Raw genomic sequence first — 46,843 nt, 5'->3', positions numbered from 1 at the left:
TCAGAGTATGACCGGAGGACCGGGGGTAAAAAACTCCGGGTGCGGGGTATGAAAGCCGTCAGCTTCGCAGCGGTCCTCAAGGCTATAGGTGTGAACATTCGCAGGGCTGCAGTGTTCCGTAAAAGAAAAAAAGGGCTCTGCACGCCTCTAAAAGGACCACATTGTGGGGCTACATGTGTTTTTTCACGTCTCAAAGAACATCTCATGCCAAAATTCTTAACAATTTTGACATAGCCGGGCAATATGTGCCCGATTGAATTTTTAAATCTTAAAATAGCCGCGTAAGGTTTTTACGAGGCCATCACAACGAGCAGGAGTCTTTTTTTGATGGATAATTTTTTTAACATGTAATCTCCTTGAATATTGACCAAATAACAACTGCTTGGTTGTGGTGAGTCAGCCTGACACGGGAAAGAGTGGGGCTGTTGCCGGATGGCAACGCCTGGTTTTTTAGGGGAAAATACAGTTTGTTTTATTCAGGATAGGCATGAATGCTCCCTGGTGTCAAAGTAAAACAAGAGAGGTGAGATGGACTGGCAAGTTCCATTATTTTTAAGCCTGTTTAATAATCTGGCCATTTTTATAGTTCTCATTGCTCTATACGGCTTTGTGCAAAAGATCAGGTTTGAGCAGGAGTTGAGTAGGCAGATAGTCTTTGGTCTCCTCTTTGGACTGGCGGCCGTTATCTGTATGCAGGTTCGTCTTGTGGTCGCTGAAGGGGTGATAGTTGATCAGCGCAACGCGGTGATCGTTTTAAGCACGCTCTTCGTTGGCCCCGTCTCCGGATTGATGACCGTCTGCTGTGCGGCCGCTGTTCGTGTGTCCATCGGGGGCAGCGGGGTCATCGCCGGCATCGTCGGTATGGGGTTGAGTTTGATTTCCGGTGTACTATGGCGCCGGTGGAAGCACGAGCGCGATCTCATCTATTTTGCCGTAGGCGGAGGTGTCGCCACAATAGCTGTCCTACCGGGGTTTCTTTTTGTGGAGGATTTAGCTACGGGCTGGTTACTGATGCAGCGGCTGGCCCTCCCTTACGGTTTGGCCATTTTTTTGTGCATTTTTTTTGTCGGATGGCTGCTTGAGCGAGAAGACAATCGTCTTGATGCTGAAAATAAGCTGACTCTTTCTGAAAAACGTTATCGGCAGCTTTATGAGAGTATGGTTGATATCAGTTTTGAGGTGGACACCGCAGGAATAATCCAGATCATCTCTCCCTCCGTGACCAAGATTTTGGCCTATACCCCAGCCGAGGTTATCGGTACCCCCATCGTTGATTACTACGCCATTCCTGAGGATCGGGAAATTTTTCTCCAGCTTGTTGCGCAAGGGGGAACTGTGGAAAATTTTCAGGTGCAGATGCTCCATAAAAATGGGAAGAAGGTCTGGCTCTCCGTCAACGGGCAACTGCTCTGCGGTGAGCAGGGGCAAACTGTCGGTCTTCATGGACTTGCCCGCGACATTTCTAAAAGCATGCGGGCCAAAAAGGAACGAGAGCAGCTCGAGCAATCGTTGATGGAGAGTCGAAGGATGGAATCCATCGGTACGCTTGCTGGAGGTATTGCCCATGATTTTAATAATATTTTAGGCGGAATAATTGGTTATGCTGAGATCATGCAACGCCATTTGGGGGCACATCATTTTCCCGAATTGGAGCTGTGTGTCAAAAATATTCTCCTTGCAGGCGAACGCGCTCAAAACTTGATTCGACAGATCCTTGCCTTCAGCCGTCGGTCGGATCTGGAAATTAAACCGGTTTTGGTGCGGCAGGTCATAAAGGATGTGGTCGTGCTTATGCGAGCCAGTTTGCCGGCAACGATTGCCATTGAACAGCATTTAGATACCGAGAGTTGTGTGCAGGCCGATAAGGTTCAGGTGCATCAGGTGGTGATGAATCTCTGTACAAACGCAGGCCATGCCATGAAAGAGCATGGGGGCATCCTGGCAATCAGCTTGGACGATGTGGCGCTTGAACAGCCATTTGTGAGGAAATATAAGGGGGTGATGCCGGGAGACTATGTCCGTCTGCAGGTCAGCGATTCGGGCAAAGGAATCGCTCCCAAGCAGTTGGAGCATATTTTTGATCCATTTTATACCACTAAGAAGAAAGGTGAGGGGACAGGCCTTGGCCTTTCCATGGTGCATGGAATCATTTCAGCCATGGGGGGGATCATTACCGTGGATTCGCTTGAGGGGCTGGGAACCCGTTTTACCATTTACCTGCCGAAAACGCCTCTTTGTGAGCAGAACGAGCCTCTTTGTACCGAGTTGCCTTCAGGAACAGAGCACGTCGTTTTAGTGGATGATGACCCTTTTCTCACCGATATCGGTAAAGCGGTCCTCTCTGAACTCGGCTACAAGGTAAGCCTTTTTAACAACAGCCGGGACGCCTTGCAGTTTATTCTTGATAACCGAGGAAGTATCGATCTTGTTTTGACTGATATGACCATGCCCGAAATGACCGGCCTGGACCTTGCCGGTTGGTTGCGGGCCAATCGAGTCAATCTCCCCGTTATTCTCTGCACCGGCTATAGTGAAGGGCTCGGCGAGGAAGAAATGGACCAGGCCGGAATCCGCACATGTTTAATCAAGCCCGTTACTGCCCAGCAATTGGCCATGGCGGTGCGCCAAAGTCTTGATAAGGCCATGGGGGTGTCTTGAATGAGGGTGTTTTTCGTTCACTGTGCAGTGATAGCCTGCCTCCTGATTCCATATTTCACTCAATACGAGAAATAATATGCGGCAATACAAACTCAATCGTTCACCAGGAGAAAGGCCTCCACAACTTTAGGATCAAACATTTGGCCACTGTTTGTTTGAATAAATTCATGTACCCGTTCCCTGACCCAGCCGTCTCGATAGGGACGTTTTGAGATAAGCGCATCGTAAACATCTGCTACACTCAGGATTCGAGCCTCCAAACTTATACTCTCGCCAGCCAGACGTTCAGGATACCCTTTGCCGTCATATCGCTCATGATGCTGAACAATCATGGGGATAATGTCCTGATATGCTTCGATGGGCTCTAAAATTTGCCCGCCGATTTCCGGGTGGGTTTGTATGGTTGCATACTCTTCGTCGTTCAGTTTTCCAGGTTTATCGAGGATGGCAACAGGAATACCAATCTTGCCTATATCATGGAGGAGTCCTCCTCTGAACAGTTGCTCCAATAGCTTATCGTCACATTTCATTGCCTTGCCTATCCTGACCGCAAGATCAGCCACGCGCTCCGAATGACCGGAGGTCCATTTACTTTTGGCGTCAACCGTCCGGGCAAGCGCTTCGACAGCACCGATCGACAGTTTTTCCAGATTGGAGACAAGGTTTGCGTTGGCAAGCGCAATGGCGAGCTGATCGGCAATTTGGCGTGCTTGGGAGACGGTTTCCGCCGGGCAGTCTGTTTGTGCCTGAGGCAACTCCAAAATTAACGCACCCTGAGGGATTTTATCGGCGATGAGAGGGAGGAAAAGAAAAGAATCTCCGGTGTTGATTTCGGCGAGAAAACCGGGAAGAAATGTTTGTCTTCGCAAAAAAAACGATGTTGCACCAGTAAAGAGTCGTCCCCATTCCTCCTCTGTAAGCAGGACGTAATTCTTCGTGATATTATCGTGCTGTGATTCTTCAATTTGAGTGAGATAAAGCTTTTTAGGATCGCTCATTCTGCACTGGGCAAGAAGGATGCGGGGGTAGCCGAAGAAGTCAGAGAGGAGACGTAGAGAACGCGGAATGATAATGGATGGATCCAGGCTCGAGATGATGGAGCGGTCAATGCTGTCAATCAGGGTTAATGTTTGCAAATGATTTTGAATCTGGTGCGTCATCTGGTTGAAGCTGTTGGCCACTTGTTCAAACTCATCACCACTGTTGATGGTGACCTTATAGGAAAAGTTTCCGGCACCAACTTTTTCAGTGGCCTCTTGGATTTGGGTGAGAGGGGTGATGGTCTTACGAATAAAATAGAGAGAAAGAAATAAAATGATCCAGAGCATCAGTAGGACAATGAGCGGAAAACTCTTCTGAAATTCATCCATAGTGCTGAGCACTTCATCGGTTGAGACGCTGAGAACGATGGTCCAGGTCGGCGCATTGAAGTGCGAGGAGAGAAAAAGTGACCAGCCGCTGGCCAGAAAATCGGTCCCTTCGTGGGAGTATTGAAATTGGATTGAATTTCTCTGGGCTTGCTTGAATTGGTTGGTGAGCTTTTCTCTGGGGGCAAACCGTGTTGCTGCGATAAGTTCATTGTTTTGATCATATGCAGCGAGTTCAGTCTGTCCTGGAAGCAAGTTATATTGCCCAACCCCCCAAAGAATTGATTTGGTCGGTTGGGCGACGGCTAACCCTCTGATGCCATTCTTTTCATAGGGAATGAGCAGGTACAAGGTTTTGATGGGGGAGTCGGATTTCTCCAGAAGAATAGAGGTCTTGACTGAATTTTTCATAAATGGGACGAGGGAGACTGGATCTTCCACGACCTTGCCAAGTTTTCCAAAGCGTGTCTCCAGACCGGTCTCTGGATGAAACAGACCAAATCCGGTAAATACCCCCTTGAGTTGTTTGGATTGAAAAGAGGGCAACTGTTCAAGAGAGGTGTTATCGGCCAGATTCGGGACCGAAAGACGCAGCAGGTAATCCAGATGAATGAGGCGTTCAAGAAGCGCCAAGGCATAGGTTTTACATTCTTTATCCATCCGTACCCAGCTGTCTGCGTAGAGTTGTGCTTTGACGCGATGATAGGCAAAACCCACAAGCAGTGTTGTCGGTATAAAGGCGCACACTAGAAAAAGTGTAAGGATACGACGACCAAATCGACACTTATAAAATGAAAAATTTGTTTTCATGGGGCGTGCAAGGGTTAGTAGTTCCGGGCAGGACCAATAAAAGAGCCATTGTTTGCACGGACAATATCGTCTCGGCTTGCCTTGGCTGTTAGAGGAGCAACGCTTTTCCCATCCGGGCCGGACGAATAGAGGTCATAATCCGTGTTTATCGGGACCAGGGATTTGTCTTTACGTCGTTTTCCAGGAGGAACACTGTCAACAGTGTTGTACACATAGGGATTTCCCCAGGGGTCGAGAGGGATTCCTAGCCCAGCCTGCTGTAAACTGCTGGGCAAACTGTTGTTATCTAAAGTATATACAAGAATGGTTCGTTCAATGTTTTTTAAATCTGTGATGCATATTGTTATTGTTGTCCGTTCCCGGTAGCTTATAAAATTGGTCATGCCAATGGTTGCAAGCGTCGCAAGGATAGCTACGACCATCATGACTTCAATAAGAGTAAAGCCATGTTGATTATGCTGCAGGATGTTATACGGAGATTGGGAATTGGAAGGAGGGCTTGTTATGGTGTTTTGAAACATTGACTACCAACAAAAGAACAAAAACGAAAGGTCGGGTCGAAAACTCTAAATGTAATTCCGTAATATGTTAGCTGGTGAAAAATCTTTAGCAAGGAAAATGAAAATTATTTTTAACAATTTTGGAAAGCTGATAGAATATCTATTTATATTTTGAAAAAATGACCAGATTGAAAATGGCTAAAAGGTAAGAGAATATTAGACTATTGGAGGATAAATATAAGGGGGCTTAGAAGTGAACGCTGGCCCAGAGCATCATTGCCTTCCAGTCTTCATCATCGTGAAAGCGTTGCTTGGCTCCTGCCTCGGGAGTGGCGTATGCCCCAACCCAGTAAAGGGAAAGGTGGTCGTTGACGTGCCAATCCACACTCAGGTTCCACTCATTGGTGTAGTCTTCTGCTCTCACACCCATAGCAGTTGGACTATGCAGGTTGAAATCGAAATAAAAAAGACTGATTTTCAAGCAATCAAGTGGTTTCACCTTGAGGCGAAACATGTGAATGTCCTGATTCATATTAAAGAGGTCGTATTCACCGGTGATCTCGCCCTGAAACCAGGAGCCCCAGTCAGTGGCGCTGTAAAAGAGGACATCGTAATCTTCATCAAAGCTTGAGTAGCGGTAGGTGAACTCGGGTTTCCAGGGAATCTCCTGCCATTGATAGCGTGCAGAGAGGTACCAGCCAAGCCCAGTGTCCTGGTTATCGTCCCGATCTTCAACGGCCAGCTCCCCTTCAATGATGAGCGGATGCAGGGCTGGCGTTTCCGAGAAGGCTGCAAAGGGAGCAAGGGAGCCTCGGATGTCGTAGATGTGCATCCCATCGCGGCTGGTACTCTCTGAATTGAGTGTGGCCAGACTGGAGCCGATACGCGCATGGGGGGAAAGGGAATAGTCAAGCGTCAGCCCTGTTGCCTGGGTGTTGACGGGGAAGGGCGAATCGTTGTCAAAGAAGAAAACATCGCCTGTAAGCTTGCCGGTCTTGAATTTGGCAATGGCGGTAAAATCCGCTGAACGCCTGCCACCAAGATAGTAGGCCGCCCGGTGAAAGCCTGCTCCGCCTTCACTGCCAAACAGAAAGAGTGTGCCTGCTGTGTAAATTTGACGCCCAAAGGAGATATCAAGAAAATCTTCCCCAAGCCCGGCAAAGAGATTGCCCGAACGCCAGCCCAGGTAGGCTTTGTCGATGCGCAGGCTGCTTTCATCTCCCAGGTCTGCATTGGTTCCAGCCGCATCGTAGCCCCCAAAGGTGTTCGCCTGGACCACATCAATCCGTCCGTAGATGCTTTGTGTGTTTGCAAGCACTGCCCTGCCTTCAAGTCCCAGGCGAAAGAGTGTCTCCCACCAGGTGTCCACCTCCGCGCCGATCACTGTCCTGTCCTGTCCATACCAGGCGTTATCCTGACTGAAAAAGGCCATGTCGAAATTTACAGTGGCTTGAAGATAGCTTTGCTGGTCAGTGGATTGATAGAAGCGAAGAGGATTGCTCTCTTCTGCAGCAAGTAATTGACCAGAGAGACAGCAGAGCCAGGCGCTCAGGGCCAAGGGGCGAGCTATACGGCATAGAATATCCATGGAGAGTGGGCTTGAATCCTTGGAGAAGGTGAATATGTCAAATGTGAGTCCATGCCATTTTCATGAGCAAAGGCGGAGTGCAGGACCAAATACATTGTTATTGGTGCCCCTCAATACGAAAATCCGGATGGAAGGTCAAATGATTAAATAATAACCACTGAAATTTAGCCAGGGCTCCTTCGTGATCACCAGCCATGTGCAGGGGGGCGATGTAGGCCGGTGGTGCCGAATAACCCCCAACAAAGAGAAACACCTCAAGTTGGTTATGATATTGAGCTTCACTCGTTGCTCTGTTGCAGATGAGCAAGCACTAGGTTGATCTCGCCATAGTTGTAATCATCCCCCAGGGCGGTTTTTACGGCCTTAAGCGAGTTGGTTTCCTTTAATTCCAGGATTTTTTCTTCAATTTCCCGGCGGCGTTCACTGCTGACCAACCCATCTATGGCTAGCTCTCCCTGTTTGACAAAATAGGCCAGGTGGCCTTCAACGGTTTGACGGGTGAGCCCTCGTTGCCCGGCAATCTCTTCAATAGAGAGCCCCGAGGTGTGCATGTCCAAACTGACCTGTTTGGTATTGATGCGGGAAGTTGTTTTTTGGGGCTCTCCTGTCGGTCCCACAGAGAGCGCCAGCGGAGTGGGCAGGGCCACGGATTCAATACCATGTTTTTCCCGGTAGGCCCGAACCAGAGAAATGATCTCCGCACCGTAGCGTTCTGCCAGCTTTTTACCGATCCCCTTGATCTCTTTAAGGGCAGAGATGGAATCGGGTAAATGAACCGCAATCTGAATTAAAGTTTTCTGGTGCAGGACCTGATAGGCGGCAACCTCATGTTCTGCGGCTGTAGTCGTTCGCCACTGTCGCAGTTGCTCGAACACCTCTGGGTGGCCGACATCCGCCTCGGTGTAGAGGGGGCTGGCCTTGGGTTTTGCTTTTTGCTCGACCATGGAGGCCTGGGAGAGGGCTCGCAGATAACGGGCGGGAGCAAAGGCGCCATCACAGACCTTGACTCCGGCCAGTTTGATGCCGCATTCCTGCCGACAGAGGGTCAGAAAATTGTTAATGCGCTTTTTGATGTCTTTGTTATCGGATTCAATCTCCAAATTTTCTATGCAGGGATTGGTGATGGTCGTGAACTTATCCTCAAAATAGACTGCTGATTTGGCGAGGCGTTCAAGGATCACCGTATCCTTTGCCGGTTCCACATCCAGGGAAAAAAGTGACTGCAGTTGCCGCCGGAAGTTGTCTCCCACAGCACATATCTCAGCAAGGGTCTGTTGGTGGATGGCAAAGAGATCTGCCCCGGCCATGACCTGAACAATGGAGCTGTTACCACGAATAAGGCCTACCAGTTTTCCTAAAAGACGGGCCATGTTGCTGAAGTCAAAACACTGGTGCAGGAGTTCCTGCTGGTAGCGAATTTTCGCTGCCTGCAGATCGGCCTCGCTCGGGCTGTGTTGCCGGACCATGGCCATGAAATCAAGGACGGCCTGGTCTGTCTTGATAGAGCGGCCTGTGATCTGGGAGCGGAGAATGAGCCCCTCAAAGGAACGACAACGGCTCAGGGCCACATAGACCTGCCCGTGGGCAAAGGCGTCCTGGGCATCGATCACCGCCTTGTCAAAGGTCAGTCCCTGACTCTTATGTATGGTGATAGCCCAGGCGGGTTTGAGTGGGTACTGGTTAAAACTGCCCACCACCTTCTGAGAAATCTCGGAAGTCTCTGTATCAACGGTGTACTCTACGTTTTCCCAGGTGACCGGCACCACCTCGATCGTTTCCCCATCCTCGCAGTCCACCCAGATTTTTTCCCGGCTTATGGAGCTGATTGCGCCGATCTTGCCATTGAAATAGCGTCGATCCTGTGAGGTATCGTTACGGACAAACATCACTTGGGCTCTTTCCTTGAGTTCAAGACTGGCAGCAGTGGGGAAGGCGTACTCAGGAAATGAACCATCGACCCCGGCCTGAAAATGATGTGGTTTACCCGGCAGCTCCGCAAGTTGCTTTTGATTGATGGAATCTGCACCACTGTTGTGGGTACAGAGTGTGATATAGCCTTCCTCTGCGGTGAAGTCGGGCTGAAAGCGTGAGTTCAGTGTGGAGAGGGATTCCCGGTCAAGTCGGTTGTCCCGGACCTTGTTCAACAGGTCAATGAAGTGCTGATCGGATTGACGGTAGATGTGCTGCAGCTCAATGGTGACCAGCTGCATCTGGGCGAGGGACTGGGAGCTGAAAAAATAAGGGGTATGATAGTAATCCTGCAGCAGGAGCCAGTCCTCATCTTTGACCACAGGGGCAAGTTGCTGCAGGTCGCCGATCATAAGGAGCTGCACCCCACCAAAGGGACGCTCTGAACGGCGGTAGCGCTTGAGCACCGTATCCACCCCGTCAAGCAGGTCCGCACGTACCATGGAAATTTCATCAATGACAAGTAAATCCATGGAGTTAATAATATTGCGTTTTTCCTTGCTCATCCGGTGGCGGCCGCCGGAAAATTCGGCACCGGGAATGTAGGGCCCAAAGGGGAGCTGAAAGAAGGAGTGCAGGGTGACTCCTCCTGCGTTGATCGCCGCCACTCCAGTGGGCGCGGTGACAACCATACGTTTATCACTCTTGTTGCGGAGGTTTTTCAGAAAAGTGGTCTTGCCTGTCCCTGCCTTGCCAGTGAGATAGAGGGCGCAGTTCGTCTCTTCAACAAAGGACTGGGCCAGATGGAGTTCGGGATTTTCTGGAGACATGGTTGCAAAGTTCCGTTTTACAGAGTGAGGAGGGGGCTGTGGTTTCTACCACGGGCAATGAAGCGAGCACGAGTAAACATCGGTAGATGTGAATGAGTTATTGCAGTTTTTTACGCATGGCTTTGATCTGGGCGTGGCGTTTTTTATTCTCCAGGCGCCGTTTTTTTGCCGCTTTGCTGGGCTTGGTGGGGCGGCGTTTTTTGGCAACAAACAGATTGGCGCGAATAAGGGTTACCAATCGCTCCACGGCGGCCGCCTTGTTTTTTTCCAACTGCCTAAATTCCTGGGCCTTGATCACCAGCACGCCTTCGTTGCTCAATCGTTGGTCCTGAATGTTCATCAGGCGAATTTTTACCTGGTCAGGCAGCGAAGATGCCATGATATTAAAGCGCAGATGAATGGCGCTGGCAACCTTGTTCACATTCTGGCCACCAGATCCCTGAGCCCGAATACTGCTCAATTCGATCTCAGAGTCATCGATGCTGATGTTGGGTGAAATGCTGATTGAAGGCATAGAATTGTAGGGGGGGATAAAAAAAATTAGCGAAGATAGAGTAACCAGGCCATAAACACCGTAGCCAGCATACAGATACAGACCAGTGGCACCCCAACCTTGGCAAAATCCTTCAAGGTATATCCGCCCGGTTCACGGACAATCATAGTCACCGGAGAACCCAGCGGTGAAATAAAGGCAGAGGAACAGGCGATGGCAACGGTCATGGCACAGGCCTGAGGCGAGACATGTAAGGCCTGGCCAATATCAATAGCCATGGGGGCTGCCAGCAGAGCTGTAGGAGTGTTGGAGAGAAAGAGGCCAAGAGTTGCAGTTACCATATACAAAACAGCTAGTACAAGCAAGGGGCCACTGTGCCCAAACTCTGCCAGCAAGCTCTGGGAAACAAAAGCAGAAACCCCTGTTTTTTGCAGAGCTGTAGCCAGAGAGAGAATTCCGGCGACAAGGATGATGGTTGGCCAGTCAATAGCCTTGAACCAGGTATCCTGTTTGACACAGCGACTCAACACCAGGGTTGCGGTGGCACCGATTATCGCTGCAACGGTGGGGATGATGTTAAAGACGATCAATCCTACCATAGTGGCAATGATTCCCAGGGCTAGGGGAGCTCGTTTGCGGGCGGGGATGACTGCGCGAAAATCTTGAGGCAGGGTGAGCAGAATGTAACGATCCCTGTGTTCCCGCAGGCGAAGAATATCCTCCCAGGCTCCACAGATGAGCAGCACATCCCCGAAGAGAAGTGGTTCATTGGTGAAGTCGGCGATAATGGTCTCTCCTTTGCGGCGAATGGCCAGAGCCAGGCATTGAAACCGGGTCTGGAATCCAATCTCCCGCAGCGATTTTCCAATCAGGTTGGAATCCGGGGTCAGCATAACCTCACCCGCACCAATTACTTGAAAAAACTGCCGTTTCATCAGCGGATCGGTGGGCATGCCCATCTTTTGAAGATGAAACTCGTGTTGAAAGACTTTGATATCGCTGCTGGCACCAATCACGACCAGGACATGCCCCTCTTCAAAAACCGATTCCGGCCGGGCTGGAACCGTCACCCCACCGGTGGGCGATGGAGTGTGTAGAGCAATGAGATGCAGCCGGTGACGAGCGGCCATCTGCATTCGTGCCACGGAACGGTCTATCAGATCGGATTCTGCGGTTACCTGCAAAAGTGCCAGCCGCTGCTCCAGGTGATAATGGGTTATCAAATCAGTGATGGAGCGCTCCCGACGATGGGGTTCTTTGCGTTTAGGCGGGGCAAGGAGATGTCTGCCGCCCAGAACCATAAACCCGATCGCCAGCACCAGGCAGAGCAGGCCAAAGGGCGTGAAGCTAAAAAAGGAGAGGGGCTCTAGGCCACGCTCCCGAAGGACCGAATTGACCGCTATGTTGGGAGGTGTGGCCACCAGGGTCATCATGCCGCTGATGAGTGCCGCTACTGCCAGGGGGATGAGGAGCCGCTTATGATTGATTTCTGCTTTTTCCGCCACTGCCAAAACAATGGGAATAAAAATAGCAGCAGTGGCGGCTGAACTCATAAAGGCGCCCAGGAGTCCCGCTGCCGCCATGAGGATAATCAGTACTCGCACTTCACTTGTACCGCCCAAAGCCAAAACCAGATCGCCCATTCGCTGGGCTATGCCGGTATGGATAATCGACTCGCTTACCACAAACATGCAGGCGATGATAATAACCACTGGATTGGAAAAGCCCGCCAGAGCCTCGCTGACTTCTAAAACGCCGGTGAGCATTAGGGCGAGCACTACCAGCACCGCAACCAGGTCGGCGCGGATTTTATTGGTGATCATCAGGGTGGCTGCGGAGGCAAGCGTGGCCAGGGTTATAAATATATCAGTCTGTGGCATGGGAAACGACGTCAGGGAGAACAATAAACCAAATGAAGGGGGGAATAAAAACAGGTTATGTCAGGGAGGATCACCTGACATAACCTGTGAGAAAAAGATGTAAAAGCAATCAGCCGATTTTCAATCCGGCCAGAAACCCGGCAACTGCGCTGCCCCCTTTCCAGGTAAGCTGGCTGAGGCGACTGTAGAGAAAACTACCGGACTGTGAGGCCAGATCAACTGCATTTTGCGCTGTTTGGTGCAGAGCCTGGTCGTCCACATGGGTATATCCGTAGTACTCTCCGATAAAGAGCAGAACCACCGCCGCACCGCCGAGAAAGAGGGCAACCTTGAGAATTTTTTTTGCGAAATAGCCCACCGCCAACCCGACAACGAAGGGAGCGCCAACGTTTGGAAGGAGAAAGGCTGCGGAAAAGAAGTCAAGGGTTGCGGGGTCGGCTACGGGTTGATTCATATCGATTCCTTGGTTCGTGTCAACACTGGTGGAAACTCAAGCTTTAGAGTGTATTTGATCGGATTGCGATCGCATATTAAACCCCCAATGTTAGGCCCAGGTCAAGGCGATTTCTATCTTTTTCTTGTTCTTTGGGCATGGAGCTGGGGAGAGGAACGTTCTGGGAACCTCATCCAGGCTATACCCTGAACCTGTGAGCACTCCTCTGAGCTTAGCGAAGATTCCGAGGATAAAATTTCGAGCTTAGCGCCGAAATTGAGCAGATACGCGTAGACTCCGAAAAGATTGTTACCGGATGGGAACTCTTGAACTCACTAGAAATATTTAGTGAATGTAGCGCCAAACATCCTGGGAGCTCCATCAACAGCTCGATCGTGCCTTCGAGCAAAGCCCACCGTCTGATACTCTTCGTTAAACAGGTTTTTGCACCAAAGGATTGCATCCCATGATTCACTTTCATAGCCAATCCGGAAGTTGACAATTGTTCTCCCGTCGATTTCCTGACTATTGAAGGCGTCGCTATAGTAATCATCTGTCACGAGTAGGTCGGTTCTACCGAAAAAACCAGACAGATGACGATATTGAACACCGATGTTTGCCGTAAACTCAGGCGCATTGGGCAATTTTTTGCCTGCATAGTCAAATCCGGAAGTTGTCCATTCATCAAATTCAACATTGGCGTATCCAATCCCCGCGAATACATCCAAGCCATCAAGTAATCTTGCCTGGAGTTCTACTTCAAAACCTTCGGAATGGGCTTCAGCAGCATTCCTTACATGCATAATATCGGTTATCCCATCCAACTCTGGTACCTGTTTGTCATCAATGGCGATATAAAACAGGGCGAGGTTTAAAAAAATTCGGTTGCCCATAAAAGCGGATTTGGCTCCAATCTCATAGTTCCATGTAAATTCAGGGCCATAGGTGAATTTTTGCGAATCCAGTGCATAGGCGGTATTGAAACCTCCCGCGTTATATCCTCGCGAGACTGTAAAATAGGTCATGATTTCTGGGGTCAAATCATAGGCAATGGAAAATTTTGGCAGCAAGACATCATCATCAAAAGATGCCCCAAAAGTGTAACTATCACTTGAACCGTAATAGTCCATAACTCCTTCCATATCATCAACGCTGTACCGGAGACCCGCTGTCAGATGAAGTTTATCAAAGAATGTAAGGGTGCCCTGGCCAAAAACAGCATACTCCTGAGTTTCCATATCTGTATTTCGGATTTCTTTTAAAGACGGCATATCTATATCTGTAACATTATCTTCCGAACTTACATAGATTCCGCCTAACCAGTCGAAATGGCTGTCCTTATCAGCAGAGCTCACCCTGAGTTCCTGACTGATTAAATCACTGGAGTATGTGAGATCGTTTACCCCGTCAGGCACAGAGGTGCCGAGGCTATCACGTAACATACGATTCTCGTAGAATCGCCTCCCGGTTATAGATAAGAGGGTAACATCCTCTCCCCAGTATTTAATTTTCAGGGCTTGACCATCTCCGTTTTCCTCAATGCTGTTGTTGTCCGTATCGTAACTAATTTGATGAGGACCTGTTTTCCAGGGGCCTTCTAGGTATCGCACGTTACCGTTTCCGCTATCTGTATCAAGAGCGTCTAGAGTCAGGCCAAATTCGAGATTGTCACGAGGGGTCCATCGTGTTGTTATGCGACCATTTTTTTTGTCTGTATCACCTGCCTCGTCATTCCCGGTGAAAATGTTTTTGATATACCCATCACTGGTCTCTATCTCCCCTGCAATCCCAATAAAAAGTTGATCTTCAATAATGGGACCGCTAAAGCTCAGGCCGGTTCGGTAGCCAAAAGAGGTTCCTTGGTCTGGATCGTAAGCCGATATTTCACCGTACGCTTTGCCGTAAAACTGATTTCCCGGTTGTCGGGTAACAATGTTGATAACGCCAGACTCGCTGTTTCTGCCATATAATGTTCCCTGGGGGCCTCGCAACACTTCAATACGTTCAATGTCAAACAGACTGGGATTGTGCATGTAGTTAAGGGAGTAATTTATATCATCAACATACAGGCCTGTGGTGGAGTGGATAAAGTCTGCATCGTTTGAAATACCGCGAATAATGATGACGTTTGTACTGGCCCCCTGTTTCATAAATATATTGGGAGATTGGAGGGTTAGCTCCTGGATGTTTCCAATGTCAGCATCTTCTATCTGAGCGCCCGAAAATACAGTAATGCTCATGGGAACATTTTGGACATTCTCCTCACGCTTTTGGGCGGTAACCGTCATTACTTCAAGAGTTGTGGAGTCCTTTGTGCTCCCTTTACTTTTGCCAATGACAGACGGCTCGATATCTTCACCAAAAGCTGCCGGGAGGAAGAAAAAGTTGAAAGCCCCCAAAACAACAATAAAATGTTTAGATGGTATTCTCATGTTTTTCATTTCTTTTCATGGTGTTAAATTTTTTAGGTTAATGATGATTTAGTTACTATACTATGCGGTATTTAGTAGTCAAGAAAAGTTTTAGGCAGTTCAAAAAAAGAGAATACGTTTCAGGGATCTCTCAGGCCAGAGAGCTGCTCTGGAGAGAGCTTGATCATGGAAAAATTCTAAAAATGAAAAGGGGGGATTCGGTGAATATATCTGAGCGCGTGAGCCATTTTTACGTAGCTTGCCCCAAGCAACCAGGCTGCTGGCCTACAAGACAGGGGAGTTGCGAGCTCTTTATAAGGAAGGTGCTCAATAAAATTTAGCGAAGAACTCCAGTGCCGCTCCAGGATTGCGACAGTGTGGCATGGCAAGCCGCATCTACGGCTTCAGGCAGATCAAAAACAAACAAACCAGACCGCGTAACTTTCGAGGTTTCTAGAATTCAGGGGGCAGTCTGCCTGAATCCGTGCGCGTTCAGTGATGTATCAGCGTCACTGTTTGTGAAATGCCTCATAAAATGAGGCGTTATAGGCGTGTTGCGAACGATGGAGGTGGAAACTGAACAAAAAAGAATTGGCTTAAAAAACGCTGCGTTATTAAGAGGGATTCTTGTTCAGTGACCATCCGCCGTTCCCAATACAGGGGTGTTTAGGTATGATGCCGAAATTGGCTCAAAAAGCAATTATTCAAGATTCCCTAAAGATAGATTCGACTTTCCTGTTTGAGCATATCTGCTTCAGTCGTCTTATGCATACCTAGTTTATGCTGCCAGCTTGTAGACAGATCGTTTACTTTCAATGCATCATCAGGGCAATGTGAGACACAGGCCATGCAGCAGATACATCTTTCGGGATCAGCCACCCCGGTTTCTGCCCTGATGGCCTGTGTCGGGCAACGCGCTTCGCACTCACCGCACAGGGAACACTCCTCGCCGTTCCGCGTCGGTAACTGGGTGACAACTTTGAAGCGAAATGATTCGATCATATCAAGGTAAGATTCTTCCACATCCGGTTGCTCAAGCCCACCAAGGATTCCGGTATCTTCCCCACACAGACGTTTGCATGTTTTTTGGGCAAATGTTTGCGCTACCAGAAAATCTGAATCGTTTGGCCGTCCGATCATGGCACGCCACCCCCCGTGAATATTGTAGGTGTGGGCAGCCGGGAACTCGGCAGAAGAGACAACCACAAAGTTGCTTTTCCGAAGAAGTTCTCTGGTTGAATAGTGGGCCAGGTTGATTTCAAAGCCCCCAAATGTAAAAAACATGGCGCACCTCTTGCCCCTGCCGTCAAGGTTAAGCAACCACTCCCTGACCACCCGTGGTGCCCGCCAGGAATGGACCGGCATGCCGAATACAAATGAGTCGTAGGTCTCAGTGTCAAAGACTCTTTGCCGGTCCTTGTATGCTGTAATCTGAATTTTCGTTACATCAACCCCTTGCTCTTGGAGCACCTTTGCTACGACATCTGAAACGATGGCAGTGTTGCCAGTAGCTGAGAAATACACGACTGCAGTCTTCATATGACCACCCTCATTTTCTACGGGATTATAAAAAATTACACAATATCGCTAGCCTATAATTACTTTGATGTATTCATATCCAGACTCTTAAACTGATACTTCCCCTTGCTTCCGACAATGTGCCCTAATCCGGGAAACGGAAAGTGAAAACATGCAACCAGGGTATTGGAATGAGCGGCCTGTCCTGCAATCCTGACTCGAGTTTTGATCGCAGAATCTGGATTGATGTCAACTGCAGGACACCATTTGGGGTGCTCAACATGGAGCGGTTGAAGGAAGACATCTCCCGTCACCATGAGTGCCTCTTCCGCAGAGAAAATGTGTATCACTTGATGGCCTGGTGTATGCCCAGGAGCTGGCAGGGTTTCAATTCCGGGTACGATTTCCATTTGTCCGTCAACGGTTTGAATCTGCTTTTGTAATTTGGGCAGGCACTGCTCTGCGTACCATACAACAGCTGCACTATGGGGCTCATCTTTGCCCGCTGATTTCAATGCCACCAACGGATCCGAATTCCAAAATTCCCACTCTGATTGTGACATCAGAATTTTCGCGTTGCTGAAAATGGACTCTCCCTCTTGGTCTAGTGTACCGCCAATGTGGTCTGGGTGGGCGTGGGTGAGCAAAACGATATCGATATCAGCCGGATCAATTTCTATTCTTTTTAGATTTTCAAGCACACTCCCCGTAAAGGGATGAAATGCTCCAAGTCCGGTGTCAATGAGTACCGTTTGCATACCGGTTTCAACCAAGATGCAGGAATAGTCGCTGTTCCATTCTTTCCATGTCTCAGCACTCAAGCCACTGGATTTTAAAGCTACATTGAGTGCATCTTCGGGAACGGTTGGGAAAAGCAGGTGAGCTGGGTTTTGGTATTGATCCCGTCATGCAACACATGACATCGAAAATTTCCGATATTGAATTGATAGACGCCCTTGTTCATACTTCTCCTCTCCTGCAGGCAGCCTGGAGTGTGTTGTCAGGCATGAAAAGAGTAAAAAATGCACTGACAGTATATTGTTTGGATTCATTTATATTAATATATATGATATATTGAGGAGTTAATCATTATATTAACTGTAATGGTTTAGAGACTAAACTATAAGGCGGTTAAAAAGCAAGAAAAATCCAAAGCATCAAATAGATTTTCAATTTACTGAATGTGTAATTTTAAAATGATAAAAATTTTGGGATGTTATCGAGTTGGGCTATGCGGTTCTGACAACGCCTGATCGCAGAAAGACTCCAAAACCAAGAGAAATTGCTCTACAAAATCTATTTGATTTTGCGTTGCATTTTCCAGGAGCTCCACGAGCGGTAAATGCATTCCGGCATGAAAAGCACGGTGACCTTCGAAAGCTTTAAGGCCTTCTTCGGAAAGTTTCAAAAATATGGCCTTTTCGTTGTCAACTTCTTTCATCTTAACGATGAGCTTCTTTTTGACAAGCTTGGCAACTACTTGGGATACGGCTCCTTTCGTGACACCTTGCTTTTTAGCCAATTCAGTAACATTGCTGCCGGGATTCAGGCCAATAACGTTGATGGTGTGGATTTCAGATGGATACAGCGGGGAGGTTGTCCCGTAATTTCTCGGGATTTTTTCGACACTGCTTAGTTTGTTGGCAATCCTATGGAAATTCTCATCCAGTTGCTTTGCTATACTTTCACACTCAATCGTATTCATGAAAGAAGTATAAATAGTTGCTAAACAAAATCAACCATAAAAGCGTCTCAACGGAAAATCGAGATGGCTTTATTTTTTGAAATCTGGGCACATAAATCGTCATTCTTTTACTAGAAGAGCTTTATCTAAACGTACGTTTTGCCTACTGAACCCGTGACAGCGGTGATAGCTGAAGAAGAGATCTTGAATATCTGGGGGGCTTCATATTCACATTGCTTGTTCAGCTTCACTCGCCGACTCATGGAACATCCAGCAGCACGTCACCTTCATTGTCCGTAACACGTCGATACAATATAATTTTATCGGCATGACACGAACAACGAAACTGCCGCACCTCTACGCATGCTCACGGATTAAGGTAAAAGGGCATCTTGAATAATTGCTTTTTCTTCCAATCCCGCGGAGCCTGGCGCTTCCCTCGTCATACGTAAAATTTTATCCTCGGAGGTAAGCGCAGACTCTGATATCAACTATATGCCTGCGTAAATTTTAATTTTTTCCGGATCACTCTGGGGAGCAACTGCTCAGGCTCTTGTGGGGCCAATAATTTGCTAAGGCTTGGTTGCGTGATTCCAGACATTATCTTTCGGCGTCCGCTCAACACTAGGCCAGCTATCCAGTACGACAAAATTTTGAGCATTGCCTATTTCTGCGGACTTTTGCAGATCAAGTAGCTGCACCTTCTGTTCTGCGAGCTGTAAAACTTTCCGTGGAGGTTCGATCAACTTCCAGCCCTTGTCGTGCCATTGCCAGCGTTGAGCCTTTATTTGTACCTGCTGTTTGTCATCTATACCTAATGCAATATCGGCGACCACAGGCATGCCCAATAAACGCTCAGCAGTTTGTTCTCCCTCCAGCGCCGTCAACGCCTCGGGTAAAGGTTCGTCATCTTGGAGTCGCTTGATCAGTGCCTTGACCAAAGCGGCCGTTTGCTCTGAGCCTTTCCCGGCTGCCCAGTTCAGTGTGCTTAGCGCAGTGTAATGCTTGATCCATTCGGCCTTACCGGCGTCGGCTACCCTGCTAACCGGTGCGTCCAGTCCTTTTCCCAAAGTTTCGAACAGTTCTTCCGTCTGCCAGTTTTGCTCGGCTATCCATGCCTGCTGTCCATCGCTGCGCCGCAGGCATTCCATTCCGATCCATCCCGATACCCCGGAGAGCAGCCATTCGGCACCTGGCTCCGCACGCAGATCAGCAGCCTGAAGCAGTACATGCCGACTAAGAGCCGAAGCTATGGCGGCGCGGCGTCGTTTCCGTCCCGGGCCTTCACTGGCGATGTCCCAGCCGAGGTTTTCAGGCAGCCAGAGCAGTTCTCCGTGCACTGCTATTTCTCCCAATTCGCGGGGAGCCTGGATAACATACCGTACATCAGGTACCTGCCCCAGCAGATCACCGACGCCTTGCGCCATGAGTTGCAGATCCTCCAGGATATCTTTGGCGGCTTGCCGGTATTCGTTCCCATGCCAGGCATAGACACCGTTTTGTGGAGTCTGTTCCGGCATCTTCGGCAGCCAGACCATGGCGAAATCCAAAGGTCCGGTCAAAGAACCAGAGGTCTGTGTGCTGACACCTTCGGCGTCGACCACTACACTCCAGTGCCAAGTTCCTGCCGGTGCGACGTCCTTGGCCGCTTGCATGGCATGTCGGGGCAGGTTATCTGCCAGCTCTGGTAAACCAAACTGCGCTCTTTCGGCTGGTATGCGCAGACGGCGATCCGGGTTCAGCCCCAAGGTTGGTAAAACATCACCGGCCCGCAACCAGACACCTGATGGCTGCAGCCAGGATTGCACATCATGCGCCGGCCAATCGCGTAGTGTGGCCGACAAGGTCAACGTTACATCACACCCCTGAGCCGGGCAGGTGTCCAGTGGCAAGGTAAAATGATCATAGGCCACATCTGGGATGACAGCCCGGCCCGCGACCACCGCAGCACTGATGTTGACACCATGCGGCAGGCTGCCGTGTAAAAGCCCCTTAACAGTCTGGACGTTGTTCAATGTCCACTGCGCCACCAATGTTCGCTCGGATGGATTTACCTGAATATGGGCCTCCCCACCTTGCAGTGAGTAGGCGTTACCTTTTTCCCACCACCGTTGTTCCCAGGCGGCATCTTCGGCCAGTTCTGTTTCAAGTGACTTATATTCACCGTGATGGATTAACTTTTGGTACAGAACGACACTGGAGATTGCAATCAAGAATAAACCGGCGATGCCCAGTGGAGCGGCGCTACGGATACGGGAACGCGCTATTTGCCAACGCTTGGCAAAACCAGTTTCTATCCCAAACTGCCAGCCTACCCATGCCAATGCTGACAAAACAGCTATGACGCCAAGTTTTAACAGATCAATGCTGATGAGGCTATCCAGCCATGGTTGCCAACCGCTTAAGGATGAGAGGGACAGGTGCACTGCCAGGCCAACCTGCGCGGGCGGATAGGTGACCAGACTTAACTCGCCATTCATAACCGCTATAAAAGCAAACATCATCGAAAGCCCATACGCGGCACCTGCATTGCGAATCAGGCTGTGACTGAGCACGGTTAAGGCACATATCTCCAACATAGCTGGCATAATCACGAGCACCTGATAGACCAGAGGATCCCACCAGGAAACAGCCACCCCACCGACAGCCATGACAATCCACGTATTGAGTGCCGGAAGCAGGGCCAAAGCAGCCGTCAGGAAAAAAGCGGCCAAAATCCGCGCCATCACACGCGTGCCAAGCGGTGCGGGGGTGGCGTCAAACATCTCTTCAAATCCATTGCGCTGATCACGGCGCATCAGCGCGCCGACAAATCCCGCTACCGCGAAAATGGTAAGCAGGTAGAAAAAAGTTCCAGAAAACGAGAGTAAATACTCTACATGCGGTACGATAGGACCTTGAGCATTTTGCAGGACAAACAGAATCGAGATGCCCACACCCATAAGGAGTAAAAGACCCAATGCCAGCAGCATGCCCCTGTTTTGCAACGAGAGTCGCAAATGCCAGAGTGCTTCGCTCAAAAGTGCTCGCAGCCATGACGGCTTGTCCTTTGCGATCACCCCCGCAGAGGTTTTGGCCGGGGGATAGTTCTCGCTGGCAACGGTATCACGCACTGTTTTGTTACTGTTATCAAGGAGCAGTTGTTCACGCTTAAAGCGGCGCAACACAATGAGCAGCAATCCCACCGGCAACAAAAACCACACCAGGCGGTTCATCAGGTAGGCCGGTGTCACCTCTATGAGATAATCTATTTTTTCATTCGGGGGTAAGTCTCTGACCTGAAGGCTTACTTCACTAAATACCGTTGGGTCGACCAGAGTTGCCAGCGTATCGCTGATATCACCACCGCGAAAGACAATCAATCCGAGCATCCAGATCAGCATCAAGAGTGCAGAAACAGCAAAAGGCCCTACGGTAGAGCGTGTCCACAGTGCACTGCTAACGAACAGGGCGCCTATACCTAGGGCAGCGGGAAGCACAAAAAGCAGTAAACTTAACAGCACCGGCAAAACCGGGGCGGCACCGATATCTGCCGGCGGTACCAGCCCCAGCCAAGCTGTGATCGGCATCAAAAACAGGCTGAGCGGCACAACCGCACCGAGTAAAAATGCTACAACCGAGGCGCCCAGATAGCGTGCAAACAGCAGTGTCGGCAAGTGGATAGGGGAACTGAGCACGTTTTCAGCCAAATGCACATTGCTATCCCGTACCACCACCTGCCCAAAGATCCATGCCCAGGCAAAAAACAGATACATGCACATGCCCGTTGAAAATTGATAGACCACTGTTGCCGAATTGCGCACCAGGCCAAAACCGCGCAGAGCATCACCACGGGTCAGCGCCATCAGCATATAAAGCGTAAAGCCGATTGCGGTGATAGCAAACAACGGTCCGTGTAAGCCGGTGCGAATCTCATGGCGGAATTCCGTCCAGTAAACGGCAAGACGGTTCATATGCCTATCTCCTTGCCGGAGGTTTTGAGGGCTACATGGTATGCATCTTCAAGGCTGGGGTGATGGGGAACATAATCTCCCTCCGGGGCGTGGTCACATTCTATGATGACGCGCAGGCCATCTGGATGTGCCAAAATTTGCAGTACATCGTCGGGAGGGGCCTGATCTTTGGCAATCACACTCGACCACAAACGACCGCGTAACGGTTCGATGAGTTGTGCTGGTGAACCGGTGGCAACTATGCGTCCATCGGTCAGAATGGAAAGCCGGCCGCACAGGTTTTCCACATCCTCGACAATATGGGTTGAGAGCAGGACGACGGCCTCGGTTGCCACCTCTGCGAGCACGCGATGAAACTGGTTGCGCTCCGCCGGGTCCAGCCCAGCGGTGGGCTCGTCGACAATCAGCAGACGTGGGGATCCGATCAACGACAGGGCAATGCCGAAGCGGCGCAACATGCCGCCAGAATATTCGGATACAGATCGATCTGCGGCCTCCGTCAGGTTGACTTGTTCGAGTAACCGGCTGATTTCGTGTCGGCGCTGCCTTTTATCGGTACACCCCTTGAGCCAGGCAAAGCGCTTCATCAGGCTTCGCCCGCTGACCCCGGGATAAGCGCCAATCTGTTGTGGCAGATAGCCGAGTTGCTGGCGCAATTGATCCGGTTCGGCCAAAACATCGATACCGTCGAGCAGAATATCACCGGCATCCGGTTGCAGCAGGGTGGCAAGTGTTCGCATCAGGGTACTTTTGCCCGCACCGTTTGGCCCCAACAGTCCATAGAGGCCGGGGCTGACTTGCAAATCCACGGCATCAAGGGCCCGTACGCCATTGGTATAAGTTTTTTGCAAACCTTTTACGATCAAACCGTTTGTCATTTTTATTTCCTTGGGGAAGAGTCGCCCGGCCTGACACCGAACTTGTGCGGCCGGGGGGTGACCGCGGGGATATAGGGAAAAGACCACTTCGGGAATCTTGAACAATTGTTTTTTTGCCAATCCCGGGGAGTCTGGCGCTTACCTGGTCTTGATTGAAAAATATAATTATTCAAGACACCCTTTGGTTTAAAAGGTGTATTTTACACCGCCTCCTATAATTCTCGGGTCACCAAACTTTAACCTGTTTTTGTCATACATAGAATCAGCACCTGTCAAATAACTTTCATCGGTAATATTGTCTACAAAACCATAGAACTCCCAATCGCCAAGGAGATAGCCAGCTCTTATGTTGGCTACGGTGTAGGGATCTTCATATCGTGTATTTGTATTATTAAAATAGATCTTGCCTTGATTTCTGATATCCAATCTGCCGTAAAAACCATTGGGGTTAAAATAGGAGAGGCCTATGTTTACCGTATGGAAGGGAGTTGTCTGTATGTTATTATCACTAAGATCGGTTCCAGACGCATTTGTATAATCATCATATTTTGCTTCTATAAGTCCTAAAGAACCATCTATACTCCAATGATCAGATATGGCATATCTAAGCTCTAATTCTAACCCTTGAGAATGTGCCTCTGCCGCATTTGATGTTGTTCTGGCACCTGTGACACTATCTGTACCCCAAACATGTAAATCTTTTATATCCATATAAAAAATTGATGCTGATAGATAGAGTCTATTCTCAAATGCATTTCCTCGTATACCGAGCTCATAATTGATAGATTTTTGAGCGTCAAAGCTATTTTGATCTATTGATCCGTCGCTTGCGTTATAATTAAATCCGCCTGCTAGGTATCCTTTAGTAACGCTAAAATATGAGTTGAAATCATTATTTATTTTATAGGAAAGAGCGAGTTTTGGTAAAAAAGTATCCCAAGTGTTATCATCGTTCAAAGTGTAACGAGGAGCTCCGGGAGTACCGGAAGGTAAGAAATAATTTTCTAAATCGATATCTTTTTTAATTTTTTGATAGCGTCCACCTAGTGTTAGTTCGTAATCTTCAAAAAAGGTGATAATGAATTGACCAAAAGCGGCAAAGGTATCACTTCTGTTTTCAGAAATAGCATCATAGTCCATAGTTACGCCTGATGCAGTGCTTTGGCTATTAACTCTATTATCCTATACTTGCTTTTCATAATAGACTCCTGTGATCCATCTTAATCCATCACTGTTATTTGAAAGCCTGAACTCTTGAGAAATATTATTTGATTCTTGGTCCATGAAAAAAGATAAGCCGTCATATACACTGCCATATGATAGATCGGTATCATTGTGAGAGCTGGTTTCTGTTTCACTGTGGGTTGTTAAAGAAGAAAATGTAAAATTTTCAAAATCATAATCTATATGAAGAGATTGAGCGTCAGATTTATTTTCAAAATAGGTGCCTCTGTCATAGTAAACATCTTTAAAATCATCCCTTTCGTAGCTATGAATATCTGCATCCAAAGGTACTGATCCACCCTCCATACCATATTTGGTATCACTCTCTTTAGATACATTAAACTTTATGCTTAGGTTATCCGTCGGATTGTATATTAATTTCTTCTGGGTAAACCCCCGGCTTTGCCGGGGGACTCACAAAGTTTGACGGATCCTGCAAAATAAAGAAGCCTCCAATTTCGTGGACCGCTCAAAGTCACGAAAAAGGAGGCTTCATGAACGACATACAATGTTTAAGCCACACGAAATGGGATTGCAAGTTCCATGTGGTGTGGATACCGAAATGCCGGAGAAAAATGCTCTATGGTCAACTCCGGAAGGACCTTGGAGATGTACTCCACGAATTGGCCCGGCAAAAGGAAAGCCGAGTATTAGAGGGGCATCTGCAACCTGACCATGTGCATATGTTGATCTCCATTCCGCCAAAATATGCGGTCTCGCAAGTGGTGGGGTATATGAAAGGGAAGAGTGCCATTCATATCGCTCGCACATATCTTGGCCAAAAGAAGAACCATTGCGGAATGAGTTTTTGGGCTCGAGGCTATTTTGTTTCAACAGTTGGTGCCGACGAAGAGGTTGTGAGGGAGTATATCCGCAATCAAGAAAAAGAAGATCAACGTCTCGAGCAACTGAACCTTTTTAAATAGGCGACCACCGAATGGTGGTCAGTTGATCTGTTAAATGTACCGCTTTGAGCGGTTCACAGGCTTTCAAGCCACCGGCTTTGCCGGTGGTTCTGACTAGATTTTTCAATCAAGGCCAAGGATTGCGCAAAATTTTACCACAGGTATATAAATGATATCGGAGTCTTCGCTTACCTCCGAGGATAAAATTTTAAGCATGACGCCGGGATTGGCAGAAAAAGCAATTATTCAAGATTCCTAAGAAGGAGAGATGCAACAGGGGCGCACTTCTTACATAGCGTATGTGTGCCCTTGATAGAAAAACGAATTTTTCAAGCCCTCCCTAAACTCTTGTATCTTTCATGCCGACAACAGGTATATCAACTACGCGTTTTTCCCAACTCTGAAATTTTCGCTTAAAAGCAGCGGAATTTTGTTTGCTCATGCTATTTAACCCGCGAGGTGCTTACGTGAACAGTGCAGCTATTCTTCCCAGCCAGGGAGTCCAAGTCGGTATACTACCTAAGGTGCAGGACAGAGAGGGCAATTTTGGCGAGTGTCTGCAGGGGGTGATGAACGGAGAAGACGTTTCTGAGACAATAAGTGATCAAAAGGGGCAAAACAAAGCGCCTGAGGAGACTGATTATAGGGCATTGCGAAGTCAGAACCCTGTCCTGGCACGTGAATATTCCCTGCTGAAGATTCGTGGACTCTCCGATGATGAAGTTATCCGTTTCCAGGAAATCAAAGAACAGGCGGTGGGGGTGGAGGATGCAAAAGATTTTTTATCGAATCTCTCCGCAGAGGATCAACTGCTGGTGCAAAAAGCAAACAGTTATGGCAATAAGCTTCGACAGGGGGAGATTGACTCCATGACGGAAGAAGGGGCGAGGAATATGCTCGTCACCCAGGATAACCGCGCCTATGTCGATTTCAATAACGATGGTATTGTAGACAAAGGGGTGGGGAAAATGTTCGTTTTTCCGCCACCTAACGCACCGGAGGCCGTCAAGGATGCCTGGCAGGAAACCATAGATGCCTTGCCTGCGGATGAACGGTTGATGGCTTCCAGCATCTTTATGCTGCAAAGTGTCCAGGCAAACGTCAAATCCGATGCTCAGGGGACCCCCATAGGGATGTATTTCCCAGGTGAGGCTGGGTACACCAATATTTTCCCGACTGAACTCTCTGGCTGGTCTGCGATTCTCGATCAGGTGGATAAAGAACTGGAGAACATGAAAGCCTTTGATCCGACGAACCCCCGGCTTGAAAAAGATCTCGCCATTATGGAAACATTTCGCTCAAACCTCTATTCCTGATTGAGCCCCTTGCTGAGTTCATGAGGCTAGAGCCCGCCCCATGAATTCGGCAATCTTTGGACTCTCTCCGGCACATGCTTTTCGCCGCATTCTCACTTTTGGGCCCATCGTTCAAAAGTTTCCCATTGTTTTACTCTCCCTGGAGAATTAGGCAAGAAAGTTGGAGTATCAGACTATCGCCTTTGTTTTCTCTGATTTATTTTTTTAGGCAACAAGCTAAACTGTCGCCTGCGAACGCTTCTTTTTAATTTCTCGATAAAACCCATGGTGGGATGCCGAGTGGTGAAGCGTGAGCAACACAGTTCTACGCAATTTTAGGCAATGGCTGAAAACTGAACCGATATGTCGTATATTATTTACGGGTTGCATTTTGTCCCGTGGGTATCCAAAAACGTATCGTATACATCCGGAGAAACAACATGGCATTCACTCATTTCGTCCCCACAAAAATCCTTTTTGGCCCAGGCCAGATCAAAAAGCTCCATGAGCAGAACCTACCGGGGAAAAAAGCGCTGATCGTCATTTCCTCGGGTACTTCCACCCGGAAATTTGGCTACCTTGATACCGTCATTAACGAGTTGAGTCAGGCTGGCAAAGATCATGTCGTCTTTGATAAGATTCAGGCGAATCCCACCAAAACAAACGTTATGGACGGCGCAGCTCAGGCCAGGGAAAACGGATGTGATTTTGTGATTGGTCTTGGTGGCGGCAGTTGCCTGGATGCATCCAAGGCCATTGCGATCATGGCGGCCAATCCTGGCGACTACTGGGATTATATCCATGGCGGTAGCGGCAAGGGCCAACCGGTGGAAAAGACCCCTTTGCCCATGGTTGCCATTACCACCACCGCAGGCACCGGGACCGAGGCGGACCCATGGGCCGTTGTCACTAATGAGGTGTCCAATGAGAAAATCGGCTTTGGTATGGAGTCCACCTTTCCGGTACTTTCCGTGGTCGATCCGGAGATGATGGTCTCTGTTCCTCCCTCCTTTACCGCCTACCAGGGATTTGATGCCCTCTTTCATAGTGTAGAAGGCTATATTTCTAAAAATGCCAATGCAATGAGCGATATATACGCCCTTGCAGCCATTGAAAATGTGGCCGCCAATCTCGCTCAGGCGGTCAAAGATGGCAGCGACCTCAATGCCCGCGAAAAGGTTGCTCTGGGCAATACCCTCTCCGGTTTTGTTGAGAGTATCTGCGGCGTGACCAGTCAGCATTCTCTGGAGCATGCCCTTTCGGCGGCCCAACCCGCGCTCCCCCATGGGGCTGGATTGATTATGCTCAGCCGTGCTTTTTTTACCCACTTTGCCAAGAGTGGAGCCTGCGACGAACGTATGATCGCCATGGCCAAAGCCATGGGAAAAACAGATGCCGGTTCGGCCATGGATTTTGTCGCTGCACTTGTTGAACTGCAGGAGGCCTGTGGTGTGGCGGAGCTGAAAATGTCTGCATATGGCCTGAAAAAAGAAGATATGGCCAGATACGCTTTGGATGCGCGCGAGACTATGGGGAAACTCTTCTCCTGTGACCCGGTAGCGCTTTCCGATGCAGACAGCACAGCCATTCTCGAGGCTTCGTTTCGTTAATCACCAGAATATGGATGGTGGGGTAACCAACCTTCGTCACGGATTCAGTTTTATTGAGGAGCAAACTTATGGAGAATGCAGCTAATTCTTCACCGCACGATACGCTTGCCACGGCAATGGCAACTTTGAAGCAAAAAATCGACCAGTGGACGCGGCTGCATCCCAACGATCCCGCCACCCCTTATCCGGCCCTGCTCCTCTACCGCCAGGAAGCTCCCATACAGCTCACCAGCTACACGATGGAGCCTTCTCTTTGTCTGATAGCCCAAGGGCAGAAGCGGGTGATGCTCGGAGACGAGGAATACTTCTATGATAAGGATCATTACCTGGTCTCTTCGGTGGATTTACCTCTGGTTGCTCAGATACTTGATGCCAGTCCCAGAGACCCCTACATGGGCTTGACCCTGCGGCTGGAAAAAAAACATATTGCCCAGATGATGATTGACAATCATGTGGTGATTGCCAAAAAACAGGCAGGAGAACGCGGCTTGGCCGTCTCTAAGGTGGAATTGCCCATCGTCCAGGCTTTACTGCGTCTGCTTGATCTGCTGGATACACCGGACGATATTCCGGTGCTGGCCCCCCTAATTCAGCGAGAGATCCTCTACCGATTGCTCACTTGTGAGCAAGGACCTCGGCTCCGCCAGGCGGCCATGATAGACAGCCATTCCAACCAGATTGCCCGTGCCATTGACTGGCTGCGCGCCAACTATGACAAGGCCTTCAAGGTGGATGATCTCGCTGCCTACAGCGGGATGAGTACCTCGAGTCTGCACTACCATTTTCGAGCTCTGACCGCAATGAGCCCGCTGCAGTTTCAAAAACGGCTCCGCCTCAATGAGGCCCGGCAGCGTATGCTCATGGAAAAAAAGGACGCCACCACCGCTGCCTTTGAAGTGGGCTATGAAAGCCCCTCGCAGTTCAGTCGGGAGTACAGCCGTCTGTTCGGTGCCCCGCCTTCACGTGATATCAAACGGTTGCTGGAGGCTTCCTCCTGACCAACGCAACTGACGCACCCCTGAATGCCCACAAATTTTAGGGAATCTTGAATAATTGCTTTTTCTTCCAATCTCCCGGAGTCTGGCGCTTACCTCAGGTAAGCGCCAGAGGAGTTATGCTCGAAAGTGGTGTTTCACCACTTGAACCGCATGATTGTGAAGTGGCTCATGAGGAAATTTAAGAATATGCGAGGGCGGCAACGAAAAGCGACGCACTGGTTAGGTCGTCTAGCGATTTGTCAGCCCCAGTTGTTTGCCCACTGGCAACTTCTGGGGATGCGTCCTCCGGTTGGACAATAGGAGCCGGATGAGCTGAGAGGTTCACGTCCGGATCTGTGAGGGCCTAGGGGTGAGATTCCCCTGGGCTACTCGACTGTTCACCCGATAAGCAACGATAATCAGGTCTAACCTCAATGTTTTTCTGCACAGAGCAGCTTGAGACTGTCAGCATCAATCTTATCTCCCCCCTCCCCGATTCTGTCCTATAAAATAGAGACCACTTCTCGTGGGGATGTTTTGGAATTTTCTGGTTACATTAAATCGTGGTGCATCATGAGAAAATCGGCATCTTCGATTATTTCAAACTCATGTTCTTGTAACGCCTTGAATCGCATCACCATACCTGACCCCATTTCGTAAATTTGTCCGGCGATCTTCACTCTGATTCTCCCAGAGAGAATCAGACATACCTCAGCGGTATTTTCATGAAATTCTGGATTAGCGGTGTAGTGGAGACCGGCGCAACCTCGGATATGAAAAATCTCGAATCCAGGAAAAAAAATATGATCGACATCCATCCCCTTATCCCGGAAGGATGTGATCTCGGCCTGTTCACACTGGTCGACTTCCGCAAGCCGGATCAATTCACTTGCTGAGAGTTGAAAAACATTGCTCAGCGTCCGAATGGTATCCAATGTTGGATTCCCTTCACCACCTTCTATCTTCGCTATCGTAGCCCTCGTTAATCCTGCCTTTTCTGCAAGATGTTCAGCGGTGAACCCACGCTTCAGACGAAGGGTGCGAATGATTGAAAAATCAAAATGCGTGTTGTCTGACATAATGAGATAATTCCAAAATATTACATATTGGTTATTCGTGTGAATTTTGTTGCATTGTCCGAAATTCACACTAAATTATACAAAATGGAAATTAAAGTTAACAAGAAGTGAGAATCCTTCGCTATTTGCTCTTCTCATTACTACCAAAACTATTGAGTGTCGGATGCGAAACCGCTTTGCAACTTACTGTTTATTCATTTTTTTTTGAATTGGCTCCATATTCACTAATCTATACACTCATTAATGACCTGAGATTTTAAGCATTTTACTGCCATGACCGTATATGTCGGTAATTTTGATTCTTACCTTCCAAACCAAGATAGGAGGAGATGTTTATGGGAACAAGAGGAAGAGAAATAGTCGGCGTCAATACCGAGAAGATTGTATCACTACTTAACAAGGCGTTTGCCGACGAATGGCTGGCCTATTATCAGTATTGGCTCGGAGCAAAAATCGCCAAAGGGCCAATGAAAGAGGCTGTCATAGCAGAACTGCTTCAACATGCTACTGACGAGTTACGTCATGCTGATTTGGTTGCTAACCGCATAATTCAGCTGGGTGGCGAGCCGGTTATAAGCCCCAAAGCGTGGTACGAATTTACCAATTGCGGTTACGACGCCCCGGGGGATCCTTTTGTCATGCGTCTGCTCGAACAAAACATCAAGGGGGAGCAATGTGCCATCACAGTTTATAACGACATGATGATGGAATCCCGTGAAAAGGATCCGATCACATACAACATGGCGCTGCTGATCCTTGAGGATGAAGTCGAGCATGAAGAAGATCTCCAGTCCCTTCAGGAAGATATCGAGATGATGTTGCACCACCATTCCTAAAAAAATCAATTCTATTGGGCTGCTGTTTTTTTAGCACGGATAAAATCCGCAGGACCAGATAAGCAGGTAACACACCGGAAAGATGGCTGTGAGATTTCGGATGGCGCACTATTTTATTTCAATTGGGAGTAAAAACCATAGCACAAGAGGACGCAATGATGGACGAGAATAAAAAAAACCTCACCACCAATGCCGGGGCTCCGGTACCTGACAACCAGAACATTATGACCGCCGGCCCCCGTGGCCCACAATTGTTGCAGGATGTCTGGTACCTCGAAAAAATGGCCCATTTCGATAGAGAGGTAATCCCCGAGCGACGGATGCACGCCAAGGGATCCGGAGCCTTCGGCACCTTCACGGTTACCCACGACATTACCCGATACACCCGGGCTAAAATATTTTCTGAGATCGGGAAAAAAACTGAATTGTTCGCGCGCTTTTCCACCGTGGCCGGAGAACGCGGTGCCGCAGACGCCGAGCGTGATATCCGCGGTTTTGCACTTAAATTCTACACTGAGGAAGGTAACTGGGATTTGGTGGGGAATAACACTCCCGTTTTCTTTTTACGCGACCCACTCAAATTTCCAGACCTGAACCATGTCGTCCATCGTGACCCTCGCACCAACCTCCGCAGTGCGAAAAATAACTGGGATTTCTGGACTTCCCTGCCCGAGGCATTGCATCAAGTAACCGTGGTTATGAGTGACCGTGGTATTCCGGCAAGTTTTCGCAATATGCACGGGTTCGGTAGCCATACATTTAGCTTTATCAACGCCAATAATGAACGTTATTGGTGCAAATTTCATTTCCGCACTCAACAGGGCATCAAAAACCTCACCGATGCAGAAGCTGAGGCAGTCATTGGCAAATGCCGTGAAAGCAATCAACGCGACCTCTACTACAGTATCGAGAATGGCGATTTCCCACGCTGGACGATGTTTGTCCAAATCATGACCGAAGAGGAGGCCACGAAGCTTCCCTACAATCCGTTTGATTTAACCAAAGTGTGGTACAAAAAAGATTTTCCGCTTATTGAGGTAGGATATTTTGAACTCAACAAAAACCCGGAGAATTATTTTGCCGAGGTCGAGCAATCAGCCTTTAATCCTGCCAGCGTCGTACCGGGCATCAGCTTCTCCCCCGACAAGATGCTTCAGGGCAGGCTTTTTTCCTACGGCGATACCCAACGGTACCGATTAGGTGTCAACCACCATCTCATCCCGGTAAACAGAGCCCGTTGCCCCTTTCACAGTTATCATCGTGACGGTTTAATGCGGGTGGATGGCAACTATGGTTCAACCCTGAGCTACGAGCCCAATAGCTACGGTGAATGGCAGGAGCAGCCCGATTATTCAGAGCCACCTTTAGAGTTAAGTGGTGCAGCAGCCCATTGGAATGCCCGTGAAGATGACAGTGATTACTATACCCAACCAGGCAAGCTTTTTCGCCTTATGACTAAGGAGCAGCAGGAGGCCCTTTTTGGAAATACAGCCCGGGCCATGGATGATGCACCGGAGATGATCAAAATCCGACACATCGGCAATTGCCTGAAAGCCGACCCTGACTACGGCGCAGGCGTGGCGAAGGCTCTGAATATCCCACTGAGCAAAGTTCCTAAGTAAACAATTTGTTGCTGACAATATGCTGCGTGGCGCGCAAGTTTGCCGCTACGCAGCAATATCCTAATCTTGCCGCACCGAAAGTATCAGTATCAGAGGTGGCGCCCCCCTTTTTGATTTTTTTCCTGATCCGATAGTGATTCTATCTGTACCCCTTGCTCTTTTAATAGCTTCTTCTTGAGCCAGTAAACGTTTACCCCAAGCCTATCCGCAGTGTGGTGCATACTCCAGATAGGGGAAGTAACTCATACAACCCCGACCACAGGAATATCGGATTTGCCGAATTGTGATATCTCCTGAAAAGGTTGATCTCCAAAAATTTCTGATTATTTCGAATTTAGGGGAGGGGATGCTTTGACATAAACAACCATTTGATTATTATGGGAAAATTTGATTTCCACGTCAAAACCACCCTGATAACCTATGGTACGTATAGATGGCCAAAACATCCCCAAGAAACAACCGTACAATATGTACACCCTTTTGCAATAAAACCTATGTCGATACTGTAGAGTGCCCTCAGAAATTTCGTGCTCAATTAGATGATATGATAGCCAGATGTCCGGAAATTTTTCCCCTTGAGATCCAGCATGGCTATCGGATGAAAGACAGTTACGTCTCAATAAGGCTCAACATCCGGATACGACGGATAGAAGTGGAAAATACGAATTTTACCATACGTCCATCGTTTGTGATGCCCTATCAAACAGCATTCACCAAAGATATTGATAACGCCCTGTTTCTACGAAAATTTGATATACCGTTTTGGGCACTTGCACATGTTTTCGGCAGAAATGCATCGTTTTGGTATCGGCTTGAAAGCCACTTGGGGCGATTCAGTATCGTCGGGACTACCATTAAGGAACCGGCCAAGCTGCCAGCGCATCTCGTTGCCGACGAAAAGCACACGAAAATACGGGGCAAAAAGTGCTATATTCCAACAACTGTGGCTGAAGGCTGTATACTCGGTGTCGCCGTTACCGAAAAGGCAGACAATGCCGACCTTGAGCGAGGCTACAGCACCTTCAAGCAAGAGGCTCTGGATCTAAAACCGAAGTACTCCCCAAAGACTGTGAATACAGACGGCTGGGCAGCAACCAAAAATGCATTTGGCAACCTTTTTCCATCGATATGCATTTTGTCCTGTTTTCTGCATATTTACATTAAGATACGCGACAGATCCAAGAAAAAACACAGGGAGCTATTCATCGAGGTGGCAACAGCGCTTTGGGAATGTTTTCAAGCCACCACAAGGCGTTCATTTTCCCAAAAAATCAGAAGACTTGTGGAAACAGCACAATACGAATCATATCCTGATGTGATTCTAGCCCCTTTAAAAAAGCTCAAGAGCAATATCGTTGATTATTCAATGGCATACAAGCACAGGGGAAGTCACAGAACAAGCAACATGCTTGACCGGTTAATGCAGGGAATGGACCGCCACATGTACAATACGAGATATTTCCACGGTTCCCTGGAAGCAGCAGAGCAAAATATTCGGGGCTGGGCTCACATCAAAAATTTTGCTCCGCAAAACCCGAAAACGGTGAAACAACATGCTGGATTGAAAAGTCCATCCGAACAGTTGAATGGGCGTCGATATCACGATTGCTGGCTACAGAACCTTTTGATTTCCTCCTCTCTTGGAGGATTTCGAGGGGCTCCCCTAAATCCGAAATAATCAGAAAAATTTTAAAAAATAGATGGATGGGACAGGTCACGTTTTTAAAGGAGCTCGCTATTAGCGTTTAGGAGCATGCAAGTTTATGCAAGTTATGCTCGAAAGTGGTGTTTGAGGGAGCGCTAAAAGAAAAATGACGTATCCTGTTGGAAACAGTTCGCCAAAACTTAATTCCTACAAAAAAGGATACGTCATGAGTGAACGTAAAATTATTCCCCTTAAAAAGCCAGGGGAGATTTCTGAGGATCCGTTAACTGACTCACTTCGTACCGGTGCTCGCCAATTGATTGCGCAGGCTGTCTAAGCCGAACTGAATGACTTCCTCCAACAGTATGCAGCATGTACCGATACAAATGGCCGTCGCCAGGTAGTTCGCAATGGCTGCTTACCTGAACGTAAAATTCAAACCGGTGTCGGCCCCGTGAGTGTCAGGGGGCCAAAAGTTCGGGATAAACGGGGAAAAGGCGTCAAATTTAATTCCGGACTCTTGCCTCCCTATCTTCGAAAAACCAAGAGCATTGAGGAAATGCTGCCTTGGCTTTACCTCAAAGGGATATCTACCGGTGATTTCCAGGAAGCTCTTCAGGCTCTTCTTGGCAAGGATGCCGCTGGGCTTTCGTCCACTACGATCAGCCGTTGCAAGCGTCTTTGGGAAACAGAGCATGAGCAGTGGAGTCAACGCAGATTTGAACACGTGGTGTTGGTCCCGTCCACAGTCGCGGCTGTATCCTCGCCAGAGCGAAATCCTTTGATATGAGTCCGAAAAAAGAGGATTCCTCCCCCCATCTTTGTCCAGTTTTTTCGGATTGCCCTCTTCGCAGGGAAGATTATACGAGCCGTTTACAAGAGTAACAACTCGACATTTAAAGGTTATTTTGAATTCTTCAGGCTGGAGTAAATTTTGCTTGTGACAGCATATCTCCGCTGAAATTTTTTAAAATTTGCTTTGGGATAGTTGCGGCCAGCAGAAAAACTCTGCTTCAGTTTATCTGGGATGTTTTCAGCCTTTTGAAGGTATATGGAGAAAGTCTGTCCGGAAGCTACACGGGAAAAAGTAGGCAAACATGACTCCCCTAAAAACAAGTTTAGCCCTTCGCAACCGCACGAAATTTTATCGAATATGGCTGTATTGTCTGATGCTCGTGGTCTTGTTCGGCATGCTGGGACCGACATTGTGCAGTGCTGCGCCCAAAAAGAAGGTTCTCTTTGTAGACTCGTATCATGCGGAATATATTTGGAGTAATGATATAACAACCGGCATCCACTCGGTCCTTGACTCCCGGCAGGATATTGAGTTGAAAATTTTCAGGATGGATACCAAGCGCCACATGTCGGAGGAATACAAGCAAAAAGTAGCTCTCCAGGCACGGGAACTGATTGAATCCTGGCAACCGGATGTCCTGATAGCATCCGATGACATCGCCTCGAAATATCTGATCGCCCCCTACTATCTCAACACAACACTCCCGGTTGTTTTCTGTGGTCTGAACTGGGACGGATCCGTTTACGGCTTTCCAGCCGATAACGTGACGGGAATGCTTGAGGTTGCACTCGTTGAGGAAACACTTGGAGCCTTGCAACGGTATGCCAAGGGCAAACGTATCGGTTACCTGGCTTCTGATACGGCTTCGGAACGAAAGGAGTATGAAAATATCGTCAAACGATTCGGCACCGACTTCAAGGTCCGATTTGCCCATACTTTTGACGGACTCAAAGAGGCGTATCTCGACCTGCAGAAGAACACCGACATGGTGCTCATCCAGGAATGTCGCTCAGTGCATGGATTCAAGCACCTTGACATGGTGAAATTTGTCTTGAACAACACCTCGGTGCCCACCGCGGCAATGCAGAAATATCTCATGGACTATGCCTTATTCACCTACGCAAAGGTCGGCGAGGAGCAGGGGCGCTATGCCGCACGAACGGCCCTTGCCATCCTTGAAGGGGCTTCGCCAAAAGCTCTTCCCGTAACGGAGAATAAGCAGGTGGAGCCGTATCTGAATATGAAACTGGCGAAGAGCATGGGCATTAAATTTCCTTTTGAGCTGCTACAATCAAGTCATTTAATCAGTGCCGAACAGAAAAAGTTGCTCTATGTCAACTCCTATCATTCCGGATATGGGTGGAGCGACGAGATTGAAAAGGGGCTTTTGAAAGCCCTCAATATTACAAAAAAGATTGGGGGGACATACGATGATTCAGGCAGTGAGGTGCAACTGCAGGTCTTTCGGATGGACACCAAGCTGCATCATTCTGAGGCCTTCAAAAAACACTCAGCCCTGGCGGCAAAAGCGATCATTGATGAGTGGAAGCCGGATATTATCGTCATCAGTGATGATAATGCAGCAAAATATCTGGTCCTCCCCTATCTGAAAGACTCGACAATCCCGGTCGTTTTTTGCGGTCTGAACTGGAGTGTCGATGTATACGGCTTCCCAACCGACACAATCACCGGCATGGTGGAGGTCTGTCCGATATTGGAGACTATCGAGATGATGCGGCCCTATGCCCGAGGAGGGCGTGTCGGCTACATTGGTGCGCAGACGTATACCGAAAGGAAGGGAATTCAATATATTAAGGAAAAGTTACATCTGAGCTTTGCAGATGGCGAGCTTGTCGCTGATTTCCATCATTGGAAGCAACCCTATCTTCGCCTCCAAAAGACGGTGGATATGCTCATCATGTTTTCCCCCACCATCATACAAGGCTGGAAGGAGGATCTTGGATATTCGTTTATTCAGGAAAATACGGTGATCCCCACGGGGTGCGTTGGCGACATGACTGCGCGCTACACACTTCTTGGCAAGGTGAAAATAGCCGAGGAACAAGGTTGGTGGGCCGGTAATACCGCATTATACATCCTCCACGGCACCCCTGTTAAAAATATCCCGGTTACAACAAACAAAAGCTCTAAGCTTTTTCTGAACATGAATTTGGCAAAAAAGCTGGGCATTAAGTTCCCCATTGATTTGCTTGAAAAAGCAACCTTGCTGAACGATTTGAGGGAGGAGGCGAAAATACCATGAGACTCAGCTCAATCAGGGTAAAGCTCTTTTCTCTCATAGTCGGCGCCTTTTTCTGTTCCACGGTCGCCATACTCCTCATTGCCGACAGCGAACTGACGGAGATTATTGATACCAGCAAAAATGCATTCTACAGAGAAAAGATCGACGCCATATGGAACATTCTTCACCAGCACCATGAACGGCTTAAAAAAACCGGACTTATGGACGCGTATCTTCCAGATTTCAAATCCGACACGATCAAAGAGCTGAAACGGAGCTATTATAGTCAGCAACATCCTGCTATCTATCCATTTATTGTTGACACCGACGGCAATGTCATCCTCCATCCGGTTTTACTGAACAACACTGCTGAAGCTGCAACTCGGGATTTTCTCAAAAGATTCCTGGCAACAGAGCGGGGTGACTTCAACCTTGCGTTCAGAGGGGAGCGCAAACATTATACGTTTCGTCGGTTCCCGCAGTGGCAATGGGTGATAGTCTATGCAGTTCCGCTTGAGATCAAATACGCTGAAGCTCGAAAATTTCACACCCTTCTTCTCCTTATTATGACGGGCGTCACCCTCTGCGTTCTTTTACTTTTCATTCCGGTGATTGCCAGGTTTACCAAACCGATTATCCGCTTAACGATTGCCGCCCGGGCTATGGCCGAAGGCGATCTCGACCAAAAAATCATTATTCAGGGCAATGATGAAATTAGTTCGCTGGCGCAGAGCTTTCAGGATATGCGAGCAGCAATCAGGCAGACGATCTATGAGCTGGAGCTGGAAAACGGAGAAAGAAAAAAGGCAGAAGCAGCGCTGGCTCATGAAAAAGAGCAACTGGCCGTTACCCTGATAAGCATTGGCGATGGAGTCATCACCACCGATATCTCGGGCCGTATTCTCCTGATGAATAAGGTGGCGGAGGAGCTGACAGGCTGGCGCGGCACAGAGGTGATCGACCATGCGCTTGAAGATGTCTTCTGTGTGATTAACCGGCAGACAGGACGCCCCGTCAAAAACATGGTTGATCGGATAGTGACCAGTGGCACTATGACCAGCGAGGAGAGGCAGGAAATATTGGTATCCAAGAGCGGCAAAGAAGTAACCATTGCAGGTAATGGTGCCCCCATCAAAGACGCGGAGCAGAACATCATCGGCGTTATTCTTGTTTTTCGGGATATAAGCAAACAAATTAAAACGGAGCAGGAACTGCTTAAAGTCAGAAAACTTGAGTCCATAGGTGTCTTGGCAGGTGGCATTGCCCACGACTTCAACAACATCCTCGCCATCATCTTAGGTAATATCAATCTGAGCTTAATGGATGCAGGCCTTACAGACGAGAGGATACGAAAACGGTTGACCATTGTTGAGAAAACCACCCTCAGGGCACAGAGACTCACCCAGCAGCTGCTCACCTTTTCCAAAGGAGGTGACCCAATCAAAAAAGTTTCTTCCCTGGAAAACCTTATCAAAGAAGCTGCAGGATTTGTCCTGGATGGTCGCAAGGTGGCATGCCAATTTGATATTCCCCAGGATTTGTGGCCAGCCAAAATCGATAAAGGCCAGATGAGCCAGGTCATCCAGAATATTCTGATGAACGGATGCGAGGCCATGTCCGAGGGCGGGAAGATTGTTCTCTCCTGCCGAAATATTTTTGGAGAGGAGAGTGAGAATCTGCGCCTTGGCAAGGGGCAAAAATATGTTGCCATATCCATTGCCGACAGTGGCAAAGGTATTCCGGCTGCAGATATGGATAAGATCTTTGATCCATATTTTTCAACCAAAGTAGATGGTAACGGGCTTGGACTCGCTATCTGTCATTCGATTGTTGCCAAACACGACGGGTATATCTCCGTACGTTCCGAGAGCGATGGAGGAACAATTTTCACGATATATTTGCCCGCGCATATTCCTCAGGCAGCCCCTGCTTCAACACCCTCACCAATCGTTTCCGATACCGTGCAAGCGAGAGTGATGATCATGGACGATGAGGAACTGGTCCGAGATATGGTTGAAATTATGCTCAAAGAGATGGGACATACACCGTTTGTCGCGGAAAATGGCGGCGAGGCGCTTGAGTTGTATAAAAAGAATTGGGAAGCCGGGACCCCTATAGATATTGTAATAATGGATCTGACCATACCAGGGGCAATGGGGGGGAAAGAGGCGGTGCAGGAACTGTTGGCCTTTAACCGGAATGCAAAAGCTATTGTTTGCAGCGGGTACTCAAACGATCCGGTCATGGCCGATGCCAGGGGGCATGGTTTTCGGGCAGCCATCGTTAAACCCTACACCTATCAAGGACTTGTTGAGATCATAGACAAAACCTTGAAAGAGTCCTGAATACATGAGCAAGATTGTAGGGTGTCCTATAAAAGTAATCCGGTGCAGGGCGCAGACAGCTTGAGAGTATGCGCTCTGTGGGCTTGTGCTCTTTATTCAAAAAGACCTCACACCCGACAAAAGAGAAACCTTGCTATCGTTACCGTCTCCCATACTCCCCCCGAGCAATTCAGATTGTTCACCTGTACGAAAGCCTGAAAGACATCTTGCAGCTCCCTCCAACAGATAATTCCACAGAACTCCAAAGCCCATCACTTACTTTGATATACTCTTCCACCTTGAATTGAAGGAGGGAAATTATCTGCAGGATTGCTGAGGGTGATTATCATTTGATCAATGCTTTTAATTCGTAACAGACTGAATTCCGATCAGGAGATGAACAATGCAACTCGGTATCATTGGTATGGGAAGGATGGGGTTGCCTTTGGCACTTAACGGCCGTGACAAGGGCGTAGATATTGTTGTTTTCACTGAAAAAGAAGAGAAACGTAAACAGCTTGCCCAGGAATCTGTTACCGCTCATGGCGACCTGGAATCCTTTGTTGCTGCTTTGACTCCTCCCCGGGCTGTCTGGTTGATGATTCCAGCGGGTGAGCCGGTGGACAGTATGATTGCCCAGCTTCGTCCCTTGCTGAGCGAGGGCGACATTATCATTGACGGCGGTAATTCCCGTTACCAGGACAGTCAGCGCAGAGGTAAGGCCCTAGGTGAGGACAATATTCATTTTCTGGATGTGGGCACCAGCGGCGGCACTGAAGGGGCTCGAAACGGCGCCTGTCTGATGATCGGTGGGGACAAGCATGTCTATGAGCTATTGCAACCAGTCTTTGAGGCACTCAGTGGTGGCATGGGCTGTGGCTGGATGGGCGAGTCGGGTGCTGGACACTATGTTAAAATGATTCACAACGGCATCGAATACGGCATGATGCAGGCGATTGCCGAAGGGCTGGAGATTTTACGACACGGGCCGATGCACTTTCAACTCGATAAGGTCGCCTCCGTCTGGCAGAGGGGCTCCATAGTCTCGGGTCTGCTCATGGATATGACCGCTCAAGCCCTGGCTAAAGAGCCGGATCTGGATTCCATCGAGGGCATTGTCGCCGCATCAGGAGAAGCCAACTGGACGGTGGAAGAAGCGGTGCGCCAAAAGGTGGCCGCGCCGGTCATAGCCACGGCGCTCTTTAACCGGTTTAAATCCCAGGATACGGAAAAATATGCAGAAAAATCCCTGGCGGCCATGCGCCGAGAGTTTGGCGACCACCCTGTGGTGAAAAAGAACAAGGAGTGAGCCATGGATAAGCAGGAAGGCTTACTGTGTATCTTTGGCGCGACCGGTGATCTGGCCGCCAAAAAAATCTTTCCAGCCCTGCAACAGTGGAGCGATGAGTCGTTGCCCATGGGCCGTATCTGGTGCCTGGGGCGGCGTCCTCTGGATACAGAACAGTTTATTGAATTTATCGAGGCTAAAGGTGATGTTCAGCTGAGCGAGTCGCTTCGTAATCAATTGACCTACCACAAGCTCGAATTCAACGACAGCGATGCCTATCAAGCCCTGGCTGAGCGTATCCATGCAGAGGAAGGTGACCGGGCGGGCAGGCGATTGTTCTTTTTAGCGGTCAAACCCGATGCCTTTGTACCTATTGCAAAGGAGCTGCATCGGGTGGCGTTATTGACCAGAGGGCATGAAGAGCATCGGCTCGTACTGGAAAAACCCTTTGGGAACAGTCTGCACTCCGCTGATGCCATTCAACAGCAGCTGCTCCAGTGGGTGAGTGAAGAACAGCTCTACAGGATCGATCATTATCTGGGCAAGGAGATGATTCGAAATATCCTGACCATCCGCTTTGCCAATCGCATATTCAGCGAGAGCTGGCACGGGGGCGCCATTGAGCGGGTGGAGGTCACCTCGGTAGAGACCGCTGGTGTTGAAGAACGGGTTGATTATTACGATCAGGCCGGGGCTCTTAATGACATGGTTCAGAGCCATCTGCTGCAAATGGTTGCGCTGGTCGCCATGGCAGCTCCCGAGGATCTTGCCCCTGAGTCATTGCGCCGGGCCAAGATTGATATCTTGAACACCCTTCGACCCGATGCTCAGGGGCCGCAGGTGATTGGCCAGTACGCGGGCTACAGTGAACAGGTTCCGGAATCAACCACCGAGACTGCGATCAAGGCCGTGCTCCGCAGTGACAGTCCGCAGTGGGCAGGCACACAGTTCATTATCCGAACCGGGAAAAAACTCTCCGAGAAGCGAACCGAGATTCGTCTGTCGTACCGGGCGATGCCGCTCTGCGTGAGTTGCAACCAACAAATTGCTGCCGAGCCAAATCAGTTGGTTATAGAGGTTTTTCCCCAGGAGGGCATGCATCTGCAGTTCAACTCCAAAATTCCTGGGTATGAGTATGAAATCGAACAGGTGTTGGCCGATTACTGTCACAGCTGCCGAATGATAGGGAATAAACCCGAGGCATATGTCAAGCTGCTCAAAGATGTCTGGAAGGGGGACAAAACCCTGTTTACCAGTTTTGAAGAATTGCAGGTCCAGTGGCGCATTGCCGATTCCATCCGTTTGGACGCCCGTAAAGGAGAGATGGTGGTTTATCCCGCAGGAAGCGCAGATTTTTTAAAATGAAATCCGGAGGTCAGTCGTGCTTAATTGGATGTCACTGTCGCTGCCAATACACGAATCAATGGTGGTGTACAAAAATCTTGAAGATAAAAAGCCACATATCGAAACAACGCGTAACTTTGCCGAACACGGCATGCACGAGAGTACCCTGCATCTACCGCTCCACACCGGCACCCATGTCGACTATCCTCTCCATGCCATAGACGGCGGTAAGTGTTCCAGTGACTATCAGCGTTTTCCTGTTGCATTCACCGCAATAGTCGTGGATCTTTGCCCACAACCTCCCAAAGCCATTGGGCTTGAGCATGTTCAAAACCTGGATTTGAAGACAGTTGATGCCGTCTTTTTTCGAACGCTGGCACACCCCTTAGAGGTCTTTGATCCCAACTTTCCTGGTGTGACTGATGAAGCCGCCTCCTGGCTCTGTCAGCATCCGCTGCTTTTTGTGGGGATTGATCAGCCGGGAGTAGAGCGGGCACAACCAGGCCACCCGACCCATATTCAGCTTTTGCAAAAAGATATTCTCATTATTGAGGGGCTTGACCTATCCCCGTTGGCCGGTGGTGGTCGTTTGCGTTGCTGGGCCTATACTTTGGGGATTCAGGGGGTTGATGCGGAACCGATTTTGGTGTATGCACAGGCGGATGCACCATCCTGACTAAACCCTGAATATTTGAATATTCTTGGCAAGTTGCTGATTATATTTTTTTACGCTATCTACCTCAAAATGATTGAGACTATCTATAATTTTTTGCCCCTTACGCCCTTTCTCTCGACTTCAGGCCAACCAACGGAAAAAGAAATTGCAGCCTTAGCTGAAGAAGGATGTGAGGTCTTCATCAACTTAGCGCTTCACGATGACCCCAGATATTCCCTCAAAGACGAAGCCTCATATGTCAAATCACTGGGGCTGCAGTATGTTCACATCCCTGTGCAATTTGACAGACCTTTAAAAAGCGACCTGGTGGCATTTTTCCATGCTATGGAATCCAATAAAGGAAAAAAAATCCATGTGCACTGCGCTGCGAATAAGCGAGTAACTGTTTTTTTAGGGCTCTATTTCTTCATTCGAGAAGGAAAATCAGAAGAAGAGGCTTTTGACCCAATGTGGGAAATCTGGAAGCCTGATGTTATCTGGTCTTCATTCATGGACGCAATGGTGGTAGAATTTCATCTTTAATTACCATCTCTAAAAATACGGGAGGTTGAGTTGTGTCATATGAACTGAGTTATTTTTCAAAAGGATTTCATCTTTGCTTCCACGGTGATGTCTCTATCGATGAGATTAACTCTGCCAATGGCGCAATTCAGGGACATAACGAATTTGATGATCATAGATACCAACTCGTAGATTTTTTGGATGCAGACTTGTCTTCCGTGATTGAAGAAGATGGCGAATTTCCTGCGGTAACAGACAGTGTGGCCTCCCAGACGACACAGCTGTATGTGAAGGTTGCGTTTGTTGTTCAGGAAAGCTATGCCATCGACATTGTGAAAAGTTACGTGAATTACGCGCGGCAGTTGGTTCCCAAGTGGCATTTCGGTGTGTTTTCGAGCCGTGCCAGTGCCCTCCGGTGGGTGAACAACTCCAGCTTGGCAAGCAAATGAAGCAAAAAGGAGGCATTCACGGGTGGTGCTCTCAACGCAGAGGCTGAAAATCATTTAAAAATTAACTGCGGGAGAGAGTATCCGATGCAGACTGACAGACAAAGTAAATGGCTCTCTGAAGAGTTAGCGAAACTTTTTTCGGATGGCGTCAGGGGGCTCATCCCCACCGCAAGTCTTCAACTTCAAGTCATCAATGAATTATTAAGTGCATGGGATCTGAATCCGCAAAGGGTGCTCGACTTGGGGTGCGGTGATGGAATTTTGGGGCGAATGCTTTTGGACCGCTTTCCGCACGCTCGGGTCACCTTTCTTGATTTTTCAGAACCCATGCTGGCAAAGGTGCTTGAAAAAGCAGGTGAGAACAAAAATATCCAGATCATTCAGGCTGATTTTACTACACCATCCTGGGGGCAGAATCTCGAAAAGAATATATCGTTTGATCTTATTGTTTCCGGTTTCGCTATTCATCATCAGGTGGATGAGAGGAAAAAAGAACTCTACACCGAGATATTCAATCTGCTGGGGACACATGGCGTTTTTCTGAATCTTGACCAGGTGAGGTCCAGGACTGATGCGATAAGTAAGATTTTTGATGGGTATTTCCTGGGCCACCTAAACAAGTCGTTTTCAAAGCCTGAGCAGCAGGATGTTATGAAGCAAATTGAAAAGTCGTATTACGAGGATAAACAAGAAAATAAACCCGCTCTGGTTGAAGATCAGTGCCAATGGCTCCGGGAAACAGGCTTCCAGGAAGTCGACTGCTTTTTCAAAACCTTTGAAATGGCGCTGTTTGGTGGGATTAAACTGTGAGTGAACAATGAAAATTTCAAGAGTTACAATTTTAACGCTTGGCGTTGCCGATTTAGGCAAAGCGACAGATTTCTATCAAGCCGTGCTCGGCACTCCTCCCAAGAGATCAGATGGGATTACTTTCATTGAACTCCCGGGAACCTGGCTTGCGCTCTATCCTTTTGAAAAACTGGCAGAAGATATTTCTCCCGATATTCCTCTCACCCGGAGTGGGTTTAGTGGCGTCACACTCGCTCACAATGCCCGGAGCAAGGATGAGGTGATTGACATTCTACGACGGGCGAAATCGGCAGGAGCCAAAATCGTCAAAGAACCGCAAGATACTTTTTGGGGTGGCTTCAGCGGATACTTCTCGGATCTTGATGGGTATTACTGGGAGGTGGCCTGGGGGCCAATGTTTGAGTTTACAGAGAATGGCGCAATGCAATTAAAAGAGGACGGGTAACGGATTTATAGAAAAAATTCGATTGAGAATAGGACAGAGACAGTGCCGTGAATGATTGGTTTACAGTAGAGCAACTCGACAAGGAAACATACAGTATCAGCGAATACCGCCATTGGGAGGAAACGCATTGTTATCTCCTGAATGGCTCGGAACGCAGCTTGCTCATCGATACAGGATTAGGAATTTGTGATATTCATGAACAAGTCATAAAGCTGACAGATAAACCCATTGTTGCCATAGCTACTCACATTCACTGGGACCATATTGGCGGCCATAAATTTTTTCCCCAGTTTTACGCGCATCAGAATGAGCTGCACTGGCTTCGTGGAGAGTTTCCTCTGACACTGGAACAGATTAAAAGCATGGTCGTTGACCGTTGTGAGTTGCCGGAAGGCTATGATGTAAACAAATATGAATTCTTTCAGGGGACGCCGACCAAGGTACTCAATGATAATGAAATTATTGATCTTGGAGATCGCTTCGTCCAGATAGTACATACGCCTGGCCATTCACCGGGGCATATGTGCTTTTGGGAAAAGGAGCGCGGCTATCTTTTTACCGGCGATTTGGTGTATAAAGACACGCTGTTTGCCTACTTTCCCTCCACTGATCCAGAGGCGTACCTCAACTCGCTTGAACGGGTGGCAGCCCTACCGGTAAAGCGGGTTTTACCGGCGCATCACACCTTGAACATTGCGCCTGAGATTCTGTTTCGCATGCGCGATGCTTTTAGGCAGTTGCAGGACGAGGGGAAATTGCATCATGGCAGCGGTAAATATGATTACGGCGACTGGGCGCTATGGCTTTGAAGGACACCCCGAGAATCAACCATACCCGCCAAAAAGAGGCGGGCATGATGGATTGGTCATGTGCTCAAGAAAAAAATAGTGGGCGCAAGGCCCTAAGCCTTTTTTACGACAGAGCATTTCAAATACATAGAACCATGTCCTGCTACCTTGCAGGAAATGTCATGCCCATTCACAGGCTCATCCAGCAATCTGATATTTTTTACCTTTGTTCCTGATTTTATCGTCTCTTTCCCAACTTTGAGGGCTTTAACAATCGTGACTGTGTCGCCGTCCTGCAGGGGAGTGCCGTTGGCATCGACAAACTGCGGTCCAGCTTCTGCATCGTCATTTGTTTCTGTGGTAGCTGTCCACTCGTGCGAGCATTCAGGACAGTTCCAGAGGGTGCCATCAAAATAGGCGTAGGATGAGTTGCATTTGGGGCATGTATTTTCTTCTGCTGACATGGGAACCTACCAGGCAAGGGGAAACGGAAAAAATGGGAAGGGAATGCGGTATCCTGTACGCGATATGAGCAACACTCCCTGTTCAAACAAAGGTATAGATCAGCACCTGTCGCATGCGCAACAGTTGAGTTGGGCTGATAAAGTCGCTCAAGTTACTCTACTCTGTATCGCAATGCTACGATTACCCTTGAGGAAAGTGAGGAAACAGACTGTTCAGGCTTTTGCTGAGCAGGTTATTCTTGATCACCTGCACACGTAGCTGGCTCAATCACCATACTCGTGCCTGGCGGGCCAGAGGATGGAGAGTGGAATGCGACAGTCGGAGTTGAGGCAGCCGAACTTTTTACGGGAGCATCCGATAGTTATGGAATTGCTCTGCAGATCGAAGTTGGCCTGTTTGGTTAATAATTTTAATACTTTACGTTATTTTTTTGTTTAAATGCTGCTTTTTACATGATATAATATCCCGTTAAATCAGGAGGTTACATCATGGCGGCTGTGCGAAAAATTCGGAATTGGTCTAAATGTTACAAAGACATGTACGATAATATTCTCGATCAAAAAATTGCTCACATTATTCAGTGTGTTGATGCGCCCAACAACACGCTTTTT

36 protein-coding genes and 1 pseudogene are annotated in these 46,843 nt (G+C 48.5%); 20 read left to right on the top strand and 17 right to left on the bottom strand.

The window, feature by feature from the left end:
- Both JWJ90_RS18130 and JWJ90_RS18125 read left to right on the top strand, forming a co-directional pair.
- On the top strand, positions 1 to 234 hold a 234-nt coding region (locus JWJ90_RS18130), incomplete at its 5' end, for a hypothetical protein (RefSeq protein WP_205228630.1).
- Positions 235 to 528: 294 nt separating this feature from the next.
- On the top strand, positions 529 to 2,658 hold the full coding sequence (locus JWJ90_RS18125) for an ATP-binding protein (RefSeq protein WP_205228629.1): 2,130 nt from the start codon (positions 529 to 531) through the stop codon (positions 2,656 to 2,658).
- Between the two features lie 92 nt (positions 2,659 to 2,750).
- Here JWJ90_RS18125 and JWJ90_RS18120 read toward each other — a convergent pair whose 3' ends face one another.
- From JWJ90_RS18120 to JWJ90_RS23305, 15 genes are all read right to left on the bottom strand, one after another.
- Positions 2,751 to 4,835, bottom strand: coding sequence for an HD domain-containing phosphohydrolase (locus JWJ90_RS18120; RefSeq protein WP_205228628.1), 2,085 nt, complete (start codon positions 4,833 to 4,835; stop codon positions 2,751 to 2,753).
- A gap of 14 nt (positions 4,836 to 4,849) precedes the next feature.
- Complete coding sequence (locus JWJ90_RS18115) at positions 4,850 to 5,356, bottom strand: type II secretion system protein (RefSeq protein ID WP_205228627.1); 507 nt, start codon at positions 5,354 to 5,356, stop codon at positions 4,850 to 4,852.
- Positions 5,357 to 5,582: 226 nt separating this feature from the next.
- On the bottom strand, positions 5,583 to 6,923 hold the full coding sequence (locus tag JWJ90_RS18110) for a hypothetical protein (protein WP_205228626.1): 1,341 nt from the start codon (positions 6,921 to 6,923) through the stop codon (positions 5,583 to 5,585).
- A 278-nt stretch (positions 6,924 to 7,201) separates the two neighbouring features.
- Entirely contained in the window at positions 7,202 to 9,661 is a 2,460-nt protein-coding gene (locus tag JWJ90_RS18105; protein WP_205228625.1) for a helix-turn-helix domain-containing protein, read from the bottom strand.
- Positions 9,662 to 9,758: 97 nt separating this feature from the next.
- Entirely contained in the window at positions 9,759 to 10,175 is a 417-nt protein-coding gene (gene arfB / locus JWJ90_RS18100) for an alternative ribosome rescue aminoacyl-tRNA hydrolase ArfB (protein ID WP_205228624.1), read from the bottom strand.
- Positions 10,176 to 10,201: 26 nt separating this feature from the next.
- Positions 10,202 to 12,034, bottom strand: a complete 1,833-nt coding sequence (locus tag JWJ90_RS18095; protein ID WP_205228623.1) for an SLC13 family permease — start codon at positions 12,032 to 12,034, stop codon at positions 10,202 to 10,204.
- Positions 12,035 to 12,143: 109 nt separating this feature from the next.
- Positions 12,144 to 12,488, bottom strand: a complete 345-nt coding sequence (locus tag JWJ90_RS18090) for an FUN14 domain-containing protein (protein WP_205228622.1) — start codon at positions 12,486 to 12,488, stop codon at positions 12,144 to 12,146.
- Positions 12,489 to 12,802: 314 nt separating this feature from the next.
- Positions 12,803 to 14,908: a TonB-dependent receptor gene (locus tag JWJ90_RS18085; protein ID WP_205228621.1), complete on the bottom strand. Its 2,106-nt coding sequence runs from the start codon at positions 14,906 to 14,908 to the stop codon at positions 12,803 to 12,805.
- A gap of 684 nt (positions 14,909 to 15,592) precedes the next feature.
- Positions 15,593 to 16,417, bottom strand: coding sequence for an EFR1 family ferrodoxin (locus JWJ90_RS18080; protein ID WP_205228620.1), 825 nt, complete (start codon positions 16,415 to 16,417; stop codon positions 15,593 to 15,595).
- Positions 16,418 to 16,476: 59 nt separating this feature from the next.
- Positions 16,477 to 17,169, bottom strand: a complete 693-nt coding sequence (locus JWJ90_RS18075; RefSeq protein ID WP_205228619.1) for an MBL fold metallo-hydrolase — start codon at positions 17,167 to 17,169, stop codon at positions 16,477 to 16,479.
- 443 nt (positions 17,170 to 17,612) lie between these two features.
- Positions 17,613 to 18,101, bottom strand: a complete 489-nt coding sequence (locus tag JWJ90_RS18070; protein WP_205228618.1) for a MarR family transcriptional regulator — start codon at positions 18,099 to 18,101, stop codon at positions 17,613 to 17,615.
- 551 nt (positions 18,102 to 18,652) lie between these two features.
- Positions 18,653 to 22,033 carry a hypothetical protein gene (locus JWJ90_RS18065; protein ID WP_205228617.1) on the bottom strand — a complete coding sequence of 1,127 codons (3,381 nt, stop codon included), beginning with the start codon at positions 22,031 to 22,033 and terminating at the stop codon, positions 18,653 to 18,655.
- Positions 22,030 to 22,911 (bottom strand): ABC transporter ATP-binding protein, encoded by an 882-nt coding sequence (locus JWJ90_RS18060; protein WP_205228616.1) that lies wholly within the window; start codon positions 22,909 to 22,911, stop codon positions 22,030 to 22,032. Before JWJ90_RS18060 ends, JWJ90_RS18065 begins: the two co-directional genes overlap by 4 nt.
- Before the next feature lie 186 nt (positions 22,912 to 23,097).
- Positions 23,098 to 24,051, bottom strand: coding sequence for a TonB-dependent receptor (locus tag JWJ90_RS18055; protein ID WP_240195025.1), 954 nt, complete (start codon positions 24,049 to 24,051; stop codon positions 23,098 to 23,100).
- Positions 24,052 to 24,093: 42 nt separating this feature from the next.
- Complete coding sequence (locus tag JWJ90_RS23305) at positions 24,094 to 24,420, bottom strand: hypothetical protein (protein ID WP_240195024.1); 327 nt, start codon at positions 24,418 to 24,420, stop codon at positions 24,094 to 24,096.
- 209 nt (positions 24,421 to 24,629) lie between these two features.
- On the opposite strand from JWJ90_RS23305, the gene tnpA reads away from it, so the two are divergent.
- From tnpA to JWJ90_RS18035, 4 genes are all read left to right on the top strand, one after another.
- Positions 24,630 to 25,061 (top strand): IS200/IS605 family transposase, encoded by a 432-nt coding sequence (tnpA, locus tag JWJ90_RS18050; RefSeq protein ID WP_205228615.1) that lies wholly within the window; start codon positions 24,630 to 24,632, stop codon positions 25,059 to 25,061.
- 446 nt (positions 25,062 to 25,507) lie between these two features.
- The gene (locus JWJ90_RS18045) at positions 25,508 to 26,356 is read left to right on the top strand and encodes a hypothetical protein (RefSeq protein WP_205228614.1); all 849 of its coding nucleotides are present in this window, start codon (positions 25,508 to 25,510) and stop codon (positions 26,354 to 26,356) included.
- Between the two features lie 419 nt (positions 26,357 to 26,775).
- Positions 26,776 to 27,945, top strand: coding sequence for an iron-containing alcohol dehydrogenase (locus JWJ90_RS18040; RefSeq protein WP_205228613.1), 1,170 nt, complete (start codon positions 26,776 to 26,778; stop codon positions 27,943 to 27,945).
- 68 nt (positions 27,946 to 28,013) lie between these two features.
- Positions 28,014 to 28,943, top strand: coding sequence for an AraC family transcriptional regulator (locus tag JWJ90_RS18035; RefSeq protein WP_205228612.1), 930 nt, complete (start codon positions 28,014 to 28,016; stop codon positions 28,941 to 28,943).
- A gap of 530 nt (positions 28,944 to 29,473) precedes the next feature.
- Here the strand turns inward: JWJ90_RS18035 and JWJ90_RS18030 are convergent.
- Entirely contained in the window at positions 29,474 to 30,001 is a 528-nt protein-coding gene (locus tag JWJ90_RS18030) for a helix-turn-helix transcriptional regulator (protein WP_205228611.1), read from the bottom strand.
- 335 nt (positions 30,002 to 30,336) lie between these two features.
- Here JWJ90_RS18030 and JWJ90_RS18025 point away from each other — a divergent pair, with 335 nt between their 5' ends.
- The 14 genes and pseudogenes from JWJ90_RS18025 (at position 30,337) to JWJ90_RS17960 (ending at position 45,788) form a co-directional block, all read left to right on the top strand.
- Entirely contained in the window at positions 30,337 to 30,837 is a 501-nt protein-coding gene (locus tag JWJ90_RS18025; RefSeq protein ID WP_205228610.1) for a ferritin-like domain-containing protein, read from the top strand.
- 158 nt (positions 30,838 to 30,995) lie between these two features.
- Positions 30,996 to 32,459 (top strand): catalase, encoded by a 1,464-nt coding sequence (locus JWJ90_RS18020; RefSeq protein WP_205228632.1) that lies wholly within the window; start codon positions 30,996 to 30,998, stop codon positions 32,457 to 32,459.
- Between the two features lie 433 nt (positions 32,460 to 32,892).
- A complete protein-coding gene (locus JWJ90_RS18015) occupies positions 32,893 to 34,137 on the top strand; it encodes a transposase (protein WP_205228609.1) in 1,245 nt (414 codons plus the stop codon).
- Between the two features lie 193 nt (positions 34,138 to 34,330).
- A pseudogene (locus JWJ90_RS18010) lies at positions 34,331 to 34,828 on the top strand (transposase); the annotation flags it as partial.
- A gap of 373 nt (positions 34,829 to 35,201) precedes the next feature.
- Entirely contained in the window at positions 35,202 to 37,163 is a 1,962-nt protein-coding gene (locus tag JWJ90_RS18005; RefSeq protein WP_205228608.1) for an ABC transporter substrate-binding protein, read from the top strand.
- Positions 37,160 to 39,487, top strand: a complete 2,328-nt coding sequence (locus tag JWJ90_RS18000; RefSeq protein ID WP_205228607.1) for an ATP-binding protein — start codon at positions 37,160 to 37,162, stop codon at positions 39,485 to 39,487. The genes JWJ90_RS18005 and JWJ90_RS18000 overlap by 4 nt, the downstream gene beginning before the upstream one ends.
- A gap of 382 nt (positions 39,488 to 39,869) precedes the next feature.
- Positions 39,870 to 40,775 (top strand): phosphogluconate dehydrogenase (NAD(+)-dependent, decarboxylating), encoded by a 906-nt coding sequence (gene gnd, locus JWJ90_RS17995; RefSeq protein ID WP_205228606.1) that lies wholly within the window; start codon positions 39,870 to 39,872, stop codon positions 40,773 to 40,775.
- Between the two features lie 3 nt (positions 40,776 to 40,778).
- Positions 40,779 to 42,119: a glucose-6-phosphate dehydrogenase (NADP(+)) gene (locus tag JWJ90_RS17990; protein WP_205228605.1), complete on the top strand. Its 1,341-nt coding sequence runs from the start codon at positions 40,779 to 40,781 to the stop codon at positions 42,117 to 42,119.
- Positions 42,120 to 42,135: 16 nt separating this feature from the next.
- Positions 42,136 to 42,774 (top strand): cyclase family protein, encoded by a 639-nt coding sequence (locus JWJ90_RS17985; protein ID WP_205228604.1) that lies wholly within the window; start codon positions 42,136 to 42,138, stop codon positions 42,772 to 42,774.
- Between the two features lie 15 nt (positions 42,775 to 42,789).
- Positions 42,790 to 43,296, top strand: coding sequence for a protein tyrosine phosphatase family protein (locus JWJ90_RS17980; protein ID WP_205228603.1), 507 nt, complete (start codon positions 42,790 to 42,792; stop codon positions 43,294 to 43,296).
- A gap of 32 nt (positions 43,297 to 43,328) precedes the next feature.
- Positions 43,329 to 43,724 carry a hypothetical protein gene (locus JWJ90_RS17975; protein ID WP_205228602.1) on the top strand — a complete coding sequence of 132 codons (396 nt, stop codon included), beginning with the start codon at positions 43,329 to 43,331 and terminating at the stop codon, positions 43,722 to 43,724.
- Positions 43,725 to 43,808: 84 nt separating this feature from the next.
- Positions 43,809 to 44,534, top strand: a complete 726-nt coding sequence (locus JWJ90_RS17970) for a class I SAM-dependent methyltransferase (RefSeq protein ID WP_205228601.1) — start codon at positions 43,809 to 43,811, stop codon at positions 44,532 to 44,534.
- Between the two features lie 7 nt (positions 44,535 to 44,541).
- Complete coding sequence (locus JWJ90_RS17965; protein ID WP_205228600.1) at positions 44,542 to 44,979, top strand: VOC family protein; 438 nt, start codon at positions 44,542 to 44,544, stop codon at positions 44,977 to 44,979.
- 47 nt (positions 44,980 to 45,026) lie between these two features.
- Entirely contained in the window at positions 45,027 to 45,788 is a 762-nt protein-coding gene (locus tag JWJ90_RS17960; protein ID WP_205228599.1) for an MBL fold metallo-hydrolase, read from the top strand.
- A gap of 92 nt (positions 45,789 to 45,880) precedes the next feature.
- Here JWJ90_RS17960 and JWJ90_RS17955 read toward each other — a convergent pair whose 3' ends face one another.
- The gene (locus JWJ90_RS17955; protein WP_205228598.1) at positions 45,881 to 46,231 is read right to left on the bottom strand and encodes a zinc ribbon domain-containing protein YjdM; all 351 of its coding nucleotides are present in this window, start codon (positions 46,229 to 46,231) and stop codon (positions 45,881 to 45,883) included.
- Between the last annotated feature and the right edge of the window lie 612 nt (positions 46,232 to 46,843).

The sequence above is a fragment of the Desulfobulbus rhabdoformis genome, from assembly GCF_016919065.1.
Taxonomy (GTDB): Bacteria; Desulfobacterota; Desulfobulbia; order Desulfobulbales; family Desulfobulbaceae; genus Desulfobulbus; species Desulfobulbus rhabdoformis.
This window is presented reverse-complemented; position numbering and strand designations above follow the sequence as displayed.

Excerpts from the sequence above, each read along its gene's own strand:
- JWJ90_RS18125 (WP_205228629.1), top strand. The coding sequence starts at position 529 with ATGGACTGGCAAGTTCCATTATTTTTAAGCCTGTTTAATAATCTGGCC.
- JWJ90_RS18110 (WP_205228626.1), bottom strand. The coding sequence starts at position 6,923 with ATGGATATTCTATGCCGTATAGCTCGCCCCTTGGCCCTGAGCGCCTGG.
- JWJ90_RS18070 (WP_205228618.1), bottom strand. The coding sequence starts at position 18,101 with ATGAATACGATTGAGTGTGAAAGTATAGCAAAGCAACTGGATGAGAAT.
- JWJ90_RS18090 (WP_205228622.1), bottom strand. The coding sequence starts at position 12,488 with ATGAATCAACCCGTAGCCGACCCCGCAACCCTTGACTTCTTTTCCGCA.
- JWJ90_RS18000 (WP_205228607.1), top strand. The coding sequence starts at position 37,160 with ATGAGACTCAGCTCAATCAGGGTAAAGCTCTTTTCTCTCATAGTCGGC.
- JWJ90_RS18055 (WP_240195025.1), bottom strand. The coding sequence starts at position 24,051 with ATGGACTATGATGCTATTTCTGAAAACAGAAGTGATACCTTTGCCGCT.
- JWJ90_RS18005 (WP_205228608.1), top strand. The coding sequence starts at position 35,202 with ATGACTCCCCTAAAAACAAGTTTAGCCCTTCGCAACCGCACGAAATTT.
- JWJ90_RS18020 (WP_205228632.1), top strand. The coding sequence starts at position 30,996 with ATGGACGAGAATAAAAAAAACCTCACCACCAATGCCGGGGCTCCGGTA.
- JWJ90_RS18015 (WP_205228609.1), top strand. The coding sequence starts at position 32,893 with ATGGCCAAAACATCCCCAAGAAACAACCGTACAATATGTACACCCTTT.
- JWJ90_RS18025 (WP_205228610.1), top strand. The coding sequence starts at position 30,337 with ATGGGAACAAGAGGAAGAGAAATAGTCGGCGTCAATACCGAGAAGATT.
- JWJ90_RS18095 (WP_205228623.1), bottom strand. The coding sequence starts at position 12,034 with ATGCCACAGACTGATATATTTATAACCCTGGCCACGCTTGCCTCCGCA.
- gnd (WP_205228606.1), top strand. The coding sequence starts at position 39,870 with ATGCAACTCGGTATCATTGGTATGGGAAGGATGGGGTTGCCTTTGGCA.
- JWJ90_RS18065 (WP_205228617.1), bottom strand. The coding sequence starts at position 22,033 with ATGAACCGTCTTGCCGTTTACTGGACGGAATTCCGCCATGAGATTCGC.
- JWJ90_RS18115 (WP_205228627.1), bottom strand. The coding sequence starts at position 5,356 with ATGTTTCAAAACACCATAACAAGCCCTCCTTCCAATTCCCAATCTCCG.
- JWJ90_RS17965 (WP_205228600.1), top strand. The coding sequence starts at position 44,542 with ATGAAAATTTCAAGAGTTACAATTTTAACGCTTGGCGTTGCCGATTTA.
- JWJ90_RS17970 (WP_205228601.1), top strand. The coding sequence starts at position 43,809 with ATGCAGACTGACAGACAAAGTAAATGGCTCTCTGAAGAGTTAGCGAAA.
- arfB (WP_205228624.1), bottom strand. The coding sequence starts at position 10,175 with ATGCCTTCAATCAGCATTTCACCCAACATCAGCATCGATGACTCTGAG.
- JWJ90_RS17990 (WP_205228605.1), top strand. The coding sequence starts at position 40,779 with ATGGATAAGCAGGAAGGCTTACTGTGTATCTTTGGCGCGACCGGTGAT.
- JWJ90_RS18030 (WP_205228611.1), bottom strand. The coding sequence starts at position 30,001 with ATGTCAGACAACACGCATTTTGATTTTTCAATCATTCGCACCCTTCGT.
- JWJ90_RS18080 (WP_205228620.1), bottom strand. The coding sequence starts at position 16,417 with ATGAAGACTGCAGTCGTGTATTTCTCAGCTACTGGCAACACTGCCATC.
- JWJ90_RS18035 (WP_205228612.1), top strand. The coding sequence starts at position 28,014 with ATGGAGAATGCAGCTAATTCTTCACCGCACGATACGCTTGCCACGGCA.
- JWJ90_RS18085 (WP_205228621.1), bottom strand. The coding sequence starts at position 14,908 with ATGAAAAACATGAGAATACCATCTAAACATTTTATTGTTGTTTTGGGG.
- JWJ90_RS17955 (WP_205228598.1), bottom strand. The coding sequence starts at position 46,231 with ATGTCAGCAGAAGAAAATACATGCCCCAAATGCAACTCATCCTACGCC.
- JWJ90_RS18105 (WP_205228625.1), bottom strand. The coding sequence starts at position 9,661 with ATGTCTCCAGAAAATCCCGAACTCCATCTGGCCCAGTCCTTTGTTGAA.
- JWJ90_RS18040 (WP_205228613.1), top strand. The coding sequence starts at position 26,776 with ATGGCATTCACTCATTTCGTCCCCACAAAAATCCTTTTTGGCCCAGGC.
- JWJ90_RS18120 (WP_205228628.1), bottom strand. The coding sequence starts at position 4,835 with ATGAAAACAAATTTTTCATTTTATAAGTGTCGATTTGGTCGTCGTATC.
- JWJ90_RS18060 (WP_205228616.1), bottom strand. The coding sequence starts at position 22,911 with ATGACAAACGGTTTGATCGTAAAAGGTTTGCAAAAAACTTATACCAAT.
- tnpA (WP_205228615.1), top strand. The coding sequence starts at position 24,630 with ATGAACGACATACAATGTTTAAGCCACACGAAATGGGATTGCAAGTTC.